Annotated in this window: 42 protein-coding genes and 1 other annotated feature; of the genes, 37 read left to right on the top strand and 5 right to left on the bottom strand. The window is 36.0% G+C overall.

Features of this window, described 5'->3' with window-relative positions; all coding sequences use genetic code 11:
* Positions 1–175 precede the first annotated feature (175 nt).
* Both ytvI and Q1A47_RS07680 read right to left on the bottom strand, forming a co-directional pair.
* Complete coding sequence (ytvI, locus tag Q1A47_RS07675; protein ID WP_026680779.1) at positions 176–1,234, bottom strand: sporulation integral membrane protein YtvI; 1,059 nt, start codon at positions 1,232–1,234, stop codon at positions 176–178.
* 214 nt (positions 1,235–1,448) lie between these two features.
* The gene (locus Q1A47_RS07680) at positions 1,449–1,814 is read right to left on the bottom strand and encodes a YugN family protein (protein WP_026680780.1); all 366 of its coding nucleotides are present in this window, start codon (positions 1,812–1,814) and stop codon (positions 1,449–1,451) included.
* A 300-nt stretch (positions 1,815–2,114) separates the two neighbouring features.
* Here Q1A47_RS07680 and Q1A47_RS07685 point away from each other — a divergent pair, with 300 nt between their 5' ends.
* From Q1A47_RS07685 to coaD, 7 genes are all read left to right on the top strand, one after another.
* Entirely contained in the window at positions 2,115–3,182 is a 1,068-nt protein-coding gene (locus tag Q1A47_RS07685; protein ID WP_121605043.1) for a CAP domain-containing protein, read from the top strand.
* Between the two features lie 114 nt (positions 3,183–3,296).
* Positions 3,297–3,698, top strand: a complete 402-nt coding sequence (gene ylbD / locus Q1A47_RS07690) for a YlbD family protein (protein ID WP_026680782.1) — start codon at positions 3,297–3,299, stop codon at positions 3,696–3,698.
* Between the two features lie 11 nt (positions 3,699–3,709).
* Positions 3,710–3,943 carry a YlbE-like family protein gene (locus Q1A47_RS07695; RefSeq protein ID WP_026680783.1) on the top strand — a complete coding sequence of 78 codons (234 nt, stop codon included), beginning with the start codon at positions 3,710–3,712 and terminating at the stop codon, positions 3,941–3,943.
* A 51-nt stretch (positions 3,944–3,994) separates the two neighbouring features.
* The gene (locus Q1A47_RS07700) at positions 3,995–4,432 is read left to right on the top strand and encodes a YlbF family regulator (protein WP_026680784.1); all 438 of its coding nucleotides are present in this window, start codon (positions 3,995–3,997) and stop codon (positions 4,430–4,432) included.
* A 38-nt stretch (positions 4,433–4,470) separates the two neighbouring features.
* On the top strand, positions 4,471–4,746 hold the full coding sequence (locus Q1A47_RS07705; RefSeq protein WP_026680785.1) for a YlbG family protein: 276 nt from the start codon (positions 4,471–4,473) through the stop codon (positions 4,744–4,746).
* A 345-nt stretch (positions 4,747–5,091) separates the two neighbouring features.
* Complete coding sequence (gene rsmD / locus Q1A47_RS07710) at positions 5,092–5,670, top strand: 16S rRNA (guanine(966)-N(2))-methyltransferase RsmD (RefSeq protein ID WP_026680786.1); 579 nt, start codon at positions 5,092–5,094, stop codon at positions 5,668–5,670.
* Positions 5,663–6,142 (top strand): pantetheine-phosphate adenylyltransferase, encoded by a 480-nt coding sequence (coaD, locus tag Q1A47_RS07715; RefSeq protein ID WP_121605044.1) that lies wholly within the window; start codon positions 5,663–5,665, stop codon positions 6,140–6,142. The genes rsmD and coaD overlap by 8 nt, the downstream gene beginning before the upstream one ends.
* Positions 6,143–6,628: 486 nt before the next feature.
* Here coaD and ylbJ read toward each other — a convergent pair whose 3' ends face one another.
* Positions 6,629–7,846 (bottom strand): sporulation integral membrane protein YlbJ, encoded by a 1,218-nt coding sequence (gene ylbJ, locus Q1A47_RS07720; protein ID WP_166530038.1) that lies wholly within the window; start codon positions 7,844–7,846, stop codon positions 6,629–6,631.
* A gap of 196 nt (positions 7,847–8,042) precedes the next feature.
* Here ylbJ and Q1A47_RS07725 point away from each other — a divergent pair, with 196 nt between their 5' ends.
* Complete coding sequence (locus Q1A47_RS07725) at positions 8,043–9,053, top strand: SepM family pheromone-processing serine protease (protein ID WP_026680789.1); 1,011 nt, start codon at positions 8,043–8,045, stop codon at positions 9,051–9,053.
* A 53-nt stretch (positions 9,054–9,106) separates the two neighbouring features.
* Here Q1A47_RS07725 and Q1A47_RS07730 read toward each other — a convergent pair whose 3' ends face one another.
* A complete protein-coding gene (locus Q1A47_RS07730; RefSeq protein WP_366141120.1) occupies positions 9,107–10,330 on the bottom strand; it encodes a nucleotidyltransferase in 1,224 nt (407 codons plus the stop codon).
* Between the two features lie 340 nt (positions 10,331–10,670).
* Here Q1A47_RS07730 and Q1A47_RS07735 point away from each other — a divergent pair, with 340 nt between their 5' ends.
* The 3 genes from Q1A47_RS07735 (at position 10,671) to Q1A47_RS07745 (ending at position 12,178) form a co-directional block, all read left to right on the top strand.
* Entirely contained in the window at positions 10,671–11,201 is a 531-nt protein-coding gene (locus Q1A47_RS07735) for a DUF177 domain-containing protein (protein WP_026680791.1), read from the top strand.
* Positions 11,202–11,248: 47 nt separating this feature from the next.
* On the top strand, positions 11,249–11,422 hold the full coding sequence (rpmF, locus tag Q1A47_RS07740; protein ID WP_026680792.1) for a 50S ribosomal protein L32: 174 nt from the start codon (positions 11,249–11,251) through the stop codon (positions 11,420–11,422).
* Between the two features lie 270 nt (positions 11,423–11,692).
* Complete coding sequence (locus Q1A47_RS07745) at positions 11,693–12,178, top strand: RsfA family transcriptional regulator (protein ID WP_166530036.1); 486 nt, start codon at positions 11,693–11,695, stop codon at positions 12,176–12,178.
* Between the two features lie 254 nt (positions 12,179–12,432).
* Here Q1A47_RS07745 and Q1A47_RS07750 read toward each other — a convergent pair whose 3' ends face one another.
* Positions 12,433–12,915 (bottom strand): N-acetyltransferase, encoded by a 483-nt coding sequence (locus Q1A47_RS07750; RefSeq protein ID WP_166530035.1) that lies wholly within the window; start codon positions 12,913–12,915, stop codon positions 12,433–12,435.
* A 153-nt stretch (positions 12,916–13,068) separates the two neighbouring features.
* On the opposite strand from Q1A47_RS07750, the gene Q1A47_RS07755 reads away from it, so the two are divergent.
* From Q1A47_RS07755 to ileS, 26 genes are all read left to right on the top strand, one after another.
* Positions 13,069–13,449: a DUF3397 domain-containing protein gene (locus Q1A47_RS07755; protein ID WP_026680795.1), complete on the top strand. Its 381-nt coding sequence runs from the start codon at positions 13,069–13,071 to the stop codon at positions 13,447–13,449.
* A gap of 89 nt (positions 13,450–13,538) precedes the next feature.
* On the top strand, positions 13,539–15,158 hold the full coding sequence (bshC, locus tag Q1A47_RS07760; RefSeq protein WP_026680796.1) for a bacillithiol biosynthesis cysteine-adding enzyme BshC: 1,620 nt from the start codon (positions 13,539–13,541) through the stop codon (positions 15,156–15,158).
* Positions 15,159–15,353: 195 nt separating this feature from the next.
* Complete coding sequence (gene mraZ, locus Q1A47_RS07765) at positions 15,354–15,785, top strand: division/cell wall cluster transcriptional repressor MraZ (protein ID WP_026680797.1); 432 nt, start codon at positions 15,354–15,356, stop codon at positions 15,783–15,785.
* Positions 15,786–15,844: 59 nt separating this feature from the next.
* Complete coding sequence (gene rsmH, locus Q1A47_RS07770; RefSeq protein ID WP_026680798.1) at positions 15,845–16,822, top strand: 16S rRNA (cytosine(1402)-N(4))-methyltransferase RsmH; 978 nt, start codon at positions 15,845–15,847, stop codon at positions 16,820–16,822.
* Complete coding sequence (ftsL, locus tag Q1A47_RS07775) at positions 16,822–17,196, top strand: cell division protein FtsL (protein ID WP_026680799.1); 375 nt, start codon at positions 16,822–16,824, stop codon at positions 17,194–17,196. Before rsmH ends, ftsL begins: the two co-directional genes overlap by 1 nt.
* A 19-nt stretch (positions 17,197–17,215) precedes the next feature.
* On the top strand, positions 17,216–19,432 hold the full coding sequence (locus Q1A47_RS07780; protein WP_121605048.1) for a penicillin-binding protein: 2,217 nt from the start codon (positions 17,216–17,218) through the stop codon (positions 19,430–19,432).
* Positions 19,433–19,532: 100 nt separating this feature from the next.
* A complete protein-coding gene (locus tag Q1A47_RS07785; RefSeq protein WP_121605049.1) occupies positions 19,533–21,464 on the top strand; it encodes a stage V sporulation protein D in 1,932 nt (643 codons plus the stop codon).
* 126 nt (positions 21,465–21,590) lie between these two features.
* A complete protein-coding gene (locus tag Q1A47_RS07790) occupies positions 21,591–23,057 on the top strand; it encodes a UDP-N-acetylmuramoyl-L-alanyl-D-glutamate--2,6-diaminopimelate ligase (RefSeq protein ID WP_166530034.1) in 1,467 nt (488 codons plus the stop codon).
* A gap of 5 nt (positions 23,058–23,062) precedes the next feature.
* Positions 23,063–24,424, top strand: coding sequence for a UDP-N-acetylmuramoyl-tripeptide--D-alanyl-D-alanine ligase (murF, locus tag Q1A47_RS07795; RefSeq protein ID WP_246484574.1), 1,362 nt, complete (start codon positions 23,063–23,065; stop codon positions 24,422–24,424).
* Positions 24,425–24,454: 30 nt separating this feature from the next.
* Entirely contained in the window at positions 24,455–25,441 is a 987-nt protein-coding gene (gene mraY, locus Q1A47_RS07800) for a phospho-N-acetylmuramoyl-pentapeptide-transferase (protein ID WP_026680804.1), read from the top strand.
* Complete coding sequence (gene murD, locus Q1A47_RS07805; RefSeq protein ID WP_121605052.1) at positions 25,438–26,787, top strand: UDP-N-acetylmuramoyl-L-alanine--D-glutamate ligase; 1,350 nt, start codon at positions 25,438–25,440, stop codon at positions 26,785–26,787. Before mraY ends, murD begins: the two co-directional genes overlap by 4 nt.
* A gap of 126 nt (positions 26,788–26,913) precedes the next feature.
* On the top strand, positions 26,914–28,026 hold the full coding sequence (spoVE, locus tag Q1A47_RS07810; protein WP_026680806.1) for a stage V sporulation protein E: 1,113 nt from the start codon (positions 26,914–26,916) through the stop codon (positions 28,024–28,026).
* A gap of 178 nt (positions 28,027–28,204) precedes the next feature.
* Entirely contained in the window at positions 28,205–29,044 is an 840-nt protein-coding gene (locus tag Q1A47_RS07815) for a cell division protein FtsQ/DivIB (protein WP_121605053.1), read from the top strand.
* Between the two features lie 301 nt (positions 29,045–29,345).
* Positions 29,346–30,626, top strand: a complete 1,281-nt coding sequence (ftsA, locus tag Q1A47_RS07820) for a cell division protein FtsA (protein WP_026680807.1) — start codon at positions 29,346–29,348, stop codon at positions 30,624–30,626.
* A gap of 115 nt (positions 30,627–30,741) precedes the next feature.
* Positions 30,742–31,896 (top strand): cell division protein FtsZ, encoded by a 1,155-nt coding sequence (gene ftsZ, locus Q1A47_RS07825; RefSeq protein WP_026680808.1) that lies wholly within the window; start codon positions 30,742–30,744, stop codon positions 31,894–31,896.
* Between the two features lie 644 nt (positions 31,897–32,540).
* On the top strand, positions 32,541–33,461 hold the full coding sequence (spoIIGA, locus tag Q1A47_RS07830) for a sigma-E processing peptidase SpoIIGA (protein ID WP_166530033.1): 921 nt from the start codon (positions 32,541–32,543) through the stop codon (positions 33,459–33,461).
* Between the two features lie 13 nt (positions 33,462–33,474).
* Positions 33,475–34,194, top strand: coding sequence for an RNA polymerase sporulation sigma factor SigE (sigE, locus tag Q1A47_RS07835; RefSeq protein ID WP_026680810.1), 720 nt, complete (start codon positions 33,475–33,477; stop codon positions 34,192–34,194).
* A gap of 124 nt (positions 34,195–34,318) precedes the next feature.
* Positions 34,319–35,104 (top strand): RNA polymerase sporulation sigma factor SigG, encoded by a 786-nt coding sequence (sigG, locus tag Q1A47_RS07840; RefSeq protein WP_026680811.1) that lies wholly within the window; start codon positions 34,319–34,321, stop codon positions 35,102–35,104.
* Between the two features lie 483 nt (positions 35,105–35,587).
* A complete protein-coding gene (locus tag Q1A47_RS07845) occupies positions 35,588–35,866 on the top strand; it encodes a YlmC/YmxH family sporulation protein (protein WP_166530032.1) in 279 nt (92 codons plus the stop codon).
* Positions 35,867–35,923: 57 nt separating this feature from the next.
* On the top strand, positions 35,924–36,733 hold the full coding sequence (gene pgeF, locus Q1A47_RS07850) for a peptidoglycan editing factor PgeF (RefSeq protein WP_026680813.1): 810 nt from the start codon (positions 35,924–35,926) through the stop codon (positions 36,731–36,733).
* 27 nt (positions 36,734–36,760) lie between these two features.
* On the top strand, positions 36,761–37,429 hold the full coding sequence (locus Q1A47_RS07855) for a YggS family pyridoxal phosphate-dependent enzyme (RefSeq protein WP_026680814.1): 669 nt from the start codon (positions 36,761–36,763) through the stop codon (positions 37,427–37,429).
* A gap of 9 nt (positions 37,430–37,438) precedes the next feature.
* Positions 37,439–37,870 carry a cell division protein SepF gene (locus Q1A47_RS07860; protein ID WP_026680815.1) on the top strand — a complete coding sequence of 144 codons (432 nt, stop codon included), beginning with the start codon at positions 37,439–37,441 and terminating at the stop codon, positions 37,868–37,870.
* Between the two features lie 7 nt (positions 37,871–37,877).
* Positions 37,878–38,144: a YggT family protein gene (locus Q1A47_RS07865; protein ID WP_026680816.1), complete on the top strand. Its 267-nt coding sequence runs from the start codon at positions 37,878–37,880 to the stop codon at positions 38,142–38,144.
* An 11-nt stretch (positions 38,145–38,155) separates the two neighbouring features.
* Positions 38,156–38,932 (top strand): RNA-binding protein, encoded by a 777-nt coding sequence (locus tag Q1A47_RS07870; RefSeq protein WP_121605056.1) that lies wholly within the window; start codon positions 38,156–38,158, stop codon positions 38,930–38,932.
* A 99-nt stretch (positions 38,933–39,031) separates the two neighbouring features.
* Positions 39,032–39,535 (top strand): DivIVA domain-containing protein, encoded by a 504-nt coding sequence (locus Q1A47_RS07875; RefSeq protein WP_026680818.1) that lies wholly within the window; start codon positions 39,032–39,034, stop codon positions 39,533–39,535.
* A 67-nt stretch (positions 39,536–39,602) separates the two neighbouring features.
* Positions 39,603–39,821: a binding site (T-box leader), on the top strand.
* A 40-nt stretch (positions 39,822–39,861) separates the two neighbouring features.
* Positions 39,862–42,612, top strand: a complete 2,751-nt coding sequence (gene ileS, locus Q1A47_RS07880) for an isoleucine--tRNA ligase (protein ID WP_166530031.1) — start codon at positions 39,862–39,864, stop codon at positions 42,610–42,612.
* The last annotated feature ends 171 nt before the right edge of the window (positions 42,613–42,783 follow it).

Genomic DNA, 42,783 nt, shown 5'->3' on the forward strand with positions numbered 1-42,783 from the left:
GGTATAATGTTTAAACATAAAGGATACCTCTTTTCTAAGTTTTTGTGTAGTTACTTTAACTTTATCAGAAGGTATCCTTTTTGCGTATATAAATATTGAAAAAAGTAAAAAAAGTGATACGCCCTAAATTGGCGTACCACTTTTTTCAGTTACTGGGTTTTGTCCCAGCCCCTTTTTATATTTTTATATTCCAGTTAATAATACCTGCCTCTTTTGCTGAATTAAACGCGATTACTAGTAGTGGACCGAGTATAAATCCGAATAGACCTAGGAGTTTTAGTCCAATGAACATGGATATTAAGGTGGCTAATGGTGACAATCCTATATGCTGTCCCATCACTTTTGGCTCAACTGTTCGACGGATAGCAAGTAGGATAACAGCAAGCACGGCGAGTTGAATCCCCATCCCCGTATCGCCAGCTAGGAACATAAATATCGACCAAGGTCCAAGGATGGCAATTGAACCAATGATTGGAATTAAGTCAATCACCCAAATGATTAATGACATAATAATCGCTACTTCAGGTGCTATGAAAAATAATCCAATCAATGTTACAGCTAGAATAATAAGGCTCACAAGAAACTGAGCTTTGAAGAAACCCAAAAATACACTCGTCAGCCTTGCGTTCATAAACGATACTTTTTCTGCTGTTTCTTTCGTCATTACGTGATACATTTTGGCCTTTAGCAATGGTAGTTCAACCATAAATAAAAATAAAGCAATTAAATAGACAATGAAACTAATTAAGTATTGAGGAACCGTTGCAAATACTTGTGCAATTCGATCAAGCGTGAATTTCTCTTTAGCAGTTTCACTTAGTGCATTCAAATTGGCTTCGATGCTAGATGATACCTGATTAACAAATTCAGATGGTAAATCATCTGTATATTGCTGAACTTCTGTTTCCCATTCCCTATAGATTCGGTTCAATTCATTGAAATGAGAAGGCACATCTTCAACAAAATTAACTACTTGTGTGACAGCCCTTGTAACAGTAAAGGTCCCTGCTACTCCAAGTACGATTAAAAACAGTAAGAAAACGATAGTCACTGAGATTTTTCTGTTGACTTTTAATCTTCTTTGAATTAGTCGAATTACTGGATTTAGGAAAAGGGCAGAAACAAATGCTACAATCAAAGGTATTGATATGGGCAAAATAAAAATCGCAACTAAAATGATGAATATACCTAAAAAAATGAGTGTCCAATGGCGTTTTGTTATATTTCGAAACAACTTATTACGATGGCTCCTTTCCTAGAAAAAACAGTTACAAATATATAAAAAATATAGCATTTATTTTTGAATTTGAACAGAATAATATTTCTAAAAACTTCCATGCACAACGGCTTATATACTTTTTATATCTAAATGTTATGTTACATATATACATGGAATGTGTAAAAAAACCGGCTACTCTCATACTTAGGAGTAGTCGGCTGCTAGTTATTTATTGATTGAATTGTTCAATTTCAGATTTCACTTTACTAACTAAGTTATTTGCACGTTCAACTAAATTTTCTGGAAAGCCTTCTTCCTCTCCATATTCAACCCCATGCGGGTAATAGTGCTTTCCTAATAAAGGTGTCATTAGTTTGATGACGGCGTTTCCACGATCGACATCACCTTCAACAGCATAGCCTTGAATTCGAATGTAGTATGTAATATTCTTTTCTTTGGAATCCATTCGGTAATCATAAGTGACACGTTCATAATCCCATTGACCTGCACGAATAAAAGCATGTTTAGCAGTTAAATGATCCAGTGGCTTTAAATCAATAACCAAGTCTTCCAATCCTGTATTTTCTAATCTCATTTTATCCACCTCACCTAATAGTCCTCACTATACTATATTAGTATGAATTGCAAGAACTTGCAATTGAAAAGACATATTGAAAAATAGGATAAATTCCTACAGGATGACTGCTAATATAACTATTGGATATTCGCAGGACTGAAATTGTTGTAACGGGTTCTATTTGCGTATTTTGAAAGTGAAATTATTTGCCGAACTTGGCATTTTTTTATATGATTACCATTAAAATAATAGAGAAGATAGCATGATTTATATATTAGAATCATATATATACCATAAAACGTAAAAGGAGACTATATAATGCGATTTATTAAAAGCATCATACTTTTATCTCTATTAGCGGTAGTAGGATTCTATTTCTTGGAGCAAAATGATATGTCTCCGGAAGCAACAATAGAATCAATTAGTGATTCGGTAAAAGAAAAGCAACAATTACTTAAAACAAAAGTTGTACCTGAGAAAAAGGAAGAAATTCCATTAGCAGGTGAACTTTTTCAATGGTTTGGTAAATCAACCGATGCATTAATTCAAAGCATGGGAAAACCTACTAGAAAAGATCCAAGTGCTTACGGATACACTTGGTGGGTTTATACGGATCAAAAAGAAACCTATGTGCAATTTGGGGTGGCAGATGATAAAATTCAAACAATCTATGCAACTGGAAATAATATTAACATAAAGCCTGTTACACTGGGCGAGTCTTATGAAAACATAAGCAAACAGTTTAATTTTTCAGATGAAGTAACTTATCGAAATGGATTAACTTCATATACGTTTATGCTTAAAGATGAAGATAAAAAAATGCGGCCACTCGTAAAATTATCCGATTCTGTCTTTATGCAACTCTATTTCGATACATTTACGAATACATTATCCTCTGTACGAGTGTTAGAAGCGGAAACGTTATTAAAGCATCAGCCTTATGAGCTTCAGTACCGAGGGAATTTGCCTGAGCAGCCCGATTTAACAAACGAACAATGGGCAAAGGTAGAGGAAGGTATGGAACAACAGATTTTTGATATAACAAATGTGATGCGACATAAGCAAGGGAAAACAACGTTAAAATGGGAAAAATCTGTAGGTGAAGTAGCATTTCTGCATAGTAAAGATATGTCAGATAATAATTATTTTTCCCATTCTAGTTTAGATGGAAGAGGTTTAAAAGATCGGTTAGATGAAGGGAAGGTTTCATTCGTATCAGCAGGTGAGAACATTGCCGCGCAATATCCAGATGCTGCAGCTGCTATGGAAGGATGGTTGAATAGTGAAGGGCATCGAAAGGCATTGCTGAGTGATGATTATACCCACCTAGGGGTAGGCGTTTACCGCTTATATTATACACAAAATTTCTTAGCAAAAGCGTTCTAATTGTAAGCAAGCGAAGATTTATAATGCTTCGCTTGCTGATTTTGAATCACATCTATCATGCCTATGCATAGAATAAATAGTGCATATGACTATGTATTAAAAGAGGTGATGAGGATGAGTGACCAGAAACTACACCCTTCAGTCCTTGAATTTAAGCAATTTATCAACGAACATCCCAAGCTGATTGAGCATATAAGAAAAAGTGGTAGACCATGGCAGGAAACATATGAAAAATGGGTATTACTAGGTGAAGATGACCCTTTTTGGGAAAAATATAAGGGTGATAAATCGCAAACAAAAACCCAAAAAGAAAAAGCAAAAAAGGAAAAAAATTCAGAGCTATTCAGTCAGTTAATGAAAATGACAGAATCAATGGATCTAGAAAAAATTCAAAAGCAAATTGAACAGTTTAGTGACTCCATTACGACGATACAAGAACTTATTGGACAATTTCAACAAAATAAAAGCACTTCTTCACAACAACCAAATGAAAGAATGGGATGGTTTCGCGACTAAGGAGTGAAAATATGGATCCGAATTCCTATAACTACTTACGACAAAATCCTGAATTATTACGATTTGTTAGACTTAATCCTATCTGGTATCGATATTTATCACGAGATCCTAATCTTATCGAAGACATGAGAAAGGAGTCCAAACGCTTCTATGGAAAAACATTTCCTCAGCAGGTAGAGAAAGTAAATAATCACATTCAAATGGTGGGAATGTTAATGCAGTTTGCTGGAGCGATGAAGGATTAATTATTTTCAGAAAGCAGGAAAAGTGATAAGATAAGGATGGAGGTGGATAGGATGATTGCGACAATGGAATATGTAGATATTCTAGATCGGTCTGAGCAGCTTGGTAGAATGATTTTAGACTCAGACGTTATGGAAGCCTATAATCGATCTCAGCAGGAACTTGATGAGGACCAACATGCACAACGGCTTATACAAGCATTTATAGATATAAAAAGTCATTATGAAGATGTTCAACGTTTCGGTAGATATCATCCAGATTATAATGCGATTATGAAAGAAGTTCGAAGAGTAAAAAGGGAGATGGACATGAATGATAAAGTTGCTTCCTTTAAGATAGCTGAACGTAATCTACAAAAATTGCTGGATGAAATTAGTAATTATGTTGCTCATAGTGTAAGTGAGCAAGTCAAAGCCCCACAAGATGGTGCTGCATTATCCGATAGTGGATGTGGTTGTGGTAGCGGTGGCGGATGTGGATGTGCATCTTAAATGATGGAAAAAGTATATTATTTTTAGCGAGGTAACTTATGCGAACAAAACGTCAAGGAATTGTGGTCTGGTTTCAACATATGAAGAATCTAAAGCAAATTAAGCGCCATGGTCATTTTTTATACAGTTCAAAGAAAATGAAATATGCTGTATTATATGTCGATCAAGAGGAAATAGAAAAAGTAGAAGAAAAATTATTAAGGCTTTCTTTTGTTTCTAAGGTTGAGCGCTCCTACAAGCCTTTTGTTCGAATTGATTTTGAAAATGCGAAACCAGATAAGGCTAAACAATATGATTATAAAATGGGGATATGACGGAAAAGCTGCGAATTGATTGTTCGCAGCTTTTCGTTTGAAACAATTCTCTTATACAAAAGAAAAAACCTGCAGAAATGATTCTACAGGTCCCTTTGTTTTCTTGTTAGAAAACAAAAAGGCAAAGGGAGAGGAGAAACCGGAAGAAGAACTTATGGGGAAGAGTAAGTCTTCTCCGTGTTTTGAAACAACCAAGCTAACCTTTAGCTGTCTCATTATGTTAGTATGGTCGATCATAAGGATAATATACACCTAGCTAAAAAATTTTTTCAATGAATTCTTGTTTTCGTTTTCATACTTTTGTGGTAGGATAAATGTCGAATAGGGTAAAATCGAGGTGGAATAATGCGTATAATAGCTGGTGAGTATAAGGGAAGGCAGCTAAAAGCTGTACCAGGGAAGACAACTAGGCCAACAACTGATAAAGTAAAGGAAGCAGTTTTTCAAGTGATTGGTCCATTTTTTCAGGGTGGGAATGCATTAGATCTCTTTGCAGGTAGCGGCTCGCTTGGATTTGAAGCATTAAGCCGCGGTGTGGAGAAGGTTGTATTCGTAGACAAACACCCAAAGGCAGTACATACCATTAATGAAAATAGTAAACAACTGAAGTTGGAAAATAGAGTGGAAATTTTCCGCGCAGATGCATTTCGTGCAATTCACGCCGCAGCTAAACGTGAACTGGATTTTCAACTCGTTTTACTCGATCCTCCTTATGGAAAGGTAAACTATGAAGAGTTAATCAACGAAATGATTCAACTTCGGCTTATAAAACAAGGTGCTTGGATATATTGTGAGCATGACATGTCTGAAAAACTGCCATCGGATCACCCATATTTAAACGTAGTAAAACAAACCCATTATGGTGGTACGATAGGAATCACCATTTATAAAATGAATGAGGAAGGGAGCGCTTATCTTGACTAGATTGGCGATATGTCCGGGCAGTTTCGATCCTGTGACGTATGGACACTTAGATATCATACAACGAGGAGCAAAGATCTTTGATCAGGTTATTGTAGCCGTATTCAATAATCAATCAAAGGCCCCTTTATTTAATGTAGAAGAACGTATCAACTTATTGGAACAATGTACAGCAGATTTACCAAATGTATCTATTGATTCATCAAATGGTCTATTAATGGATTATGCAAGGTCAAAAAATGCGCAGGCAATTATTCGTGGTCTTCGAGCTGTAAGTGATTTTGAGTATGAGATGCAAATTACTTCGATGAACCGGAAATTAAATGAAGATATCGAGACTTTTTTTATGATGACAAATAACCAATATTCATTTTTAAGCTCAAGTATCGTGAAAGAAGTTGCGAAGTATAAAGCGAATGTTAGTGATCTAGTTCCTAATGTTGTAGAAGCAGCATTAGAGCAAAAGTATAATTAATGGACAAAAGAATGAAGAAGCAATAAAAAACGAACAATAATTAGTTGAAATTAATTATCGTTCGTTTTTTAATTAGAATTATTCATTTAGCACCTGAAATAAGCGAGACTCCGGCGGGAACAGCACGAGTCCGAAGATCCACTTAGTAACTTGTTTTTCTTTACCAAGTTAGCTGAGACCGTTCCCGCGGAAAGCGCGTATAGTTTCACGGTGTGGCGATGATACTTCTATTGATAACATGATTATTCGTATTTTGAGTAAAAGAAGTTGTGTTTTGTCCCAGCCTCTTTTTATAGTCTAGGAAATTATAAAATTTGCCCATCTGGATAATTATGGGCGTGTTAAGCTGCGTTCAGCTCCCAGCGCCCATGAATCGCCCTAATCTAAGTCATCATCGGCGTGAATCCTCTATCTCCGTTGACTCGCTCCAGTCGCTGCGTTTCTAATCGAGCGCTTGCGCTTTTATTTATACAGCTAACCATCGCTTTATTTTGCAGCATTTAGTCGAATAGCAATTATAATAATAGAAATTCCTAGGGAAATGATGGTAATGATTGGACCATATGTTATTATTTTCTCCAATACCATATTCCAAATATTTTCATGAACGGCTTGCGATACAGCGATATGATCGGAATCAAATGCTTGTTTATTCAAATATAACGGTTTATAAAGGACGATAGTAAGGATGGCAGCAATCATTCCATGAAGAATTCTAGCAAAAAAATAAGGCGCAAAACGAATATCTGTTTTTGCAAGTATGCTCGCAACTTGTGCTTGAACCGACAAACCATTAAAACCTAAAATAAAACTTACTAAGATAGCTTTTGTTAGAAGCGTATCACTTGTTATTCCTGAAATGCTCTGCGCACCAATTGTTATCTCGAAAAGTCCAGATAATAGAGGTAAACCAAATTCGGGAGACATAGAAAATAATTGTAAAATATGTTGGAAAAATACAGATATGAATGTGGATATACCAGTTAAAAAGAATAACTTTGTAAGCACAGAAAATAAAATGATAAATCCACCAACCATTACTAGTGTTTTAACAGAATGAAGGACAGCATCTCCGAGAATTTCTCCTAATGGTCGATTGTCCATTAATCTTGTTTCATGCATATCTTTAAATGCTTTAACGATTGATACTCTCCCACGAACTTCCCTTCTCATCATATCTTGTTTTTCTTTGTTTTTTCCATAGAATCGCATACAAATACCAACAAATGCATTACTAATATAATGACAAGCAGCTAGTAATATTCCTAGTTTTGTATCGTGGAAAAAACCAACAGATACTGCTGCAAAAATAAATAATGGGCTGGAGGCATTAGTAAATGAAACTAATCTTTCAGCTTCAATTTGTGTTAATTGTTTTTCTTCTCTTAGTCTACTTGCGATTTTGGCGCCAGTAGGATAACCACTTGCCATCCCCATAATCCATCCAAAGCTTCCAACACCTGGAATATTAAATAAAGGGCGCATGATTGGTTCAAATAGTACGCCAATAAATTTCACGACACCAAAACTGATTAGTAGTTCAGCAGTTATAAAAAAAGGTAATAGTGATGGGAATACCACTTCCCACCAAATACTTAAGCCACGGATACTGGCTTCAAATGTTTGATCTGAAAATTGTATTAGTGAAAATGCGATAAATGCCGTTGTCCCAGAAAGAAGGATTGTTTTAACTATTTGTGACAATGTTGCGCCTCCTAATTGTTAGCCTTGCTCTGTACTTATTCGTATGATAGTAGTAGAATTGGAATATCATTAGGAGAAAGCGCGTTCTCCTAATGCGATGTACAAGTCTATATAAATATACGCACATACCTAGCGAATTTATGCCATACACTTTTAAAACAGATGGTGTTAGTGGAACATAGTGGAGGGTAAAGAAATGACAAAAAAATACTTGGCTAGCTTACTTCTAATGATAGTTGCTGTTTATTTTTTAGCGGCATATCAGCTTCCATTTTATATTTATAAGCCTGGTGGTGCAGATGCGCTCAATCCAATTGTTGAAGTAGAAGAAGGTTATGAAAGTAAGGGAGATATGCATCTTGTTACAGTTAGTGGCGGACAAGCTACACCAGTACAATACATATTGGCAAAGGTGCTACCTCATCATCAAATAGTTCCTATTGAAGAAGTTTTCCCCGATGGTATAACAGATGATGAGTATATGCATGCTCAATTGCAAATGATGGAAAATTCACAAGAAGCATCGACTGTAGTTGCATATAAAGCTGCACATCAAGATATATCAATCGATTACAATGGCGTATACGTTGTTTCAATTGTTGAAAATATGCCTGCTGATGGGAAATTACAAATGGGAGATCGAATTATTGGAATTGATGGAGAGGAGATTAAAGAAGCGAATGATTTAATTCATTACGTAGAAGAAAAAAAGGCTAACGAAACAATTACTGTAGATTTCGTTCGTGACGAAAAAGAGATGTCTGTAAAGATTACACTCGAATCATTAGCTGATTTAGGTAATAAGCCTGGAATAGGTATTCGATTAGTAACTGATCGTGCGGTTTCAGTAAACCCTCAAGTACATTTTTCTAGCGGGAAGATAGGTGGTCCTAGTGCAGGACTCATGTTCTCTTTGGAAATTTATGATCAATTAACGGAAGAGGATTTGACGAAGGGTTATGAAATCGCAGGTACGGGCGAAATAGACTATGACGGTAACGTACATCGAATCGGGGGAATCGATAAAAAAGTGGTTGCTGCTGATAAAGAAGGTGCGGATATCTTTTTTGCTCCAAACGAGGCAGGTAATGGTGAGACAAATTATGAAATCGCACGTAAAAAGGCAGCGGAAATAGAAACAGATATGAAAATAGTCCCTGTTGATACATTTGAAGATGCGCTTGATTATTTACAGCAGTTGAAGTAAATAAAAAACAAGACCTAGATTTTTTATAGGATAGGTCTTGTTTTTTAATGCTATTATAATATTTTAATCGGTGGTTGGATTTCTTGATTACGTAGAGCTAATTTTACATCTGGAGCAAGAATACTATAATAGGCATCACTTGCTCTTTCTTCCATTTCTAACATCGGATGCATGGTACGACCCAACTTCTGAATAAGAGGAACATCTATTTTCTTCTTCTGTTGATGAATATAAGCTTGCCCCGTTTTATTAAATCCAAGTACACGAACGTAAGCCATCTTGGATGGATTACATAAGATGTCGATTTCTTTCTTTTTGGTATTCGTCAATATATGTACGAACATACGTTGTAATCGTGTCCATGTGTAACGCTTTGTTTTTAGCGTCTGCATCCATTCTCCAAATGAATGAACACTCCTAGCAGCTTTTTTTAATCGATGTTCAAGCCCTTCATCTACACCTTGAATCATAGAAAGTTCCTGTAGCGACATAGTTGTTACACGATAGTGTAGAAATGGAAAATAATTTTCCCAAACATGCCAAGTTCCAGCGCGTTGATTATAATTTTCTAATTCCATTTTTGTTGTATCAGGAATAGAGTTGCTAATTTCATGTGTGATCGTGTTTCTTTCTGTTAGAGTTTTTCGTATACTGGTTGCACTGGCAATTGATCCTGAAATTGTTTCATCATGGTAACCACTTTGGGAGCGTTGGACAGTTAATGGTCTAATCGGGAGATTATGATCCATAATGGTTTTTACATAACTAAACCCTAGAATATTATTTGGTTTGGTTAAATCCATTTCATCAGTAGATAAGCTAATATGACGGTATGCTGCTTTACTAGCTTCTGGAAAAGATATTCCGGAATTTAACTGGTCTCTAAGAACGTTTTGATAGTCTTGTTGATTTGTTTTTAATCTGTGATAACTGTTTATAAAATTGTCAATATTGCCTGATTCACTACCAAAGCATAAGCTAGATACACCTAATTCGCTTAAGGTTAAAACTGCTCCCTTAGCAAATAAATCACTGCTTTGCACAGCGAATGGATATGGTAACTCAACTACTAAATCAATTCCCTTGCTTAGGGCCGCTCTTGCACGATAAAATTTATCCATAATTGCTGGTTCTCCTCTTTGTAGGAAGGACCCACTCATCACGGCTATCATACATTCTGCCTGACTTATTTTTCGAGCTTCCTGTATATGATATACATGCCCGTTATGAAATGGATTATATTCAACTACTAGCCCACATGCTTCCATTTTCATCATCTCCTAGTTCAAATAAAGTTTCACTTTATTACCGGTAACCTGGGCAGTAAATCTAGATGAAAAAGTAATAACACGTAGAGGAAATTGCCCGTAGAAGCCCGATTGGTTCAACTAACATTCAGAAGTAGTACACTTTTGAATAAAGTGTCACTTTATTGTATCAAAAAATAGATTATTTCGCATTTGGTCTACTGTTATGATGACTAGTGATAGGAGTGATCGGGAACACTCTATATAAAGGATATAGCTAATCAATTAGTTTTGTATTCTGTAAAGAAAATATGTTGACAAAAGTCTTTTTTTCTTTTAAAATTACTCTTGTTGCCTTGAGGTGATTATATTGAAATTTGCATTAGCTCAATTAAAGAAAAGTGCTTATAATGAACCATTCACTTTTGATGAAAAAGTAAATGTTTCTGAACTGGAGACAATGAATAACGATATTCGTCAAATTGAACCAGTTCGTGTTCATGGACAGTGTTTTTTTCAAGGAGACCAAATCATTTTTTCATTGGAGATTAGTGGAGAGATGATACTTCCTTGTGCGCGAACACTAGTAGATGTCCCGTATCCGTTTGATATTCATGCAGATGAAGTATTTACTACTGCACCATACGTTACTGAAGATGAAGCGGAAGAAGAAATACATCCGATTGATGGGGAAGTACTTGACTTAACCCCGCTTATAAAGGAAAATATTCTATTAGAGGTTCCGTATCGAGTATTTTCAGATGAAACAAATGACCAAATGAAGTCCCCTACAGAAGGGAAAGGTTGGGAGTTTATTTCAGAAGAAAAAAAAGAAAAGACGATAGATAAGCGTTTTAAGAAATTGGAATCATTGTTGAAAGATGACGAGAAGAAAGACTAACATCATTCTACTCGGTTTTCTTATCTTCTATGAAGGAGGTGTAAGTCATGGCAGTACCTAAAAGAAGAACTTCTAAAAAAGTTAAAAATCAACGTCGTACTCATAAAAAATTACACGTACCTGGCATGGTAGAATGTTCAAATTGTGGTGAATTAACAAAACCACATTATGTTTGTAAATCATGCGGACATTATGACGGGAAAGAAGTAGTAAGTAACTAATAAAGTATAATCATAGCTTACAAACAGATCACAAATTGTGATCTGTTTTTTATATAATCAACAGGTAGTTATGGAATCTATGGTTGTCTATTTTCACTCCAAGTTAGCTGGAACCTGTTATATAGGAAAGGATTTCACTAGATAAGCGCACCCTCTATTTTTATTTTTATTTGTACAATAATTAAAAAAACTGTTAAAAATACATAATACTTTATTCTATCACTCCTATTTTTTGCATACATTGATAGCAAATGTATAAGGAGGGATGTTATGAATGCAACTCGACAAGATGCATGGACTAAAGATGAGGATGTGTTGTTAGCAGAAACGGTCCTGCGCTATATACGAGATGGAAAAACACAATTAGAAGCTTTTAAAGAGGTAGCTAAAAAATTATCAAGAACTTCAGCTGCATGTGGATTTCGTTGGAATGCGACAATTCGTAAACAATATCAGGATGCAATTCAAACAGCGAAAGAGGAACGAAAGCTTGGCAATAGAAAGGATATATGGAGCTTTACTGAGCCTAAAATTCAAGAAAGAGATACGATAGAAACTGCGATTCTGCTATTAGAAAAGATGAGATCCAATTTTTCAACACAAAAAACAGAAGATATCAAGAATGATAAAGAATATGCGGAGCATTTAGAGAAGGAAAATGCGCATCTAAAAGAGAAACTTAAGCGATATGAAAATGCTTGGGAAGAAATGGGTAAATTATGGAGTTGGGTAAAAACGGATTCACAGGATAAGTAATAAAAACAGATAACTCATTGCGCTTGATTTGTCTAGCGCATAAGTAGATAATTTAAAGCCTTTTTTATGTTTTATATAATGTAAACAAAAGCCAAATTCAGATAAAGTGAAACTTCAATCAGTGGGGGTTTTTGTTTATCCCGCACTTACCATATTGGTTTTACTTTATTGCTTGAAGTGGGGGTATTAATGCCAGTTATATGCGAGATAAAAAGACATGAATGCAATTTTACATTCATGTCTTTAGCTTCAATTTAATTTGAACTTTCTTGCTCTTTTACCCCTTCAGGCATCCATATTAAAGGATTTTCGCCTAAGTCTCTTTCCATTTCATAATGCGCTTTTTGGAATCCCATTTTTTCCCAAAAGCCGTGGGAGTTAATACGAGGATTCGTTTTAATAGGTAATTGATAACTTTTAGCGAAATTAACAAGTACTTTACCATACCCTTTTCCCTGATATTCAGGTAAAATTTCTAACTTCCAGAGTGTTAGATAGTCTTGAGGTGGTTCGAAATAAAAGTCGTATTTTTTCTTTACTTTATAAAGGCTCATTCTGGCGATTAAACTATCCCCAACATAAATCCCGTAGAATGGCGAGTCATTTTGATTTTCGATCATATTATTTTCTAGGTCTTCCAGCATTGATAATTCTTGATTGCCATATTCCTTGAAATGTTTAAATTTTTCAAGTGTTTTGTAATTGATCATGAGTTTTTCCACTTTCACGGATTCCATAAAAGTTCCCCCTCTATATCGTTGCTGTCATTTACTTTGTTACAATTATTTTGGATTTTCTATATATTTATTATAATATAAAAGGAACAATATGAAAATAAAAGAATTATTTAGCGTTTTTAACGATGAACAGTTCGGGGGAAATGGTAATAAATGATTAATGTACTTAGCTATTTCATTGCATTGTTAGTAACAGTTCCACTATTTGCTACTGGGATATTGTATTACATTGCTCGTTCTTCAGGTATACACCCCTTAAAGGCTTTACATGTTGCAGTTCATTGGACAACAATATTTTACATCCTATCTGTATGTGTAATAGGGTCAATTATTTTTAATTTCAATGTTATTGGCATTATAATTACATTTTTGCTTGTACTCATCACTACCATTATTGTTTTACAGTGGCGTATGCAAACGGAGGTTAATTTTGCGAGGGCTTTTAAAATTATGTTACGGATTTCATTTTTGATTTTCGGTTTTTTATATGCCTTACTTGTTTTACTAGGAGTTATTCAGCGAATTTTTTTCTAACTGTACCTTGCAAAACAGATCGCATGAAATTTACGCTCTTTTTATGTACAATACAAAAAGGACATTACATATAAAGGAGCATGGGATCTATGCGGATTGACCCGATCGTTTTGAAGAAACGGAATAAATTAATACAGGATTATAGAAATAACGACGAGCAAATTCAATCTTTTTTTGATTATGCTCCATTTGGCAGTTTTGATAAAAGATATGATGAACTAATGGAACGTTCTTTTCAACGAGAAAGTTTATGTGAGGTATTGCATGAATTGAACCAAGGCTGGAACGCTCCTCCATCTACATTGGAAAATATAGAACGGTTAGTAGCGGATGACAGTGTGGTTGTAATTGGGGGACAACAAGCAGGATTAATGACGGGTCCAATGTATACGATAAATAAGATTATTTCAATTATACAGTTTGCTAGGGAACAAGAAAAAATTCTCGGTGTTCCAGTTATTCCTATTTTTTGGATCGCCGGAGAAGACCATGATTTTGATGAAGTAAATCATATTTACCTTCCTCAACAACAGCATTTACAAAAATATAAGGTGCAACATAAGGTTTGGGACAAAATTTCATTATCTGATTTGCAGATTAATAAAGAGCAAAGTGCAATTTGGTTACAGCAGTTATTTAAAGATCTAAAAGAAACAAACTATACAAAAGAATTATATGAGCAAATGAAGCATTGCTTGAATGATTCTGCTAGCTATGTTGATTTTTTTGCACAAATAATTTTTGCCCTTTTTCCAAATGAAGGTGTCGTACTCATTGACTCGGGTGATGATCGCGTACGTGAACTGGAAAAAGAGTACTTTGTGCAAATGATTAAACAACAGCCCGAGATCAGTAAGGGTGTACATGCAACGATTAAGGAATTGAATGAATTAAATTATTCTCTATCTCTTGATGTGGAAGAATCGGATGGTCACTTGTTTTTTCACAGAAATGGAGAGCGAATTTTATTACGCCGTATGGAAAATGGTGACTGGCAAGGGAAACAAAATGAGGTAGTGCTTACTACTGACGAGCTAGTATACATTGCTAATCAAAATCCAAATCTATTAAGTAACAACGTAGTTACTCGTCCATTAATGCAAGAGTTTTTATTTCCTAGCTTGGCATTTATCGGAGGACCAGGAGAAATAGGTTATTGGGCTTCTTTAAAATCTGCCTTTCATTCGGTTCAGTTAAAGATGCCACCTGTCTTACCAAGGCTATCTTTAACGATTGTAGAACGTCATATAGAGAAAACAATGCACAAGTTTCAAATTTCAGCTGAAGACGCAATAAATCATGGCACTGTTCACCTTAAAGAACATTGGTTCGCTCAGAAGAATCAGCCAGCTATTGAAGAAATTGCTGAACAAGTAAAAAAAGATGTTGAAAGGGCGCATTTGCCTTTGAGGGAAGTTGCGATTGATATGCGAAGCGATTTAGGTGATTTAGCTAATAAGAATCTGCAATTTTTAAAAGCAGATGTATCCTTTTTGGAGAGTAAGTTAATAAATGCACTACGATCAAAACATGAGGAAGAATTAAAAGCATTTGATTTGATGAATATAGTATTACATCCAGAAAATGGTTTACAAGAGCGTGTTTGGAATGTATTACCTTGGATTAATAAGTATGGTTTAGGCTTTATAAGTGAATTAATGAATCATTCCTATCAATTTACAACTGATCATTATATTATTTATGTATAAAAAGGCAATTATTCTCCCACTAATTACCACCATCGTATAAAAAAGCTGTCATATATTGATATGACAGCTTTTTCCGTTGTTATTACCGTTAGCTTTTAGCTGTATAAACAGCTTTTTTTTATGTTTTTTTAAATATGAGTGGTGAATAGTGGGGGAATGTGGTAATATTGGATATACAAAGGTGGGGTGGACTATATGTTCATGGGTGAATTCCAACATAACATTGATACTAAAGGAAGAATGATTGTTCCATCTAAGTTTCGTGAGGGGCTTGGGGAAAGCTTTGTTGTGACCCGTGGACTAGATAAATGTTTATTTGCTTATCCAATGGACGAATGGAAACTATTGGAGGAAAAGTTAAAAAAACTCCCACTTACTAAGAAGGACGCCAGAGCATTCACGCGATTTTTCTTTTCTGGTGCAATTGAATGCGAAGTTGATAAACAGGGAAGAATAAATATTCCGCAGAATTTACGCAGTTACGCTGCATTGGAAAAGGAATGTGTCGTGATTGGTGTTTCAAATCGCATTGAAATCTGGGCGAATGAGAATTGGGAAGAGTACGTGACAGACTCAGAAGAATCCTTTGCAGAAATTGCAGAGAACCTAATGGACTTCGATATCTAATCAACTAGAGAGGACATTTGACATCATGAAGGCGGCAAACGATAGAAATGGGTGTTTCAATGTTTGAACATTATAGTGTTTTAAGAACAGAGACAATTGAAGGAATGGAGATCAAGCCAACTGGTACGTATGTTGATTGTACAGTAGGGGGTGGAGGGCATTCTGAGCAAATTGCCTCAAGATTAAGCGAAAACGGATTACTAATAGCTTTTGATCAAGATTTAGATGCATTACAGGCTGCAAAAGAACGATTAGCGGAATATAAAGATCGAATATTATTTGTTCATTCTAATTTTAGCAGGCTAGAAGAAGCTCTAGAAGAGCATCAAATTGACCAAGTAGATGGGATTTTATTCGATTTAGGTGTATCTTCTCCTCAATTGGACAGGGGAGAAAGAGGCTTTAGCTATCAGCATGATGCAATACTTGATATGAGAATGGATCAAACAAAAGATCTGAACGCTTATGAGATCGTAAATAACTGGTCGTATAATGATTTGGTGAAAATTTTCTTTAAATATGGTGAAGAAAAATTCGCCAAACAAATTGCCAGAAAAATAGAAGCCTATCGGAAAACTAAAACGATAGACACGACACATGAATTAGTGGGAATTATTAAAGAAGGTATTCCTGCACCCGCTAGACGTAAAGGGGGACATCCTGCTAAAAGGATATTTCAAGCCTTACGAATTGCGGTAAATGATGAGTTAGGTGTGTTTAACGATGCCTTACATCAAGCTGCAAGAGTTGTAGGCATTAGTGGAAGAATTGCAGTAATTACCTTCCATTCATTAGAGGATAGACTTTGTAAACAAGCTTTTAAAAAATGGAGTACACCAAAGGCTACACCAAGAAACTTGCCTATTTTACCGGAAGCTAATGAAGCACCTTTTCGGCTAGTTAACCGAAAACCGATTATTGCTAATGAGCATGAGTTGGAGGTTAACCGAAGATCACGATCTGCTAAGCTGCGTATTATTGAAAAAATATCTGATTGGAAACCACATTTTAGGTATGAAGAAGGGTGGAGAAAATAATGAGTGTAAATCATGCTAGATCATGGGAACAAATTAGACCGCAGCAGACACCGAAGAAGGAGCAATCCATACCTGTTAAAGTGCAGAAGCAGGGTTGGATTACAAAAGGAGAAAAATTAATTTATTCCATAATTGGGGTATGTATAATTGTAGCAGGATTGTATATGGTTTCTTTTTCTTCATCAACGGATACGGTTAATCGAGAATTACAACAATTAGAAAGCAAAGTCAAGTTACAACAAGCTGTTAATGATCAACTTAGCTATGAGTTGAAAGAGTTGAGTAGGCCGGAAAGAATTATAAATATAGCTGAAAAGAATGGTCTAAAAATTCAAGATACCAAAGTGAAACAAGCTCAGAAAATGAATAATTAGAATCAAGGGGAACATGGTTATGAGGAAAAATAAAGCGACTCACTTCATGGCAGGCATTTTTATAATCCTTTTCGTAGGTGCATTTCTTACATTGTCAGGACGGTTTCTCTACATTCAAGCCACAAAGGAAATAAACGGAGTATCATTGGAGGAATGGGCAGATAAACAACGAACATCATCTTATACATTACCCGCAGAAAGAGGAAAAATATACGATAGTAATGGAATGACGCTGGCTTATGATCGACCTACATATAGATTATACGCCATTGTAGATGAATCCTATTCCGAAGATTTAGAGGAGCCAAAGCATGTAAAAGATCCGGAGAAAACTGCGGAATTGCTGGCTCCTTTATTAGATATGAAAGAAAGTGAAGTGCTTGAACAGTTAAATGCTGGCATCGAAAAAAATAAATTTCAGGTTGAGTTTGGAAATAACGGTAAAGAATTATCTCAGCAGAAAAAGGATGAAATTGCAGCTTTAGATTTGCCTGGAATTAATTTCAAGGAAGAAGCAATTCGCTATTATCCAAATGGAATGTTTGCTTCACAAATTATTGGGTTTGCAAGAGAAACAGAAGTTGATAAGAAAGACAAAACTGGTACGAAACAAGAAATCAAAGGTGTAGCTGGCATTGAACATGAAATGAATGATTTATTAAGCGGTAAAGATGGGCGCATATCTTATCAGCGTGATCAATATAATAAAAAGCTCTTGCATCCAGAAGAAGTTGTTACTGAACCTGAGGATGGAGATGATGTTTATTTAACGATCGAACAGAAAATTCAAACCTTACTGGAGGATACACTTACACAGGCAGATGAAAAGTATGAGCCTGAGCGCATTTCTGCTGTTGTAATGAATCCTAAAACGGGTGAAATTGTGGCGATGAGTAATCGACCAAGCTATAATCCGAATGATCCAAAAGTAGAAAATTGGTTTAATGACGTTGTTTCTACACCGTTTGAACCGGGTTCAACGGTTAAAATGTTTACTTGGGCAGCAGCGATAGAAGAGAATGTATATAATGGTAGTGAACCTTATATGTCAGGTAGCTACCAACCCAATGAGCAAATAAAGCCTGTGCGTGACCATAATGGAGGTAACGGTTGGGGGAAAATCTCATTTGATAAGGGATTCCAACGATCATCCAATGTAGCAGCTTCTAAGCTTGTATGGGAAAAAATTGGTACCGACAAATATCTAGAATACTTAAAGGCCTTTCAATTTGATAAAAAAACGGAAATTGATTTACCCAATGAGGTAGCTGGTGAAATTTTATATAATTGGCCGCGTGAGAAGTTAAGTACTTCTTTCGGTCAAGGTAGTACGCTAACACCAATTCAACAAATGAAAGCTGCAACAGCTATTGCAAATGATGGAAAAATGCTACAGCCTTATGTGATCAAAAAAATTGTTGACGCTAATTCTGGAGAAATAATCGAAGAGAAGTCACCAAATGTAGTTGGCAAACCAATTTCTAAAGCGACAGCTGAACAAGTTTTAGAGCTTTTGAAATCTGTTGTAAATGGAGAAGATGGGACGGGTAAAAAGTATAAACTGGATGATTATACAGTTGGAGGTAAAACAGGGACAGCGCAGATTCCTAATCCTGAAGGAGGATATTTATCTGGTAAAGAAAATCATGTTTTTTCCTTCTTAGGCATGGCACCCATCGATGATCCGGAGTTAATGATGTATGTATCTGTTAAGCAGCCCAAGTTAGAGCCAACGGAATCAGGTTCGACACCAGTATCTTTTATTTTTAAAAATGTAATGGAGAATGGGCTTCACTATTTGAATATTAATCCTGATAAAGAGAAGACCAACAAGGTTAAACAAGTAAGCATCCCTACCTTAGTAGGAAAAGATGCTAGTAAAATGGAGAAAGAGCTTAAAAAGCATGGGTTGAAAGTTACGGTAGCTGGTCAAGGGGAAATTGTAGCTAGTAATGTCAGAGAAGGTGAAAAAGTGTTACCAAATGATCATGTTTTATTAATAACTGAAAAACCAAAGATGCCTAACATCGTGGGCTGGTCGCTACGTGATGCATTACAGTTAGCAAATCTATTGGAATTGAAAACAGAGACCTTTGGTAATGGCTATGTTGTTACTCAGAATATAAAGGAAGGTACACCTGTAAAGCCTAAAGACTATTTAGGTATTGAATTAGTACCTCCGAATCAAGAAAAGCAGGAAAACACTTCATCAGATCAAGAAGATACAGGGGAATAACACAAGTAATATAATTTTGTGGCGATGAGAAACAGTGTTCTAATCCAATTTTATTGTTCATATAGTGGATACAAGCATGTCTATAAAAAGGAGATGTAGTATGAAACGTGTATCTGCTGTGACGACAAAAAAACGGATAGTCGCTGTTTTTCTTATTGGTTTATTAATATTTACAGTTATTGATATTCGTTTAGGGTATGTGCAATTTGTAATAGGCGATAAATTAATGGGACAAGCCAATGAATTATGGACAAGGGATATTGAATTTGAACCTGAAAGAGGAAATATATTGGACAGTAATGGTGAAGTACTTGCTGAAAATGTAACAGCTCCATCCGTTGTAGTTGTACCGAGGCAAGTTGATAAGCCTGAGGAAACGGCAAAGAATTTGTCCAATATTCTAGACATTTCATATGATAAGGCTTATGAATATGTTACACGAAATGCATCGAGTGTGAACATACATCCAGATGGCAGGAAAATAGATGAAAAACAAGAAACCGCTATTCGAACATTGAATATGGATGGTGTCTATTTATCTAAAGATTCTAAGCGACATTATCCATACGGAGATGACCTTTCCCACGTGCTCGGATTTGCAGGCATTGATAATCAAGGATTAATGGGTCTTGAGTTATTTTATGATGATAAATTAAGTGGAGATAAAGGCAGTCTCTCCTTTTACTCAGATGCGAAAGGTAGACGTCTAGATAGATTAGCAGATGAATACAGCCCTCCCAAGGATGGACTAGACCTCAAAACAACTATTAACACAAAAGTACAAACTATTATGGAGCGTGAACTTGATCTAGCTGAGTCCAAATATCATCCAGATGGTGCAGTTGCGATTGCCGTAAATCCTAAAACTGGGGGAATTCTTGGTATGACGTCACGTCCAAACTTTCATCCCGAGAATTATCAAGAAGTAGACTCCGATGTGTTTGATCGAAACCTGCCGATCTGGAGTACGTATGAACCAGGTTCCACATTCAAAATTATTACATTAGCTGCTGCTCTTGAGGAAAAAGTCGTAGATTTAGAAAATGATCACTTTCACGATGATGGTGACATCTCTGTTGGAGGAACCGAATTACATTGTTGGAAGAGCGGTGGTCATGGGCATCAAAGTTATTTGGAAGTTGTCCAGAATTCTTGTAACCCTGGCTTTGTAAGCCTTGGTCAAATGTTAGGAAAGGAGAAGCTATTTTCATATATCAATAGTTTTGGATTCGGTAAAAAGACAGGAATTGACTTGCAGGGAGAAGGGAATGGAATTCTGTTTAAACCAGAAAATGTAGGACCAGTTGAATTGGCTACTACAGCTTTTGGACAAGGTGTATCTGTTACTCCAATTCAGCAAGTAATGGCGGTAGCAGCTGCAGTTAATGGTGGCTATTTATACGAACCATATATTGCAGAAGAGTGGATTGATCCTAAAACAAAAAAGACAACCGAAAAAGTGGAACCTACCATGAAAAAGAAAGTTATTTCCGAATCGACTTCCAAGGAGATACGTCACGCTTTAGAAAGTGTTGTTGCACAAGGAACAGGACGACCTGCATATGTTGATGGCTATCGAGTTGGCGGGAAAACAGGTACAGCACAAAAAGTTGGACCAGATGGTAGATATATGGAAAATAACTATGTGGTATCCTTTATTGGTTTTGCTCCAGCAGATGATCCTGAAATCGTTGTGTATGTAGCTGTTGATAATCCGAAAGATACGGTCCAGTTTGGTGGTGTGGTAGCAGCACCAATTGTTGGTACAATTATTGGTGATAGCCTAAGGGCAATGGAAGTCGAACCTCGTAAGGGTGGACTGGACAAAGAATATCAGTGGCCAGAAGAACCGAAAGTAGAAGTTCCTGACTTAGTGGGACTAAATAAAGAAGAATTAACGGAATACATGACAAACCTATCCATCGAAACTAGTGGAAAGGGTGATTATATTATTGATCAAGCACCTAGTCCTGGAACAAAAGTAGAGCAAGGATCAAAAATCCGCATTTATTTATCGGAAAATAATCGTTAAACAGGGATAAATTTGCTATAATGATTTAGGTGGAAAAAGAATAAAAGAGGGTGCTGTCACCCTCTTAAAAATTGTAATCTACGAGAATACATATGTGGGACATTATTTTAGATTGGGATGTTAAACATGAAATTAATTGATTTGTTAGGATGTATACCTTTTTATGAAACAAATGATGATATAGCTCATATAGAGGTATCTGGTATTGAAATGGATTCGCGAAAAGTAGAATCCGGTAATCTTTTTGTCTGCATCAAAGGCTTTACAGTTGATGGACATGACTACGTAGAGCAGGCGGTTCAAAATGGAGCCAGTGCCGTTATTGTCGATCAAGAAGTACATTCAAGCGTACCAATAATTAAAGTCGCTAATACAAGCAGAGCATTATCGATGCTTGGTGTGAAATATTATAATAACCCTACTGTTAAGCTACCTTTAATCGGTATCACTGGAACAAATGGTAAGACTACGGTGACGTATCTGCTTGAAACGATATTTAATGAATATAAGAAAAAGACAGGTGTTATTGGAACAATTCATATGAAAATAGGAAATGAAACATATCCGGTTGCCAATACGACTCCAGATGCGTTACTACTTCAGAAGTCGTTCAAAAAGATGCTAGATCAAGATGTAGACCAAGCAATTATGGAAGTTTCTTCGCATGCGCTTGTGCAGGGAAGGGTTTATGGTTGTGATTATGATATAGCGGTTTTTACAAATCTATCTCAGGATCACTTAGATTATCATAAAGATATTGATGACTATCTAAGAGCCAAGAGCCTCTTGTTTGCGCAGCTAGGCAATAGTTATAGCGGTGAAGATAAATATGCCGTAATTAATGAAGATGATGCGTCAAGTACACTATTAAAAGAAAGTACAGCTCAACATGTGATTACGTACGGAATCGAAAATTCTGCTCAAGTAATGGCAAGTAATATTAAACTTGGTGCAGCAGGTACAACTTTCCAATTAACGACACCTGTTGGAGAGTTAACAATCCAAAGCAAGCTTATTGGTATGTTTAATGTATATAATATGTTGGCGGCCAGTGCTGCAGCAATTGTGAGTGATATTCCGATTGCCCACATTAAAACGGCTTTAGAAAAAATGGAGGGTGTAAATGGTCGATTTGAACCTGTGAATGAAGGGCAATCCTTTGCAGTTATTGTTGACTATGCACATACACCGGATTCATTAGATAATGTTTTACAGACGGTGAAAGAATTTGCAGAAAATCGTGTGTTTGTAGTAGTAGGCTGTGGTGGTGATCGTGATCGTACGAAGCGGCCACTTATGGCGGAAATTGCATTAAAATATGCAGATCATGCTATTTTCACATCTGATAATCCGAGAACGGAGGATCCCCAAGAAATTTTGGATGATATGACAAATGGTTTGCATGCTAACGAAGATTATCAAGTTATCGTAGATCGAAGATTGGCAATACAGTATGCTGTAGAACATGCTAAAGCTGGTGATGTTATTCTAATAGCAGGTAAAGGGCATGAAACATATCAACAAATCGGCAATGTTAAATATGATTTTGATGATCGAGAAATAGCTCGCCAAGCTATTTTAGCTAAGGAGTAGAGATTATGTTTAGTTTAAATTGGCTTTCGGGATTTTTTCCAGACTTTACGGGGGATATCCACGGAAAATCAATAGAACATGTTCATACAGACAGTAGGCAGCAAAAGCCAAATTCCTTGTTTATTCCGATTATTGGGGAGAACTTTGATGGTCATGCTTATGTGGAACAGGCAATTCATAATGGAGCAATTGCTGTATTTTGGGATCAGGCGAAGGCTCTACCACAGCAGGTTCCCGATGACCTTCCGATTTTCTTTGTTGACAATACGATTACTGCCTTACAGGAAATGGCTTTTCATTATCGGAAAAAGATTGATCCAATCGTAGTAGGTATTACAGGTTCAAATGGTAAGACTTCTACGAAAGATATCGTGGCAGCTATGCTGAAAGCTGTATATCGAACACATTATACAGATGGAAATTATAATAACCATATCGGATTACCATTAACTATTTTATCTATGCCGATTGATACGGAAGCATTGGTTTTAGAAATGGGAATGAGCAACTTTGGAGAAATTGAACAATTATCCGAAATTGCAAGGCCAGATTATGCCATAATTACCAATATTGGCGAATCACATATTGAATATTTAGGTTCACGCGAAGGTATTGCCAAAGCTAAACTTGAGATCACTTCCGGACTAAAGTCAGATGGTTATTTAATTATCGATGGTGATGAGGAATTGCTTTATCATATGCATAAAAAAGCTAATGTTCGTACATGTGGATTTAATCATACGAACGATAAACGAATCATATCGGTCGAGTTAAAACATGCACAGACACTTTTTCAGCTAGGTAAAGATGAGGAATATAGCATACCTTTTTTAGGAGAGCATCATGCTAAAAATGCAACATTTGCAATAGCACTTGGAGAATTGTTAAATATTAGCGGCGCATTAATACAGCAATCATTTTTGCAAATGGAAAAGACAGGAATGCGATTTGAATGGCTAACAGGTAATAATGGTGTAGCCATTATTAATGATGCCTATAATGCTTCTGCGACATCGATGAAGGCTGCAATAAAAGTTGTAAAACAATTACATGATTTTAAGGATAAAGTACTAGTACTAGGTGATATACTAGAATTAGGAAATCATTCAGAAATGTTACATCGGTCTGTAGCTGAAGTTATATCAGAACCTGTGACAGAAGTTTTCACATTTGGCGAGGATGCTAAATACATTACTAAAGCAATGAAAGAAAAACATTCTCTAATTCCCTCAACGCATTTTAGGGATAAACAAGCGCTCATTGAGGCACTTCAACCTTATTTGAATAAAGACACTGTAATTTTGTTTAAAGCATCTAGAGGATTGAAATTTGAATTAATGATAAAAGAAGTTAGTTATTTACAATAGATGGACGGTTTCTAACAAGGAGGAGAAACAATGAATATATTCGTATTAGTCATAACGATTGCTATAGCATTTTTAATCACCGTCCTTATGTCTCCTATTATTATTCCATTTTTAAGACGATTAAAGTTTGGACAAAGCATAAGAGAAGAAGGGCCAAAATCACATAAAAAGAAGACAGGTACGCCTACAATGGGTGGATTAATGATTGTTCTAAGTGTTATAATCACATCAATAATTATGGCCTTGAAAACAAATTCAGATGGCATTGGCTATGAACTTTGGTTACTCATTTTTGTGTTAGTAGGGTACGGATTATTAGGATTCTTAGATGATTTTATTAAAGTCGCAATGAAGAGGAACCTTGGTTTGACTTCAAAACAAAAGATGTTTGGTCAGCTGATTATTGCACTTGTTGTATATTTTATATTGAGAGATCAAGGCTTTCCGACCTACATTTCAATTCCAGGTACATCTATTCAATGGGAATTGGGCTGGGGTTATGCACTTTTAATTATTTTTATGCTTGTTGGTGCTTCTAACGCCGTAAATCTTACAGATGGCTTGGATGGATTACTTGCAGGTACCGCTGCTATTGCATTTGGTGCATTCGGAATTCTAGCTTGGTATGGAATTCCACAAAATGAAGTCACTATTTTTTCATTAGCTGTAGTTGGTGCACTGCTTGGTTTCCTTGTATTTAATGCACATCCTGCTAAGGTATTTATGGGTGACACAGGCTCATTAGCGTTAGGTGGAGCCATCGCTGCTATTGCCATTTTAACTAAATTAGAGATTATTTTAGTTATTATCGGTGGAGTTTTTGTTATTGAAACGTTATCTGTCATTATTCAGGTTATATCTTTTAAAACAACTGGAAAAAGGGTGTTTAAAATGAGCCCACTACATCATCATTATGAATTATTAGGTTGGTCTGAATGGCGTGTCGTAACAACCTTCTGGTTAGTAGGCTTAATTTTTGCAGCTTTAGGTATATACATTGAGGTGGGCATAAATTGAGAAAGCTAAATGATTTTCCCTATTCACATGTACTTGTATTAGGTTTAGCTAAGAGTGGTACAGCTGCTGCTGAGGTATTAATGAAAGATGGGAAAAAGGTACGTATAAACGATAAAAAAGCAACTGCTTCAGATGAAGAGGTAATTCGATTAAGGGAGATGGGTGCAGAGATAATTGTTGGTTCCCATCCTCTTTCTGTGTTAAATGATATCGACATAATCGTAAAAAACCCAGGAATTTCCTATGAGAATCCAATTGTTGCCGAGGCTATAAAAAAAGAAATTCCAATTATTACTGAAATAGAAATAGCTGCGCAGTTAACAGATGCAACAATCATTGGTATCACAGGTTCAAATGGTAAAACAACGACAACCACGATGACTGCTCAAATGCTTACACAGAGTGACCAACCTGTTAAGATAGCTGGAAATATTGGAATAGTTGCAACTGAAGTAGCACAAACAATAGATAATAACGAGAATTTAGTTTTAGAACTATCTTCTTTTCAGTTAATGGGGATAGATAAATTCAAGCCTAGGATTGCAGTTTTATTAAATATTTTCGAGGCGCATTTAGATTATCATAAAACACTTGATAATTATAAACAGGCAAAATTTAATATCTTTAAGAATCAAACGGAAGAAGATTTTCTCGTCTATAATGCCAACGATCGTAGCTTGATTGATGCAGTAGAAAACAGCAAAGCTCATAAAGTTCCTTTTTCTGTTAAGGAGCGTTTAGAAGATGGTGCTTGGATGGATGAAACATCGATTTATTTTAGAGATGAAAAGATTATGGATCGATCAAATATCGCCTTAATGGGAGAGCATAATTATGAGAACATACTTGCCTCAATAGCTGCTGCTAAGCTTAGCGGTGCTACGAATCACGGGATTCAAACTGCCCTATCTGCTTTTACAGGGGTAAAGCACCGTTTACAATTTGTCGGAAAACATCTTGGTAGGATGTTTTATAATGATTCAAAGGCAACGAATATTCTGGCAACACAAAAGGCGTTATCAGCTTTTGAAAAACCGGTAATCTTGTTGGCTGGTGGGTTAGATCGAGGGAATGAATTTAGTGAACTAATCCCTTACTTAGAACATGTTAAAGCGATGGTGTTATTTGGAGAAACTGCAGAAAAATTGAAGGCAGTTGGCGAACATGCAGGCGTTCCCCAGATAAAATTAACAGATAATGTGGAAACAGCGGTACAAACTGCTTTTGATTTTTCAGAAGAAGGTGACACCATTCTGCTTTCTCCAGCTTGTGCAAGTTGGGACCAATATGCGACGTTTGAAGAAAGAGGAGACATGTTTATACAAGCCGTGCATACGATAGTATAGGGGCTTGTTTAAAGAACTTGTTCAAGAAGTATGTCTCACCTTCTTTTTGAACCGAGTAGAAAAAACATCGTGAAGTAAATAGCTTTAAACAACACCCCGATTTCAATCTAAAGAGGGGTGTTATTTTTGTTCCAGAATAAAGCGAGATCACATACTTCACCCGATTATATCTTATTGGGCGTTATCATAAGTTTGTTACTTATTGGAGTCATTATGGTCTACAGCTCCTCCTATGTTTGGGCAGAATATAAATTTGGTGATGCGTGGTATTATGTAAAAAGACAAGTATTATTTGCTGGCGTCGGCGTAGCAGCAATGCTTTTTGTGATGAAAATTCCCTATAGTACGTGGAAAAAATACGCGAGAGTGATTTTGTTAGCTTGCTTCATACTTTTATTTTTAGTATTAATACCAGGAATTGGAATGGTACGTGGAGGAGCACAAAGCTGGATTGGAATAGGGGCATTCAGTATTCAACCATCGGAATTTATGAAGTTAGGTTTAATTATTTTTCTATCTGCATTTTTAGCAACGAAGCAGAAGTATATTACCTCATTGAAGCAAGGTTTTCTTCCATCCATTATGCTGATATTTACTGCGTTTGGCTTAATTATGCTTCAACCAGATTTAGGTACTGGTATGGTATTAGTATTAACGTGTATGATTTTAGTATTTGCTGCTGGTGCTAGACTTTCACATTTTTTTGGACTAGCTCTACTTGGGCTGATAGGCTTTGTAGGTCTGATTGCATCTGCACCGTATCGTATTAGTAGAATTACTGCATTCTTAAATCCGTGGGAAGACCCACTTGGCGATGGATTCCAAATTATACAATCACTATATGCAATTGGTCCAGGAGGTTTAATGGGGTTAGGATTTGGGAATAGTCTACAGAAGTATTTTTATTTACCTGAACCACAAACTGATTTTATCTTTGCTATTTTAGGAGAAGAGCTTGGCTTTATTGGAGGTACTATCGTTTTATTGCTGTTTCTACTCTTACTATGGCGTGGGATAAAAGTATCCCTGGAGGCACCTGATCTATTCTCTCGTTTCTTAGCACTTGGGATAGTTTCCATGCTTGCGATTCAAGCAATGATAAATATTAGTGTCGTTATTGGTTTAATTCCTGTAACTGGAATTACCTTGCCTTTTTTAAGCTATGGAGGATCATCATTAACATTAATACTATGTTCTGTAGGTATTTTGCTAAATATTAGTAGATATACGAAAATCTAAAATTACTTACTATAAAACCATAGTTTGCAGAGATATTGCAAAGAGCTTAAAAACTTTATTTTCCATCTATGTACACTACAACTTTAAAGGGATAATGTGATATACTTTAAATTAACATAAGGAAATGGTATTTATTTGCCATTTCTATTGTTAATTTATGATAAAGGAAGAAATGGAGATGGCAAAAAAGAAAGTTGTTTCAATAGAAGATAGGATACCGAAATTGAAGCAGGCTAGGAAAAAAAAGGCAAATCGACGGTTAATATTTTATCTTTCTATTTTTTTCTTATTAATTTCTATTATCGTCTATCTGCAATCTTCATTAAGTCATATCCGATATATCGAGGTAGAAGGAAATACCTTTTTATCGGATAAAGAAGTAATAAGCATAAGTAATTTAGCGGAAGATATGAATATATGGACAATTGATAAATCAGCGAGTGTGAAAGCAGTAGAGAATAATCCGATTATTTCATCCGCAAGTGTAGATAGAAAATTACCGTGGACAATCACTATTCAAGTGGAAGAATATGAGCGTGTTGGTTATGTACAAAAGGAAACAAAATATTATCCAATTCTAGGGAACGGTACTGTGCTCAATAGTTTGGAACAGCATACCTTTACTGGAGATGCTCCATTAATATCCAATTTTACCGAAAAAGAATATATACATAGGATGACAGCAGAACTAGAAAAACTTCCCAAAAGTATATTGAAGTTAATTTCTGAGATTCATTGGGCTCCAACGGATGATAATAAAAACAAAATTCGCCTATATATGAATGATGGATTAACGGTTGATGCAACGATTCGGGATTTTGCAGCTAGAATGGAAGTATACCCATCTATTGTTGCTCAATTGGATGCAGACAGTGAAGGAATTGTTCATATTGGAGTAGGAGCCTATTTTGAGTCTTTTAATGAAAAAGAAGAGAGCCAGCAAGATGAAACCACTGAATCTGAAGAATCAGTAGAAGATACTATAAATCAGGAGGCAACATCTGAAAATCGTGAGTAAAAGAATTTAATTTCTTATGAAAGTCATAATTCCAGCTCTCTTTACGAAATAGTTTAATATAAGAGGTATGGTTTCTTTTTCCTAAATAATTAATGATCACATTGTATTAATTGTAAAATCTGCTTAATTTTTTTAAAAAAATTACCGAAAAATAAAAGGAATCCTATATTTTATGTGGAATAACCTATATATATTTTATTTTTAGGAAATGTTTTAAACTATTACATTATTAGGATAATTACAGAATTTGGTATAAGAAGTTTGCTTAGTTGTGCAGCTTCTGAACTGGGGGGTGCCTTACTTGAACAACAGTGAAGTATTAGTAAGTCTTGATATAGGTACATCAAAAATCAAAGTTATAATAGGTGAGGTTTTAAACGATTCATTAAACATCATTGGAGTTGGTTCTGCTAAATCAAATGGCATGAAGAAAGGTGCTATTATAGACATTGATCAGACAGTCCAGTCCATTAGAAATGCTGTTGAACAAGCAGAACGTATGGTAGGCATGCAAATTGATAGTGTTGTAGTCGGCGTGAATGGAAATCACATTCAATTACAACCTTGTCACGGAGTAGTAGCGGTTCAAAGTGAAAACCGTGAGATAAGTGATGATGATATTACGAGAGTGATTGATGGAGCCCAAGTTATGTCCATTCCTCCAGAACGTGAGATTATCGATGTCATACCTAAACAATTTATTGTTGATGGGTTAGACGAGATTAATGATCCACGAGGAATGATTGGCGTACGATTAGAAATGGAAGGTACGATTATCACTTGCTCTAAGACGGTTTTACATAACATCTTAAAATGTGTGGAGCGAGCAAATCTCCAGGTTGCTGATATTTGTCTTCAACCACTTGCAGCTGGTACGACCGCCTTATCAAAGGATGAAAAGAACATGGGTGTCGCATTGATTGATGTTGGTGGTGGTTGCTCAACTGTATCTATTTTTGAAGGTGATCATCTTGTCTCAACAAGTGTCGTTCAATTGGGCGGTGACAATATTACAAAGGATCTGTCGATTGGGTTACGAACGTCTACAGAGGAGGCTGAAGATGTTAAACTAAATTATGGACATGCCTTTTATGATCATGCTTTAGAGGAAGAAGTATTCGATGTTTCCATAATAGGAAGTAATACAAAGCAAACGTATAATCAATTGGAAATCTCAGATATGATAGAAGCTAGAATGGAAGAAATTTTTGCGTTTGCTGAAAGAGAAATTAGAAAGATGGGCTATCATAGATTACCTGGTGGATATGTACTGACTGGAGGTACGATGGCTATGCCGGGTGTTCTGGAGCTTGCGGAGGATATATATCAATCCAATATTCGTATAGCGATTCCAGATTATATAGGTGTCAGAGAACCACAGTTTACTGCGGGGGTTGGAATCTTGCAATTTGCCTACCGTAATGCGAAAATACAAGGAAAAGAATTGTTTCCATCTGTTATCGAACAGAAACAAGAAATACAACCAAAGCGAGTAAAAAAACAGCCAAAATCAAATGAAGCAAAAGAAAATAATAAAAAAGAATCTGGAATAGCTAATTTGTTTAAGTATTTTTTTGATTAGACAATTATTTCCATCGACTTAAAAAGCAGTATTTTTTACTGTATACTTTAAGGTGACCTCTAATTAATTAGCTTCTAGAAACGCTTGTAATTTTGCATATTAGGAGGAACGAGATATGTTGGAGTTTGATACAAACATGGAAGAATTAGCCACAATAAAAGTAATTGGAGTTGGCGGTGGCGGTAATAATGCTGTTAACCGTATGATCGAACACGGCGTTGAAGGTGTAGAGTTTATCGCTGTAAATACAGATGCTCAAGCTTTAAATCTATCAAAAGCAGAATTGAAAATACAAATTGGTGGAAAATTAACTAGAGGATTAGGTGCTGGAGCTAATCCTGAAGTAGGCAAAAAAGCCGCAGAAGAAAGTAAAGAACAGCTTGAGGAAGTACTGCAAGGAGCAGATATGATATTTGTAACTGCTGGAATGGGTGGAGGTACTGGTACTGGTGCTGCTCCAGTTATTGCACAGATCGCAAAAGATCTTGGTGCCCTTACAGTAGGAGTAGTAACGCGTCCATTCTCTTTTGAAGGCCGAAGAAGATCCACGCAAGCAATTTCTGGAATTGAATCATTAAAAGGTAGTGTGGACACATTAATTGTTATACCAAATGATCGTCTTCTAGAGATAGTAGATAAAAATACACCAATGTTAGAAGCTTTCCGCGAAGCTGATAATGTATTGCGTCAGGGTGTACAAGGCATTTCAGATTTAATTGCAAAACCAGGGCTAATCAATGTTGACTTTGCCGATGTTAAAACCATTATGTTTGATAAGGGCTCTGCCCTAATGGGGATTGGTGTAGCTACTGGTGAAACAAGGGCTACTGAGGCTGCTAAAAAAGCAATCTCTTCACCACTATTAGAAACCTCAATAGATGGCGCGCACGGCATCTTGATGAATATAACTGGGGGTACTAACTTAAGTCTGTATGAAGTTCAAGAAGCTGCTGATTTAGTTACTTCTGCTGCCGATAATGAAGTCAATGTAATCTTTGGATCGGTTATTAATGAAAACTTAAAAGATGAAATTGTTGTCACGGTTATAGCGACAGGCTTTGATGAATCTACTAAGAAAATGGAGCAGCAACCAAAACAGCATCGACCGGTAATTAATCATCATCAGCATGCTGCTACTAGAGTAAATGAAGAACCACCTAGTAGAGAAAGAGAGAGTGAACCTGTTCAACAGCAAAGACCAAGACAAGAGGAAGATGGTTTAGATATTCCAACTTTCTTAAGAAATCGAAACCGTAATCGAAATCGTTAATGATAAAAAGAAGGCAATGCTACTATTACGTGCATTGGCCTTTTTTATTGTCAAAGAAATTATAAAATTAGTCCATGTGGATACATAGGAGCGTGTTGAGCCGCGTCGAGCGTAAACGCCCTACGATAAGTCATCATCAGTTCGCAAGTTCACCGTTATTCCTTTATCTCTGTTGATTCGCTCTAGTCGCTACGTTTCTAATCGAGCGATTGCGCTTTTATTCTTTGTCAATTTGTTCATTATAAGGAAAAGAACCATCCTATGAATGAATTTAGAACATGAGTAACAATTGGACTGGTCACTGGTACTTTATTACTATAAATTCTGTTTTCCAGTTCCTCTCTCGATTTTCTTCACTATTACACCCACCACACAAAAATTGGCCAAATTATCAAGTTTAAGCATTATGTATATCCTCTTTTCTTTTAAATTGGATCAACCAATTTCATGCATAGGTCATTTAAGTCCAAATTTTAACTTGGCTATAATTACCGACAAACATTCCAACAACTCGTTAAAATTAGTCATACGAACCATACAGGAAATGACAGACTTTTCCTTTTCTCTTCGATATACTTTAATCATTATGAAGTTAATAATTTAAAATCTTTCATATGACAGAATACGTGAAAGGAAGGAAAGGTGTGACTATTTATCTGGATGCTGTTTGGGCATTAAATTTTTTATTAGATATCATGCTTTTAATGCTCACACAAGCTTTAGCAAGAGATAGTACACGGATTATCCGCATAGTAATTGGGGGATTTGTTGCATCTTTACTCGTTCCTATCTCTCTCTATTTTCCTGATACTTTTTTTACCAGTGTAATAGGAAAACTCTTGTTCTCGTGCTTCATTATCTTAACTACATTTGGTTATCATAATTTTTATCGTTGGATAAAATTATTGCTGCTATTTTATTTTATTACCTTCTCTATTGGAGGTGGATTAATAGGTATTCACTATTTATTTCAGCGTCCATTTGGTTTAGACAGCAATGGATTTCTGACCTTTAACAGCGGCTTTGGAGATCCGGTAAGCTGGCTATTTGTTGTAATCGGGTTTCCATTGGTTTGGGTATTTACAAAATCCCGTATGGACAAGCATACTGCAGAAAAAATACGCTATGATCAATTGTGCCCAGTAACTATACAAATTAAGGGAAAGAGCTATTCTACTACAGGGTACATTGATAGTGGTAATCAATTAATCGATCCGCTTACAAAAAAACCGGTAATCTTATGCGACGAACCTTTCTTGAAGAATTGGTTTACGGAAGAAGAATGGAAACGAGTTCGTAAGTGCAGTGAATCACTAGATTTGGATAGTTTGCCAACGGAGTGGGAGAAATATTTGCAGTTAGTACCTTATCAAGGTGTTCAAGGTAATAGTACATTTCTCTTTACGATTCGACCAGATACATTAGTTATCTATTATGGTGAACAAAAGATTGTAACGAGTAAAGTATTGGTAGGGCTTCAGTTTTCCAATCTAACAAAAGATGAAAGCTATCATTGTTTATTACATCCACAAATTATAAAATTAGCGACAATTCATTCTGCATAAAGGAGAGATTGCTTTGAGATCAACAAAATTACGCCTTCGTTTATGGTGGTACAAAATTTTAATTAAATTAGGACTCAAATCAGATGAAATATATTATATTGGTGGGAGTGAAGCTTTACCACCACCACTTTCTAAGCAAGAAGAACAGGAATTATTAGTCTTACTTCCAAAGGGAGATAAATCCGCCAGAGCCATTTTAATCGAACGAAATTTACGATTGGTTGTTTATATTGCTCGTAAATTTGAAAACACAGGAATAAATATTGAAGATTTAATTAGTATTGGAACAATCGGACTTATTAAAGCGGTGAATACCTTTAATCCTGAGAAAAAAATTAAACTTGCCACATATGCATCTCGTTGTATAGAAAATGAAATTTTAATGTATTTAAGAAGAAATAATAAGCTTAAATCAGAGGTATCCTTTGATGAACCGCTAAATATCGATTGGGATGGAAATGAGTTACTACTCTCTGATGTTTTAGGAACAGATGAAGATATAATTACAAGAAATCTAGAGTCTAGCGTTGATAAAAGCTTATTGAAGAATGCTCTGTCACAGTTAAATGCCCGTGAAAAACAAATCATGGAGCTGAGATTTGGTTTAATTGGAGAAGAAGAAAAAACACAAAAGGATGTAGCGGATATGTTAGGTATTTCTCAGTCATATATTTCCCGATTAGAGAAAAAAATTATTCGCCGATTAAAAAAAGAATTTAATAAAATGGTCTAGCCTTGTCGCTGTAAGTAAAGAAGGTTTTTATGAGTATTTCTTCATGCTAGTGTCTGCATAAAAATCTTCTCAGTCGGAGATACTGTCCATGAACAGCATCACCAACTGGGAGGGTTGAACGCAGATGACAAGACATAAGGTTGAAATATGTGGTGTTGATACATCGAAGCTACCTGTACTAAAGAATGAAGAAATGCGAGAATTATTTAAGAGAATGCAACAAGGAGATGGAGACTTATCTGCACGGGAGGAGCTGGTTAACGGAAATCTGCGACTTGTCTTAAGTGTTATTCAACGATTTAATAATCGTGGAGAATACGTTGATGACTTGTTTCAGGTTGGCTGCATCGGATTAATGAAATCCATAGATAATTTTGATTTATCCCATAATGTGAGGTTTTCTACCTATGCTGTTCCTATGATCATTGGGGAAATCAGAAGATACTTGCGAGATAATAATCCAATTAGAGTTTCTAGATCATTACGCGATATTGCTTATAAAGCACTACAAGTAAGAGAAAAATTAATCAACAAAACATCAAAGGAACCAACCCCAATGGAAATTGCAGAAGAAATGGGTATTCCCCATTCAGATATTGTTTTTGCATTGGATGCTATACAGGATCCGGTTTCCTTATTCGAACCAATTTACAATGATGGCGGTGATCCGATCTATGTAATGGATCAAATAAGTGATGATAAGGATAAGGATTCTACCTGGCTTGATAAATTATCTTTAAAAGAGGGGATGCATCAATTAAACGATCGTGAAAAAATGATACTAAACAAACGATTCTTCCAAGGAAAAACACAGATGGAAGTTGCAGATGAAATTGGAATTTCCCAGGCGCAGGTTTCTCGTTTGGAAAAAGCAGCGATTAAACAAATGAATAAACAGATGTTTGAATAAATGAAAGGCTATTAAGATAGTCAAGGGAAGATTACGGATCTGTTCCCTCAGAGTGTAGAAACGCTATAGGTGTTTCTACACTTTCAGCTTGTAGAGAATGTCTACAAGCTTTTTTATTCTGGTAATTTAAGGAAATTATAAGTGTTAGCCAATCTGGATAAATATGGGCGTGTTGAGCCGCTTCCAGCTCCAGTGCCCAGGGAACGATGCGACTTCATGAATCACCCTAATCTAAGTCATCATCGGCTCACAAGCTCACAGCGATTCCTTTATCTCCGTTGACTCGCTCTAGTCGCTACGAACCTGTTTGAAGTAAACAACGAATCTCCTGCAAATTTTGACAAGTTCGTGTCATAAGTATCTATAACTTCCAACGCAAGCATTCTTGTATAACTAATCGCAAAGATATCTTGTAAATTTATTGTTCCATGAAAGATCACAAAAGTTATGCATATATATAGAGTAAGGGTGAGGTGAATAAAAGTGATAAAATTATCTGAACTACAAATTAAAGAAGTAATCATTATTGACAATGGTCGAAAACTGGGACATATCAATGACTTAGAAATTGATACAACAAATGGTAGAATTCTTGCAATTGTAATCATTCCGAGGGATAAGAAAAGTGGATTATTTGGTAAGGCAGAAGAACTTGTTATCCATTGGAATCAAATTGTTCGAATTGGATCGGATGTTATCCTCGTAAAAAATGTCGAAAAGCCGAAATTATATAATGAACCATTTATTCAGGAAAGAAAATAAAAAACAGCAGATTTTGTGGTAAAATGAAACAAGCAGTGAACGTGGGAGGTAGTTAGATTGTCAGAGCCCTTTATCAAGCACAATGATTCCATATTACATATCGAAAAATGGCAAAAACGAAATGAAAAATTAAAAGTTGGATTTACCACAAAACATGGTGGAGTAAGTAGGCAACCATACGCATCCTTAAATGGTGGGTTACATGTTAATGATAGTACAGAAAATGTAATAAGAAATAGAGAAATAATTGCTAATCATGTAAGGATTCCATTAAATAATTGGGTTAGTGGAGAGCAAATCCATCAAACACGCATACATGCTGTCACTGAAAATGACAAAGGTAAAGGTGCAACCGAATATGATACGGCAATTAAAGATACAGACGGATTAATTACAAATACGTCAGGGATTTTATGTACTGGATTTTTTGCAGATTGTGTTCCATTATTTTTCTTCGACCCAATTACTTCTTATATTGGTATTGCACACGCAGGGTGGAAAGGTACTGTTAGTGGGATAGCTGATGATATGGTCAATACCCTAGCCAATCATGGGGTAAATGTGAGCGACTTGTTAGTGGCTATCGGCCCTTGCATAACAAAGCAGTTTTACGAAGTAGAGCAAAAGGTTATCGATAGGATTCCATTATCACATAGACAAAGTTCAGTTCTACCAACTGGTATAAATCGATATTTACTTGATTTAAAACAATTAAATATAGATATTCTTTTACAAGCTGGGGTATTACGTAATAATATAGATGTAACAAATTATTGCACGTTTCGAGAGAATGACTTATTTTTCTCACACCGCAGAGATCATGGGAGAACTGGTAGAATGTTAGGCTTTATTGGCTTTTCATCATGATTATACGAGGGAGGAGAATTGGAAATAATGGATGTAGCACAAAATTTAACAGCAATACAGCAAAAAATAAGACAAGCATGTTTGAAGCGTAATCGAAATCTGGAGGACATCACCATAATTGGTGTGACGAAATATGTTACAATAGAGCGAACAGAGGAAACGATACTAGCTGGCATCACGAATATCGGTGAAAATCGACTTGAGGGCTTCCAAGAGAAGTATAATCTTTTAAAAGACAAAGGGACCTGGCACTTTATTGGTACACTGCAATCTAGGAAAGTAAAAGAAATTATTAATCAAGTTGATTTTTTGCATTCGCTGGATAGATTATCGTTAGCGAAAGAAATAAATAAACGTGCAACTGATCCAGTGAACTGCTTTATTCAAGTAAATGTAAGCGGCGAAGAATCGAAACATGGTATTGATCCAGACCAAGTTATTCCATTTATAGAGGACTTAGCAAACTATCCTAACGTGTATGTAGTTGGTTTGATGACAATGGCTCCTCACATTGATGATAAAGAAAAACTACGAATGATTTTCCGTAGATTAGCTGATATAAGGTCAAACGTACAACGTGAAAATTATACGCATGCGCCTTGTCAGTATCTTTCTATGGGCATGAGTAATGATTATGAAATAGCAATTGAAGAGGGTGCAACACATATCCGAATTGGTACAAAATTAGTAGGGTGAGGTGACAAAATGAGCTTAAAGAACAAAATTAAAAACTATTTCACAATGGAAGATGAGTATGAATATGAATATGTTGATGTTGATGAACTAGAAAATGATCCTAGACCACAACCGAAAGATAAAAATCAAAATGTCGTTAATCTTACTAGTATGCAAAATCCAACTTCTAAAGTTGTACTATGTGAACCTAGGACATACAATGAAGCCCAGGAAATAGCCGACAATATCGTTAATCGCCGAGCAGTCGTTATTAATCTACAACGCGTGGACAATCATCAGGCGAAACGCATCGTCGACTTTTTAAGTGGAACAGTATATGCTGTAAATGGCGATATACAAAAGCTGGGTGCACAAACATTCCTCTGTACACCTGATAATGTCAATGTGTCTGGTACGATTACAGACGCTTTTATGGAAGATGAATATGAAAAAGGATGGTAGCAAATAAATGTTTGGACTTTATCGATTATTAGATACTGCTTTTGTTATATACAGTTATGCGTTAATTATATATATTTTTATGTCGTGGTTTCCAGGTGCAAGGGAATCTTCATTCGGACAAATATTAGCAAAAGTATGTGAACCGTATTTAGAGCAATTTCGTAAGTTTATTCCTCCGATCGGCATGATCGACCTATCACCAATCGTCGCCATTTTTGTCTTGTATTTAGCAAGAATGGGGTTATTACAATTCTTCCAGATGTTTGTTTTTTAAAGGGTTAAACAATGGAGATCTACCAGCATTTTAGGAAAGATGAGGAGCCCTTTATTGATCAGGTCATGTCATGGAAGGAACAAGTGGAGCGATCCTTTCAGCAACGGTTAACAGATTTTCTTGACCCTCGTGAACAGCAGATCATGGACATGCTTATTGGTTCCAAAGGCGATGAAGTAAAACTAGCCTATCATGGAGGAAATCCATATGTGGAGCGGAAACGGGTAGTAATTGCCCCCTTTTATGACACAATACAAGCTGATGATTTTCAATTAACATTATTACAAGCTAGTTATCAATCTAAATTTGTAAATGTGACACACAGCGACATAATGGGCGCATTTCTATCTTTAGGTATTAAACGAAAAAAGCTTGGAGATATTTACGTGGACAATGGCCTGATCCAAATCGTCGTTGCAGATGAAATAGCTTCATATGTGAAGACTAATTTATTATCCATCAAAACAACAAAAATAACGTTGGAAGAAATGCCGTTATCAGAATTTAAACGGAAACAAATGAACTGGGAGGAATCAGATTGCACCGTCTCCTCCTTACGACTTGATACACTTGTTAAAGAAATCTACCGGATTTCAAGAAAAGATGCGGTATCTTACATTAATAAGTCACATGTCAAGGTGAATTTTAAAGTCATCGAAGATGTAAAGTTTCTCTTACAGGAAGGTGATCTATTATCACTAAGAGGTAAGGGAAGGAGTAAAGTGGTACAAATTAGGGGGAAAACAAAAAAAGATAAAATTAAGGTAACTACTGCAATCTTGAAATAATTTTGTTAAATATGCAGGAATTAGCTACCTTTTGTCGAATAAAAGTGTAAGATGGGGATAGTACGTTTTGTGAAACAACTTTAATAGGAGGTGGCTGTTGTGCCATTATCACCATTGGATATTCATAATAAAGAATTCACTAGAAGTTTTCGCGGATATGATGAAGATGAGGTAAACGAATTTCTTGATCAGGTAATTAAAGATTATGAAATGGTTATACGTGAGAAAAAGGATTTAAAGGAGCAAGTAGATCACTTAAATGAGAAGCTTGGTCACTTTACGAATATCGAAGAAACCCTAAATAAATCAATTCTTATCGCGCAGGAAACTGCCGAAGAGCTAAAAGGCAATGCTACAAAAGAATCCAAATTAATAATTAAAGAGGCAGAAAAAAATGCTGACCGCATTATTAACGAAGCTCTAAGCAAGTCTCGTCGTATTTCAATGGATGTAGAAGAGTTAAAAAAACAGGCCAAAGTCTTTCGTACACGTTTAAAAATGTTGGTTGAAGCTCAGTTGGACATGATAGGTACTGATGATTGGGAACAGTTATTTGATGCGGAAATAGGTGAAGACCTAGAATTAGCAGAGAATGAATCATAAGCCTTGACGCTAGTCGCTATTTTACATATAATTCTTACACAGAGGTCTATGAATCATTAGTTGAATAAATTAAGCAAGGATAGAGCTAGTATAAAGGTGAGTTACTGAATAGCGAGTTGGGGTATGGTGGGAGCCCAACACAGTAATACTTTTAGAAAATCACTCTTGAGCTTTCATTATGAAATGAATTAGTAATGAACGGGATCATTCACGTTACGAATTTCGAGTGAATTTGACAGTTAGTCAAATTTATAAGGGTGGTACCGCGAGTCTTCTCGTCCCTTTTGGGATAGAGGGGATTTTTTAATTTAGAAGGAGGAGCATAAATGGACTATAAAGAAACATTATTAATGCCAAAAACTGCATTTCCGATGCGTGGAAACTTACCAAATAAAGAGCCTATTCGCCAGTCAGAATGGGAGGAAAAGGACCTATATAAAAAGAGCTTAGAAAGAACAAAGGGGAAACCATTATTTATTCTTCATGATGGCCCTCCATATGCAAACGGAGATTTGCATATTGGTCACGCATTAAATAAAATTTTAAAGGATTTTATTACTCGTTATAAATCGATGACAGGATATCATGTACCATATGTTCCAGGATGGGATACACATGGTTTACCAATTGAAACAGCACTGACAAAAAATAAGAAAGTGAAACGTAAAGAATTAAGTATTGCTGAATTTCGAAAACTTTGTGCTGAATACGCACTTGGACAAGTAGATAACCAGCGGGAGCAATTTAAAAAGCTAGGTGTACGTGCTGATTGGGACAATCCATATATTACGTTGACAAAGGATTATGAGGCCGCGCAAATAAAAGTATTTGGAGAAATGGCGAAGAAAGGCTATATATATAAAGGATTAAAGCCAGTGTATTGGTCTCCTTCTTCAGAATCCGCTTTGGCCGAAGCCGAAATTGAATACCATGATAAACGATCTCCTTCCATCTACGTTTCATTTGAAGTAACGGATGGTAGAGGCTTATTGGAATCTGACGTCAAATTTATTATCTGGACGACAACACCTTGGACGATCCCAGCTAATCTTGGAATAAGTATCCACCCTGAATTAGAATATGCTGTAGTTGCAGTAAATGATGATAAGTTTGTCATTGCTCACGCTCTTTTAGAAGCAGTGACAGAGGCGTTAGAATGGAACAATCCAGAAGTAATTCAAACCTTTAAAGGAGAAGAAGCGGATAAGGTTGTCGCTAAACACCCTTTCTATGATCGTGAATCATTAGTAATGCTTGGAGAACATGTAACAACAGAAGCTGGTACAGGTTGTGTTCATACAGCACCTGGACATGGTGAAGATGACTTTTACGTAGCTAGAAGTTACGGTATGGATGCACTTTGCCCAGTAGATGAAAAAGGTGTATTTACCGATGAAGCTCCTGGCTTTGAAGGTCTGTTTTATGATAAAGCAAATAAAGTAATTACAGAAAAATTAGACGAAGCCGGTGCATTGTTAAAGCTCGCATTTATAACGCATTCCTATCCACATGATTGGCGTACGAAGAAACCAACGATATTCCGTGCAACGTCACAGTGGTTTGCTTCGATTAAGGACTTTCGTCATACGATATTAGATGAAATCAAAGCTATCAATTGGTATCCACAATGGGGAGAAACAAGATTATATAATATGGTGCGAGATAGGGAAGATTGGTGTATTTCACGTCAGCGAACATGGGGTGTGCCAATCCCAGTATTTTATGCAGAGGATAAAACACCAATCATTACAGATGAAACAATTAGTCATGTGTCTGATTTATTTAAGGAGCATGGATCTAATATTTGGTTCGAGTGGAAAGCAAATGATTTACTACCTAAAGGCTTTACCTCGGAGCACAGCCCAAACAATATGTTTACCAAAGAAACGGATATTATGGATGTATGGTTTGATTCTGGATCTTCACATGAAGCGGTATTACTTGGCAGAGAAGATCATTATCGTCCAGCAGATATTTATTTAGAAGGTAGCGACCAATACCGAGGGTGGTTTAATTCATCCTTATCCACATCAGTAGCTGTTACTGGAAAAGCTCCTTATAAAACTGTTATTAGCCATGGGTTTGCACTTGATGGTGACGGTAGAAAGATGAGTAAATCGCTGGGCAATGTAATTCAACCTGGGAAAGTACAGAAGCAGCTAGGGTCGGATATTCTTCGTTTATGGGTATCTTCAGTAGATTATCAAGCTGATGTTCGTATTTCAAATGATATCTTAAAACAGGTTTCTGAAGCGTATCGTAAAATCCGTAACACATTCCGTTTTATGCTTGCTAATCTTGCTGATTTTGATCCGAAAACAGATCGAGTTGCTGATACAGAATTGGAAGATGTCGACAAATATATGCTCTATCGTCTTCAACGATTAATAAACGATGTGCGTGTAAGCTATGAAAGCTATGAGTTTTCACCAATATTCCATCAAATTCATAATTTCTGTGCAGTTGATTTGAGCTCCTTCTATTTGGATTTTGCTAAAGATATTTTATATATTGAAGCAAAGGATAATCATAGAAGACGTAGTATTCAAACAGGCTATTATGAAATTCTAACGTCTCTAGTTAAACTATTAACACCGATTATTCCGCATACAGCTGAAGAAGTGTGGGAGTATATTCCAGGAGTAGAAAGTGATAGTGTTCAATTAACAGACATTCCTGAGTCGAGAGAAATAACAAAATTTGCTATAGAAAAATGGGATCACTTCATGCGTGTTCGTGATGATGTGTTAAAGGCATTAGAAGAAGCTAGAAATGAGAAAATAATTGGTAAGTCACTTGAAGCAAAAATAAAGTTAGTACCGAAAGATGAGCAAACGAAAGATGTATTACAGTCTATTGAGCAGCTACATCAATATTTAATTGTTTCAGAGGCTGAGGTAAGTGATGATACGTCAGAAACTAAGCCTTATTCGTATGTTCATGTTGCAGTTGATAAACACGCTGGAGAAAAATGTGAACGATGCTGGATTTCTGCTACAACAGTAGGTGAAGATAGTGAACACCCTGCTTTATGTTCACGTTGTGCTGAGGTCGTAAAGAGACATTATTCCGCATAAATTTAATCTAGTCATTAAAAAGAATCTGGACAAAAGTAAATAAGAAACACAAAAACGAGCTATAATTCATTGATGAATTATAGCTCGTTTTTTATTAAAAGTTAAGAAAGTATAAAATCAGTGCAATGACTGCGTTAAGCCAAGTAGTTATTTTGAAATGTTTGATGTATA

This window comes from uncultured Virgibacillus sp. (genome assembly GCF_947495635.1).
Taxonomy (GTDB): Bacteria; Bacillota; Bacilli; order Bacillales; family Amphibacillaceae; genus Virgibacillus; species Virgibacillus salarius.

Excerpts from the sequence above, each read along its gene's own strand:
- Q1A47_RS07680 (WP_026680780.1), bottom strand. The coding sequence starts at position 1,814 with ATGAGATTAGAAAATACAGGATTGGAAGACTTGGTTATTGATTTAAAG.
- Q1A47_RS07685 (WP_121605043.1), top strand. The coding sequence starts at position 2,115 with ATGCGATTTATTAAAAGCATCATACTTTTATCTCTATTAGCGGTAGTA.
- ylbD (WP_026680782.1), top strand. The coding sequence starts at position 3,297 with ATGAGTGACCAGAAACTACACCCTTCAGTCCTTGAATTTAAGCAATTT.
- Q1A47_RS07695 (WP_026680783.1), top strand. The coding sequence starts at position 3,710 with ATGGATCCGAATTCCTATAACTACTTACGACAAAATCCTGAATTATTA.
- Q1A47_RS07700 (WP_026680784.1), top strand. The coding sequence starts at position 3,995 with ATGATTGCGACAATGGAATATGTAGATATTCTAGATCGGTCTGAGCAG.
- Q1A47_RS07705 (WP_026680785.1), top strand. The coding sequence starts at position 4,471 with ATGCGAACAAAACGTCAAGGAATTGTGGTCTGGTTTCAACATATGAAG.
- rsmD (WP_026680786.1), top strand. The coding sequence starts at position 5,092 with ATGCGTATAATAGCTGGTGAGTATAAGGGAAGGCAGCTAAAAGCTGTA.
- Q1A47_RS07725 (WP_026680789.1), top strand. The coding sequence starts at position 8,043 with ATGACAAAAAAATACTTGGCTAGCTTACTTCTAATGATAGTTGCTGTT.
- Q1A47_RS07730 (WP_366141120.1), bottom strand. The coding sequence starts at position 10,330 with ATGATGAAAATGGAAGCATGTGGGCTAGTAGTTGAATATAATCCATTT.
- rpmF (WP_026680792.1), top strand. The coding sequence starts at position 11,249 with ATGGCAGTACCTAAAAGAAGAACTTCTAAAAAAGTTAAAAATCAACGT.
- Q1A47_RS07745 (WP_166530036.1), top strand. The coding sequence starts at position 11,693 with ATGAATGCAACTCGACAAGATGCATGGACTAAAGATGAGGATGTGTTG.
- Q1A47_RS07750 (WP_166530035.1), bottom strand. The coding sequence starts at position 12,915 with ATGGAATCCGTGAAAGTGGAAAAACTCATGATCAATTACAAAACACTT.
- Q1A47_RS07755 (WP_026680795.1), top strand. The coding sequence starts at position 13,069 with ATGATTAATGTACTTAGCTATTTCATTGCATTGTTAGTAACAGTTCCA.
- bshC (WP_026680796.1), top strand. The coding sequence starts at position 13,539 with ATGCGGATTGACCCGATCGTTTTGAAGAAACGGAATAAATTAATACAG.
- mraZ (WP_026680797.1), top strand. The coding sequence starts at position 15,354 with ATGTTCATGGGTGAATTCCAACATAACATTGATACTAAAGGAAGAATG.
- rsmH (WP_026680798.1), top strand. The coding sequence starts at position 15,845 with ATGTTTGAACATTATAGTGTTTTAAGAACAGAGACAATTGAAGGAATG.
- ftsL (WP_026680799.1), top strand. The coding sequence starts at position 16,822 with ATGAGTGTAAATCATGCTAGATCATGGGAACAAATTAGACCGCAGCAG.
- Q1A47_RS07780 (WP_121605048.1), top strand. The coding sequence starts at position 17,216 with ATGAGGAAAAATAAAGCGACTCACTTCATGGCAGGCATTTTTATAATC.
- Q1A47_RS07785 (WP_121605049.1), top strand. The coding sequence starts at position 19,533 with ATGAAACGTGTATCTGCTGTGACGACAAAAAAACGGATAGTCGCTGTT.
- Q1A47_RS07790 (WP_166530034.1), top strand. The coding sequence starts at position 21,591 with ATGAAATTAATTGATTTGTTAGGATGTATACCTTTTTATGAAACAAAT.
- murF (WP_246484574.1), top strand. The coding sequence starts at position 23,063 with ATGTTTAGTTTAAATTGGCTTTCGGGATTTTTTCCAGACTTTACGGGG.
- mraY (WP_026680804.1), top strand. The coding sequence starts at position 24,455 with ATGAATATATTCGTATTAGTCATAACGATTGCTATAGCATTTTTAATC.
- Q1A47_RS07815 (WP_121605053.1), top strand. The coding sequence starts at position 28,205 with ATGGCAAAAAAGAAAGTTGTTTCAATAGAAGATAGGATACCGAAATTG.
- ftsZ (WP_026680808.1), top strand. The coding sequence starts at position 30,742 with ATGTTGGAGTTTGATACAAACATGGAAGAATTAGCCACAATAAAAGTA.
- sigG (WP_026680811.1), top strand. The coding sequence starts at position 34,319 with ATGACAAGACATAAGGTTGAAATATGTGGTGTTGATACATCGAAGCTA.
- Q1A47_RS07855 (WP_026680814.1), top strand. The coding sequence starts at position 36,761 with ATGGATGTAGCACAAAATTTAACAGCAATACAGCAAAAAATAAGACAA.
- Q1A47_RS07860 (WP_026680815.1), top strand. The coding sequence starts at position 37,439 with ATGAGCTTAAAGAACAAAATTAAAAACTATTTCACAATGGAAGATGAG.
- Q1A47_RS07865 (WP_026680816.1), top strand. The coding sequence starts at position 37,878 with ATGTTTGGACTTTATCGATTATTAGATACTGCTTTTGTTATATACAGT.
- Q1A47_RS07870 (WP_121605056.1), top strand. The coding sequence starts at position 38,156 with ATGGAGATCTACCAGCATTTTAGGAAAGATGAGGAGCCCTTTATTGAT.
- ileS (WP_166530031.1), top strand. The coding sequence starts at position 39,862 with ATGGACTATAAAGAAACATTATTAATGCCAAAAACTGCATTTCCGATG.